53 protein-coding genes and 3 pseudogenes (2 of these 56 only partly in view) are annotated in these 57,171 nt (G+C 70.6%); 33 read left to right on the top strand and 23 right to left on the bottom strand.

The features are described from left to right. A protein-coding gene (locus OG799_RS15845) for a TDT family transporter (protein ID WP_406045796.1) crosses the window boundary here: on the top strand, positions 1 to 535 show its 3' portion. 647 nt of this gene lie to the left of the window's left edge; the window shows 535 of its 1,182 coding nt (coding positions 648-1,182); its start codon lies beyond the left edge, outside the window; it ends in the stop codon at positions 533 to 535. Positions 536 to 599: 64 nt separating this feature from the next. Here OG799_RS15845 and OG799_RS15840 read toward each other — a convergent pair whose 3' ends face one another. The 8 genes from OG799_RS15840 to OG799_RS15805 form a co-directional block, all read right to left on the bottom strand. Beyond that, a complete protein-coding gene (locus tag OG799_RS15840) occupies positions 600 to 1,019 on the bottom strand; it encodes a LamG-like jellyroll fold domain-containing protein (RefSeq protein WP_406045795.1) in 420 nt (139 codons plus the stop codon). A 181-nt stretch (positions 1,020 to 1,200) separates the two neighbouring features. Continuing rightward, positions 1,201 to 3,240, bottom strand: a complete 2,040-nt coding sequence (locus tag OG799_RS15835; protein WP_406045794.1) for a hypothetical protein — start codon at positions 3,238 to 3,240, stop codon at positions 1,201 to 1,203. Further along, a complete protein-coding gene (locus OG799_RS15830) occupies positions 3,167 to 4,501 on the bottom strand; it encodes a Gfo/Idh/MocA family protein (RefSeq protein WP_406045793.1) in 1,335 nt (444 codons plus the stop codon). Before OG799_RS15830 ends, OG799_RS15835 begins: the two co-directional genes overlap by 74 nt. Before the next feature lie 29 nt (positions 4,502 to 4,530). Further along, complete coding sequence (locus tag OG799_RS15825) at positions 4,531 to 5,604, bottom strand: hypothetical protein (RefSeq protein ID WP_406045792.1); 1,074 nt, start codon at positions 5,602 to 5,604, stop codon at positions 4,531 to 4,533. 1 nt (position 5,605) lies between these two features. Further along, entirely contained in the window at positions 5,606 to 6,433 is an 828-nt protein-coding gene (locus OG799_RS15820) for a carbohydrate ABC transporter permease (protein WP_406045791.1), read from the bottom strand. A 34-nt stretch (positions 6,434 to 6,467) separates the two neighbouring features. Then, positions 6,468 to 7,343 carry a carbohydrate ABC transporter permease gene (locus OG799_RS15815; RefSeq protein WP_406045790.1) on the bottom strand — a complete coding sequence of 292 codons (876 nt, stop codon included), beginning with the start codon at positions 7,341 to 7,343 and terminating at the stop codon, positions 6,468 to 6,470. Between the two features lie 104 nt (positions 7,344 to 7,447). Beyond that, positions 7,448 to 8,740 (bottom strand): extracellular solute-binding protein, encoded by a 1,293-nt coding sequence (locus tag OG799_RS15810; protein WP_406045789.1) that lies wholly within the window; start codon positions 8,738 to 8,740, stop codon positions 7,448 to 7,450. Beyond that, positions 8,737 to 9,822 (bottom strand): LacI family DNA-binding transcriptional regulator, encoded by a 1,086-nt coding sequence (locus OG799_RS15805; RefSeq protein WP_406045788.1) that lies wholly within the window; start codon positions 9,820 to 9,822, stop codon positions 8,737 to 8,739. Before OG799_RS15805 ends, OG799_RS15810 begins: the two co-directional genes overlap by 4 nt. A gap of 491 nt (positions 9,823 to 10,313) precedes the next feature. Between OG799_RS15805 and OG799_RS15800 the strand changes: the two genes are divergently transcribed. From OG799_RS15800 to OG799_RS15790, 3 genes are all read left to right on the top strand, one after another. Beyond that, entirely contained in the window at positions 10,314 to 11,204 is an 891-nt protein-coding gene (locus OG799_RS15800; protein ID WP_406045787.1) for a helix-turn-helix domain-containing protein, read from the top strand. A gap of 63 nt (positions 11,205 to 11,267) precedes the next feature. Then, positions 11,268 to 11,849 (top strand): dihydrofolate reductase family protein, encoded by a 582-nt coding sequence (locus OG799_RS15795; RefSeq protein WP_406045786.1) that lies wholly within the window; start codon positions 11,268 to 11,270, stop codon positions 11,847 to 11,849. Positions 11,850 to 11,973: 124 nt separating this feature from the next. Next, positions 11,974 to 13,281, top strand: a complete 1,308-nt coding sequence (locus OG799_RS15790) for an ISL3 family transposase (protein WP_406046298.1) — start codon at positions 11,974 to 11,976, stop codon at positions 13,279 to 13,281. 802 nt (positions 13,282 to 14,083) lie between these two features. Here the strand turns inward: OG799_RS15790 and OG799_RS15785 are convergent. Both OG799_RS15785 and OG799_RS15780 read right to left on the bottom strand, forming a co-directional pair. After that, positions 14,084 to 15,601, bottom strand: a complete 1,518-nt coding sequence (locus OG799_RS15785) for a sodium:solute symporter (RefSeq protein ID WP_406045785.1) — start codon at positions 15,599 to 15,601, stop codon at positions 14,084 to 14,086. Beyond that, on the bottom strand, positions 15,598 to 15,885 hold the full coding sequence (locus OG799_RS15780) for a DUF3311 domain-containing protein (protein ID WP_406045784.1): 288 nt from the start codon (positions 15,883 to 15,885) through the stop codon (positions 15,598 to 15,600). The genes OG799_RS15785 and OG799_RS15780 overlap by 4 nt, the downstream gene beginning before the upstream one ends. 221 nt (positions 15,886 to 16,106) lie before the next feature. Between OG799_RS15780 and OG799_RS15775 the strand changes: the two genes are divergently transcribed. The 3 genes from OG799_RS15775 to OG799_RS15765 are packed head-to-tail and all read left to right on the top strand — an operon-like array spanning position 16,107 to position 18,036. Next, positions 16,107 to 16,643: a cupin domain-containing protein gene (locus OG799_RS15775; protein ID WP_406045783.1), complete on the top strand. Its 537-nt coding sequence runs from the start codon at positions 16,107 to 16,109 to the stop codon at positions 16,641 to 16,643. Between the two features lie 27 nt (positions 16,644 to 16,670). Beyond that, a complete protein-coding gene (locus OG799_RS15770) occupies positions 16,671 to 17,015 on the top strand; it encodes a TIGR04076 family protein (RefSeq protein WP_406045782.1) in 345 nt (114 codons plus the stop codon). A 19-nt stretch (positions 17,016 to 17,034) separates the two neighbouring features. Then, positions 17,035 to 18,036, top strand: coding sequence for an LLM class flavin-dependent oxidoreductase (locus tag OG799_RS15765; protein ID WP_406045781.1), 1,002 nt, complete (start codon positions 17,035 to 17,037; stop codon positions 18,034 to 18,036). 60 nt (positions 18,037 to 18,096) lie between these two features. On the opposite strand, the gene OG799_RS15760 is transcribed toward OG799_RS15765, so the two are convergent. Continuing rightward, positions 18,097 to 19,356: an amidohydrolase family protein gene (locus OG799_RS15760; RefSeq protein WP_406045780.1), complete on the bottom strand. Its 1,260-nt coding sequence runs from the start codon at positions 19,354 to 19,356 to the stop codon at positions 18,097 to 18,099. A gap of 157 nt (positions 19,357 to 19,513) precedes the next feature. On the opposite strand from OG799_RS15760, the gene OG799_RS15755 reads away from it, so the two are divergent. From OG799_RS15755 to OG799_RS15720, 8 genes are all read left to right on the top strand, one after another. Continuing rightward, positions 19,514 to 20,566: a LacI family DNA-binding transcriptional regulator gene (locus OG799_RS15755; RefSeq protein WP_406045779.1), complete on the top strand. Its 1,053-nt coding sequence runs from the start codon at positions 19,514 to 19,516 to the stop codon at positions 20,564 to 20,566. A 127-nt stretch (positions 20,567 to 20,693) separates the two neighbouring features. Further along, positions 20,694 to 22,274 carry an ABC transporter substrate-binding protein gene (locus tag OG799_RS15750; protein ID WP_406045778.1) on the top strand — a complete coding sequence of 527 codons (1,581 nt, stop codon included), beginning with the start codon at positions 20,694 to 20,696 and terminating at the stop codon, positions 22,272 to 22,274. Beyond that, a complete protein-coding gene (locus OG799_RS15745; RefSeq protein WP_406045777.1) occupies positions 22,261 to 23,346 on the top strand; it encodes an ABC transporter permease in 1,086 nt (361 codons plus the stop codon). The genes OG799_RS15750 and OG799_RS15745 overlap by 14 nt, the downstream gene beginning before the upstream one ends. Further along, on the top strand, positions 23,343 to 24,230 hold the full coding sequence (locus OG799_RS15740; protein ID WP_406045776.1) for an ABC transporter permease: 888 nt from the start codon (positions 23,343 to 23,345) through the stop codon (positions 24,228 to 24,230). The genes OG799_RS15745 and OG799_RS15740 overlap by 4 nt, the downstream gene beginning before the upstream one ends. A gap of 1 nt (position 24,231) precedes the next feature. Then, the gene (locus tag OG799_RS15735) at positions 24,232 to 25,206 is read left to right on the top strand and encodes an ABC transporter ATP-binding protein (protein WP_406045775.1); all 975 of its coding nucleotides are present in this window, start codon (positions 24,232 to 24,234) and stop codon (positions 25,204 to 25,206) included. After that, positions 25,203 to 26,204 carry an oligopeptide/dipeptide ABC transporter ATP-binding protein gene (locus OG799_RS15730; RefSeq protein ID WP_406045774.1) on the top strand — a complete coding sequence of 334 codons (1,002 nt, stop codon included), beginning with the start codon at positions 25,203 to 25,205 and terminating at the stop codon, positions 26,202 to 26,204. Before OG799_RS15735 ends, OG799_RS15730 begins: the two co-directional genes overlap by 4 nt. After that, positions 26,146 to 28,665, top strand: a complete 2,520-nt coding sequence (locus OG799_RS15725; protein ID WP_406045773.1) for a DUF885 family protein — start codon at positions 26,146 to 26,148, stop codon at positions 28,663 to 28,665. Before OG799_RS15730 ends, OG799_RS15725 begins: the two co-directional genes overlap by 59 nt. After that, entirely contained in the window at positions 28,665 to 29,663 is a 999-nt protein-coding gene (locus OG799_RS15720; protein WP_406045771.1) for an LLM class flavin-dependent oxidoreductase, read from the top strand. The genes OG799_RS15725 and OG799_RS15720 overlap by 1 nt, the downstream gene beginning before the upstream one ends. A gap of 254 nt (positions 29,664 to 29,917) precedes the next feature. Here OG799_RS15720 and OG799_RS15715 read toward each other — a convergent pair whose 3' ends face one another. Both OG799_RS15715 and OG799_RS15710 read right to left on the bottom strand, forming a co-directional pair. Continuing rightward, a complete protein-coding gene (locus OG799_RS15715) occupies positions 29,918 to 30,127 on the bottom strand; it encodes a hypothetical protein (protein WP_406045770.1) in 210 nt (69 codons plus the stop codon). A gap of 275 nt (positions 30,128 to 30,402) precedes the next feature. Next, positions 30,403 to 31,695, bottom strand: a complete 1,293-nt coding sequence (locus OG799_RS15710; protein WP_406045769.1) for an MFS transporter — start codon at positions 31,693 to 31,695, stop codon at positions 30,403 to 30,405. Between the two features lie 119 nt (positions 31,696 to 31,814). On the opposite strand from OG799_RS15710, the gene OG799_RS15705 reads away from it, so the two are divergent. After that, positions 31,815 to 32,765 (top strand): LysR family transcriptional regulator, encoded by a 951-nt coding sequence (locus tag OG799_RS15705; RefSeq protein WP_406045768.1) that lies wholly within the window; start codon positions 31,815 to 31,817, stop codon positions 32,763 to 32,765. 18 nt (positions 32,766 to 32,783) lie between these two features. On the opposite strand, the gene OG799_RS15700 is transcribed toward OG799_RS15705, so the two are convergent. From OG799_RS15700 to OG799_RS15690, 3 genes are read right to left on the bottom strand one after another with little or no spacing between them, the layout of a single operon-like run. Beyond that, positions 32,784 to 34,523, bottom strand: a complete 1,740-nt coding sequence (locus OG799_RS15700) for a multicopper oxidase family protein (protein WP_406045767.1) — start codon at positions 34,521 to 34,523, stop codon at positions 32,784 to 32,786. Beyond that, positions 34,520 to 34,972, bottom strand: coding sequence for a DUF6220 domain-containing protein (locus OG799_RS15695; RefSeq protein WP_406045766.1), 453 nt, complete (start codon positions 34,970 to 34,972; stop codon positions 34,520 to 34,522). Before OG799_RS15695 ends, OG799_RS15700 begins: the two co-directional genes overlap by 4 nt. A gap of 9 nt (positions 34,973 to 34,981) precedes the next feature. Beyond that, on the bottom strand, positions 34,982 to 35,971 hold the full coding sequence (locus OG799_RS15690) for a carboxymuconolactone decarboxylase family protein (protein ID WP_406045765.1): 990 nt from the start codon (positions 35,969 to 35,971) through the stop codon (positions 34,982 to 34,984). Between the two features lie 143 nt (positions 35,972 to 36,114). Between OG799_RS15690 and OG799_RS15685 the strand changes: the two genes are divergently transcribed. From OG799_RS15685 to OG799_RS15670, 4 genes are all read left to right on the top strand, one after another. Then, positions 36,115 to 37,245, top strand: coding sequence for a sensor histidine kinase (locus OG799_RS15685; RefSeq protein ID WP_406045763.1), 1,131 nt, complete (start codon positions 36,115 to 36,117; stop codon positions 37,243 to 37,245). Then, positions 37,242 to 37,904, top strand: coding sequence for a response regulator (locus OG799_RS15680; protein ID WP_406045762.1), 663 nt, complete (start codon positions 37,242 to 37,244; stop codon positions 37,902 to 37,904). The genes OG799_RS15685 and OG799_RS15680 overlap by 4 nt, the downstream gene beginning before the upstream one ends. 71 nt (positions 37,905 to 37,975) lie before the next feature. Next, entirely contained in the window at positions 37,976 to 38,395 is a 420-nt protein-coding gene (locus tag OG799_RS15675) for an OsmC family protein (protein WP_406045761.1), read from the top strand. Between the two features lie 74 nt (positions 38,396 to 38,469). Continuing rightward, a complete protein-coding gene (locus OG799_RS15670; protein ID WP_406045760.1) occupies positions 38,470 to 40,299 on the top strand; it encodes a glycoside hydrolase family 15 protein in 1,830 nt (609 codons plus the stop codon). Positions 40,300 to 41,440: 1,141 nt separating this feature from the next. Here the strand turns inward: OG799_RS15670 and OG799_RS15665 are convergent. Next, positions 41,441 to 42,538 carry an integrase core domain-containing protein gene (locus tag OG799_RS15665; RefSeq protein WP_406045759.1) on the bottom strand — a complete coding sequence of 366 codons (1,098 nt, stop codon included), beginning with the start codon at positions 42,536 to 42,538 and terminating at the stop codon, positions 41,441 to 41,443. A gap of 75 nt (positions 42,539 to 42,613) precedes the next feature. Further along, positions 42,614 to 43,141 carry a low temperature requirement protein A gene (locus OG799_RS15660; protein ID WP_406045758.1) on the bottom strand — a complete coding sequence of 176 codons (528 nt, stop codon included), beginning with the start codon at positions 43,139 to 43,141 and terminating at the stop codon, positions 42,614 to 42,616. A 268-nt stretch (positions 43,142 to 43,409) separates the two neighbouring features. On the opposite strand from OG799_RS15660, the gene OG799_RS15655 reads away from it, so the two are divergent. Further along, positions 43,410 to 43,829 (top strand): hypothetical protein, encoded by a 420-nt coding sequence (locus OG799_RS15655; protein WP_406045757.1) that lies wholly within the window; start codon positions 43,410 to 43,412, stop codon positions 43,827 to 43,829. A 202-nt stretch (positions 43,830 to 44,031) separates the two neighbouring features. On the opposite strand, the pseudogene OG799_RS15650 reads toward OG799_RS15655, so the two are convergent. From OG799_RS15650 to OG799_RS15640, 3 genes and pseudogenes are all read right to left on the bottom strand, one after another. Then, positions 44,032 to 44,873 (bottom strand): annotated as a pseudogene (locus tag OG799_RS15650) (SPFH domain-containing protein); the annotation flags it as partial. Next, positions 44,870 to 45,430: a DUF5994 family protein gene (locus OG799_RS15645; RefSeq protein ID WP_406045756.1), complete on the bottom strand. Its 561-nt coding sequence runs from the start codon at positions 45,428 to 45,430 to the stop codon at positions 44,870 to 44,872. The pseudogene OG799_RS15650 and the gene OG799_RS15645, both read right to left, overlap by 4 nt. A 3-nt stretch (positions 45,431 to 45,433) precedes the next feature. Next, complete coding sequence (locus tag OG799_RS15640) at positions 45,434 to 45,871, bottom strand: lipopolysaccharide assembly LapA domain-containing protein (protein WP_406045755.1); 438 nt, start codon at positions 45,869 to 45,871, stop codon at positions 45,434 to 45,436. A gap of 550 nt (positions 45,872 to 46,421) precedes the next feature. Between OG799_RS15640 and OG799_RS15635 the strand changes: the two genes are divergently transcribed. The 11 genes and pseudogenes from OG799_RS15635 (at position 46,422) to OG799_RS15585 (ending at position 55,709) form a co-directional block, all read left to right on the top strand. Continuing rightward, complete coding sequence (locus tag OG799_RS15635; RefSeq protein ID WP_406045754.1) at positions 46,422 to 47,144, top strand: GAF and ANTAR domain-containing protein; 723 nt, start codon at positions 46,422 to 46,424, stop codon at positions 47,142 to 47,144. 95 nt (positions 47,145 to 47,239) lie between these two features. Continuing rightward, the gene (locus OG799_RS15630; RefSeq protein ID WP_406045753.1) at positions 47,240 to 47,968 is read left to right on the top strand and encodes a GAF and ANTAR domain-containing protein; all 729 of its coding nucleotides are present in this window, start codon (positions 47,240 to 47,242) and stop codon (positions 47,966 to 47,968) included. A gap of 159 nt (positions 47,969 to 48,127) precedes the next feature. Further along, positions 48,128 to 48,928, top strand: a complete 801-nt coding sequence (locus OG799_RS15625; RefSeq protein WP_406045752.1) for a SigB/SigF/SigG family RNA polymerase sigma factor — start codon at positions 48,128 to 48,130, stop codon at positions 48,926 to 48,928. A gap of 534 nt (positions 48,929 to 49,462) precedes the next feature. Continuing rightward, positions 49,463 to 49,636, top strand: a complete 174-nt coding sequence (locus OG799_RS15620) for a hypothetical protein (protein WP_406045751.1) — start codon at positions 49,463 to 49,465, stop codon at positions 49,634 to 49,636. Next, a complete protein-coding gene (locus tag OG799_RS15615) occupies positions 49,633 to 50,646 on the top strand; it encodes a glycosyltransferase family 4 protein (RefSeq protein ID WP_406045750.1) in 1,014 nt (337 codons plus the stop codon). The genes OG799_RS15620 and OG799_RS15615 overlap by 4 nt, the downstream gene beginning before the upstream one ends. A gap of 197 nt (positions 50,647 to 50,843) precedes the next feature. After that, entirely contained in the window at positions 50,844 to 51,980 is a 1,137-nt protein-coding gene (locus OG799_RS15610; RefSeq protein ID WP_406045749.1) for a glycosyltransferase, read from the top strand. A gap of 56 nt (positions 51,981 to 52,036) precedes the next feature. Further along, on the top strand, positions 52,037 to 53,041 hold the full coding sequence (locus tag OG799_RS15605; protein WP_406045748.1) for a glycosyltransferase: 1,005 nt from the start codon (positions 52,037 to 52,039) through the stop codon (positions 53,039 to 53,041). Then, positions 53,038 to 54,348: a glycosylase gene (locus OG799_RS15600; protein WP_406045747.1), complete on the top strand. Its 1,311-nt coding sequence runs from the start codon at positions 53,038 to 53,040 to the stop codon at positions 54,346 to 54,348. The genes OG799_RS15605 and OG799_RS15600 overlap by 4 nt, the downstream gene beginning before the upstream one ends. After that, on the top strand, positions 54,230 to 54,523 hold the full coding sequence (locus tag OG799_RS15595; RefSeq protein ID WP_406045746.1) for a hypothetical protein: 294 nt from the start codon (positions 54,230 to 54,232) through the stop codon (positions 54,521 to 54,523). The genes OG799_RS15600 and OG799_RS15595 overlap by 119 nt, the downstream gene beginning before the upstream one ends. Before the next feature lie 51 nt (positions 54,524 to 54,574). Next, a pseudogene (locus OG799_RS15590) lies at positions 54,575 to 54,904 on the top strand (transposase); the annotation flags it as partial. A gap of 178 nt (positions 54,905 to 55,082) precedes the next feature. Then, entirely contained in the window at positions 55,083 to 55,709 is a 627-nt protein-coding gene (locus tag OG799_RS15585) for a hypothetical protein (RefSeq protein ID WP_406046538.1), read from the top strand. 442 nt (positions 55,710 to 56,151) lie between these two features. Here the strand turns inward: OG799_RS15585 and OG799_RS15580 are convergent. Together OG799_RS15580 and OG799_RS15575 are read right to left on the bottom strand one after the other, a co-directional pair. After that, a pseudogene (locus OG799_RS15580) lies at positions 56,152 to 56,289 on the bottom strand (hypothetical protein); the annotation flags it as partial. Between the two features lie 42 nt (positions 56,290 to 56,331). After that, positions 56,332 to 56,577: a cation-transporting P-type ATPase gene (locus tag OG799_RS15575; protein ID WP_406045745.1), complete on the bottom strand. Its 246-nt coding sequence runs from the start codon at positions 56,575 to 56,577 to the stop codon at positions 56,332 to 56,334. Between the two features lie 258 nt (positions 56,578 to 56,835). On the opposite strand from OG799_RS15575, the gene OG799_RS15570 reads away from it, so the two are divergent. After that, positions 56,836 to 57,171: the 5' end (the start) of an NAD(P)H-dependent oxidoreductase subunit E gene (locus OG799_RS15570; RefSeq protein ID WP_406045744.1), read on the top strand. It continues 1,401 nt past the right edge of the window; 336 of the gene's 1,737 nt are visible here — the first part of the coding sequence; its start codon is at positions 56,836 to 56,838; its stop codon lies beyond the right edge, outside the window.

Here is a 57,171-nt window from a genome sequence, read left to right as displayed (position 1 = left end):
CTACGCCATGTTCGGGATCAGCCTCTTCGCCACCGTGATCATCGTCGGCCAGCTCTGGCAGCGGCTCGTCCACCACGGGGTGGGCCCCGCCGCGATGGTGCCCACGCTCTGGATCGTCCTCGGGCCGCTGGGGCAGTCGGTGACCGCCGCCAACCTGCTCGGCACCGCCGCGCCGCTCGCGCTGCCCGCGCCGTACGGCCCGGCCGCGCAGGCCCTCGGCCTCCTCTACGGCCTGCCCACCTGGGGGTTCGCCATGATGTGGCTGGCGATCGCCACCGCGGTCACGGTCCGCACCGCGCGGGTCCACCTGCCGTTCTCGCTGACCTGGTGGAGCTTCACCTTCCCGGTCGGCACCGTCGTAACCGGGACCAGCGGCCTCGCGCTGCGTACCGAGTCCGCCCTCTTCCGGTGGGCGGCGGCGGCCGGCTACCTGGTGCTGGTTCTCGCCTGGCTGATCGTGGCGGCGCGGACCGCGCGGGAATCGGCCCGGGGCCGGATCTTCCTGCCGGCGCAGCCCGCCCCCGCGCAGGGCTGAACACCCGCCTGCGAGGACGGCGGTCACCGCCCGGCCGAGCCGGGCGGTAGCCGCTGATCGTCCGTCAGGCGTACGGGGTCGGGAACTCCTTCGGGCGCAGCGCCTTCTCGGTGATCCGGACGTCGCCGATCCAACCGTAGAAGCCCTGGCTGTACTCGAGGTCGAACGAGGTCGCGCCGATCACGAACGGCAGGCCGAGGGTGGCGATGCCGGTCGACGGCTGGGTGGGGTTACGGGCGATCTTCGAGCCATCGACGTAGACCACCTTCTGCCTGCCGCCGTTCACCACGGCGAGGTGCGTCCAGCGGCCGGTCGGCAGGGCGTGACTCCACGAGGTCGGGTCGGCGTCCTGCTTGTCGGCGTAGACGACGTACTGCAGGAAGCGCTGCGGGGAGACGTTGAGGCTGCAGGTGCACTGCAGGGGGGACCAGCCGGTGGTCTTGCCGGTGTCGCCGCTGCGCTCCTCCCAGCTCAGGATCCCCATCCAGGCGTGGTCGCCCTCGTACGTATTTCCACGCGACGAGCGCCACGGGTCAACACAGCACACTGCCGAGAGACCTGTGTTTGGGGCCGACACGCTACCGGGCCGGCCCGAGGATGGGGGGAGCGGATTGGGAGCAGCAGGCTGCCCCCAGCGGCGCGCGGGGGGTGTCTCGCTGCTGGAATCACCTGCGCACCAGGGTGAACCCGCCGGGCAGCACCACCGCCGTCACGGTGGCGCTTTGCGAGTAGGCGCGGGCCCGTCGTACGCCCGCTGCATCGTAGGTTTCGATCACAGCGGCCCCCGAGGCGGGAACGGTGACCGTGACCGTTCGTGGCGTGCGAGCGGCACTGCGCAGCAGGGCTGTTGTGTGTCCGTCGCCTCCGATCACGTACCGGGACACCAGCGGTTCGAGCATGACCGCGTCGACCACGGCATCACCTCCGGTCGAGGTCGCGACCAGATCGGTAGCGCCGGGAGGTAGTTCTCCGGCTCCGGTCAGCGTCACGGGGAGCAGCGCCCCGGGCGCTGGTGAGGCGCCCTGGGCGCCGATCCGTCCATGCCGGACCTCGCCGAGGGCGTGCCCGGCGCCGTGCGTCAACGCCGACCACCGGGTGACGGCAGGGCTGTTGGGCCGCAGATCGACGACCGGAAGCACCAGCTGGGGCTGGGACGCCGCCGGCAGTTGCCAGCGGGCACCCGCGCTGGCAGGCATCAGGATGTAACTGCCGCCGCTGACCAACGACTCTCCGGTCCACGCCGAGGCCGGCGTGACCACGGTGGCACCGCCGCTCAGGGTGGCCTGCTCGGCCTCCACCGTCGTCGTGCCGATCCGCTCCGCGATGTGGCCCTGCCGGGCGATCACGGCGACGCCCGGGTTGGCGTCGAGAGCCAGCATGCTGAGTAGGCCGTGGATTGTGGACTCCGCACCGGAGTTGTGGTTGACCGTGCCATCCCCAGCTATGCCGTCAACGGTCCGACCGGTGGCCGGGTCGTACGCGGGGATGCCGGCCGCGTTGGCACCGAAGTACCAGGCGGCGGTGATCCCGGCAAGCTGGCGGAACCCGGCGCTTCCGCTCGCGTCGGCGACGGCGAGCAGCGACTGCACGCGGGAGTCGAGCCCGTAGGCGATCTGGGTGCGGTCCGAGCGGGTGGGCAACCGTCCATTGTCCGGGCCGCCCGAGGTGAGCAGCCAGGGCATGAAGACCGCCGAGTCGGTCACCGCCGGCCTGAGCAGCCGCCGGTCCTCGAGCGACTGGCTCGCTCGCGCCAGCGCGGCGGGCATCTGCGACGCCCAGGCGTGCCAGACTGAGAGGGACAGCGCCCAGGGTCGTACCGCTCCGAAGGGCCACTCGCGGGCGTCGCCGTCGGAGAGCGCGGCGATTCCGTCGGCGAACTGGCTCAACGCCCGCCGGGCTGCCGTGCCACCACCCGCCTGCACGTACGCGGCCAGCCCCAGGACGGCCTCCGCGGTGGCGTCCGCGCCGTCCACGATGAGCCAAGCGGGTACACGGTCGCCGTCGATGACCTGCCAGGTGCCGTACCGGACGAGCACTTGGCGTTCCAGCGCCGCTATGGCGAGGTCGAGCCGTTCCCTCAGGAACGCCGCGAACGCCGGGTCTGCCGTCCGCCACGCGGCGTATCCCTCGCCCAGCGCCCAGACCGTCCGCGCCAGCCAGTACGACGGGCCGCTGTCGGAGGGGTCGGGCAGCTCCTTCGGCTCGGCACTCGGGTTGAGCGTGCCGTCCGGCTGCATCCAGAGCACCACGTTGCCGGCGTTCGGTCCGGTCGCCGTCTGCAGGTACGTCAGCCCCCGCAGCAGGGCGTACGACGCGTCCCGGCTGGTAGCGGCGCCGGTCTGCCGCCAATGCCGCAGGTACACCACCGCGGCGCGGGAGATGTCGTCGGCGTTGTACGCACCCTGCCCCCAGGTGTTGGTGTCCGGGTGGTAGGTGCCGCCACCCACCCGGCGGAAGGTCCCGTCCGGGTTCGGCTCGGCGTACGTCCACAGCACCCCGATCTGCGGGGATTCCGCAATCCGGTAGGTGGTGTGTCCGGCCTGTGTCGGCGGACTGACCAGATCGCGCAGGAAGTCCAGGTGGGCCAGGTTGGTCAGCGGACCGGCCGGGGATTGTCCGGCCGGCGTGGCGTCAGCCGGTGCCGACGTCAGCAGGGGAGTGGTCAGGGCGAGACTGCTGCTCAGCAGCAGGGACCGACGCTTCATGGCGGGCTCCTCGGTCGGGACGGGCGGGGGACTGGTGCGGGTCGGGGCCAGCAGCGCTGCCCGCCCCGGCGGTTCGATGTCCGAGGTGGATGGTGTGCTCCTCGTGGGCTGAGCGGCGCGCGGCGGCGGCGACCGCCACCGCCGCGGATCCCTCGGCGGCGCCGGCAGCGGGCAGTTCTCCCGTACGGACGCACCGGACGAGGTCGGCCATCGCGGCCCGCACACTCTCGGCGTACACGTGCTGTTTGGCGGCTTCGCCGCCGAGGTCGAAGGTGATCCGGCACCGGTGCGGCAGCCGGCGCTCGCGGCCACGCTCCCGGGCCATTTCCGGTCCGGCGCTCCGTTGTACGGCCGCCTCAACGACGGCACGCCGGCCCGGTCGGTGGCCATCGACGGCGAGCAGTTCCCCGGCCCGGGCCGGCAGGCCGTCGACCAGCGCCGCACCGGCGTCGTCGGTCCACAGCTCGAGTACGGCGGACACCGGGATCCACCCGCTGATTCGGGCCTCGGCAACGCCGAAGTCGATCCGCATCAGCTGCCGCTCGCACCGGTGGGCGTGGCTGAAGCCGTGGGCGAAGGTCGCCAACGCGCCGCCGGGGTGCCGGGTGGTGGCCACCGCGAGGTCGACCAGGTCGGTGCCCGGGCGCCGCCCGACCATGCCCTGGACCGCGTCGGGCGGTGCACCGATCAGCGCGTTGGCCGCGTCGAAGAAGTGCACGCCGTGCTCGACGAAGATGCCGCCGCTGACGCTCTCGTCCCAGAACCAGTGGTCTGCGTCGAGGTGCTCGTCGCTGGCGTCGTTTTCGAAGGCCAGCCGCCGTACCGGACCGAGCAGGTGTCCGCGCAGCCGTCCCAGTGCGCGGAGGATCGGGTTGTAGCGCAACACGTGATCCACGACCAGGACGCGCCCGCTGGCGGTGACCGCGGCCCCTACCGCGGCGGCGGCGGCTTCTTCGGTGGCCAGCGGTTTCTCGCAGAAAACGTGTCGCCCGGCGCGCAGGGCAGCGAGGGCGAGCTGCGCGTGGGTCACCGGCGGGCTGGCGATGACAACGGCGTCCACGTCGTCGGAGCGGATCAACTTCTGCCAGTCGGTCAGCGGCCGGGCCCTCAGCGTGGCGGCCAGCTGGGTGGCCCGCTGGGCATCCGGGTCGGCGACCGCGGTGAATCGAATGTCGGGCAGGTCATGCACGGCGCCGGTGACGAAGGCGGCGAACCGGCCGGCCCCGACGACACCGATGCGCAGAACGTTCGGCTCGGTCATGGGAAGCGCCTCCGCCATGGCGGGGCCGGTCATGGGCGGCGGTCCAGCCGGGCGACGCCGATCTTCGTGTCCGCCATCCCGTAAAAGACGAAGTGGACCCCGTCGACCTGCTCGATCGCGGTGGGAAAGACGACATTGGGCACCGTGCCGGTGCGCTCGTCTTCGGTGTCCGGCACGAGGATGGGCTCGGCGGTGCGGGTCAGCACCCGACCCGGGTCGGCCGGGTCGAGCAGCATCGCCCCGGCGCCGTACTCCACGCGTTGGGTCGTGGGGTCCCAGGCATCGGGGGCGTAGCCGGTCACCCCGTGGTGGATGAGTAGCCAGCCCTCGGGCACCCGCAGCGGTGGTGGACCGGCCCCGATCTTGAGCTCTTCAAAGGGGAACTGTGACAGTGCCACGCACCGGTGATCGCGGGGGCGAGCCAGCGCCGTGAGGTCGGCGTTAACCTCGTCGGCCGGAATGTAGGAGATCCAGATGCCGGGCCGCTCATCGGTGATTCCGGCTGGCAGGTGCACCCCCTCGCCCGGGCGGAACCAGCCCAGGTCCCACATCGGCCGGTGGAGCAGGGCGTAGCAGGGCCGGCCGTCCGGACCCGGTACCGGTTCGGGAAAGAAGACCGCATCCTTGTTGGGGAACAAGTTGAGATCGGTGTCCAGGTCGGGTTGGTAGGTGAACTGCACCGGCCCCAGCCGCCGCCAGGAGCGCAGGTCGGTGGACGCCGCCAAGGCCAGGCGAGGACCGAGAGGCCCGTACGCGACGTACGTCATCAGATGCCTGCCCAAACTCGGCACCCAGGTGGTTCTCGGGTCCTCCACCCCGGCGTTGTTCAGGCCCCTTTCCCAGCCCTCGTCCGGTGCCAGGACGACACCCTTCCGGCGGACCCCGACCGGTACGCCGTCGCGCAGCTCGACCTCGGCCAGCCCGACGCGGGACACGTTGCCGGTGGCGACCAGTCGGGGCAGCAGATGCAGCCGACCGTCCGGGGTACGCCCGCTGGCGGGGTTGAGTACTCCCCCGGCTTCGAACGGCTCCGCGGGATCGGGCGCCATCACCACGCCCAGCCGGGTCAGGGTGTACGGGACGGAGGTCGAGAGATGTGGCATGTCAACCCTTCACACCGGAGCCGAGGTCGGTGGAGACGAAGTGCCGTTGGAAGGCCACGAAGAGGCCCACCGCCGGCGCGGCCAGGACGCAGGCGCCCGCCAGGATGGCGCCGTACGGGTTGGCGGCCCGGGCCGCCACGTTGCTGATGTAGTTGGCCAGTGAGACTGCCAGCGGCTGCATGTCCGCCTGTTTGGTGATCAGGAACGGCCAGAGGAATTCGTTCCATGGTCCGATGAAGGTGAGCAGCACCGCGGTCAGCAGCGCGGGACGTACCAGGGGCAGGGCGACCGACCAGAGGACGCGCAGCTCTCCGGCGCCGTCGATGCGGGCGGCGGCGAACAAGTCGTCGGGCAGCTGTAGGAAGAACTGCCGGAAGACGAAGACCGCGGTGGTGTTGATCGCGAACGGCAGGATCATGCCGAGATAGGAGTCGGCGAGCCCGTACCCGCGCACGATCAGCACGTAGAGCGGAATCAGCAGCAGTTGGAACGGGATCACCTGGACCAGCAGAACGAGGGCGAACAACGTGCCCCTGCCCCGGAACTGCAGCCGGGCCAGCGCGTAGCCGGCGAGCACGCCGAAGACCACGGTGCCGAGGATCACCCCGCCGGTGAAGATGCCCGAGTTGATCAGCGAGCCGAGCAGGTCGACCCGGGAGTTGATGTCGCGGTAGTTGCCCAGGGTGAGCCCGGAGGTGGGGAAAGCGCCGGCCGGTGATGTGTCCGGTTCGGACTGCAGCGAACCGATCAGCATGTAGTAGAACGGAAACAGGAACATCAAGGCGCCGGCGAACAGGACGGCGTAGCGGAGCAGTCCCGACCATCGCACGCCAGTGCCCCGCGCAGCGGATGTCGATGTCACGTCAGTCCCTCTCGATCAGTCGGCGGTTGACGGCCGAGATGATCAGAACGCCGATCACGAGGAGTACGCCGATGGCCGCGGCGACGTCCGGCTGGCCCTGCTGGATGCCCCGCTGGTACATCACCAGGACTGGAGAAGCGGACGCTCCGTTCGGCCCGCCCCCACCCGTGAGCAGGTAGGGCTCGGTGAACAGGTTGGCGCCGGTGATGGTGGCCAGGATGACCACCAGGGCGGTCGCGGGGCGTACCGCCGGCACGGTCACCGACCGGAACTGATGCCACCACGACGCACCGTCGACCGCCGCCGACTCGTACAGCTCTCTCGGCACGTTCTGCAGCGCGGCGAGGTAGAGCAGGATGAAGAAGCCGAGCTGCTTCCAGACCACGAACACCGCGATGACCGGCATCGCCAGGCTCTCGTTCACCAGCCACGACGGCTCGGGTGCCAGCGGGCCGAGCACCGTGTTGACCAGTCCCCCGGAGTTGAACAGGAAGAGCCACACCCCGACCACGGCCACGCTGGCGGTCACGTACGGCACGTAGAACGCCACCCGGAGGAACGTCCGGGCGTGGACGACCCGGTTCAGCGCAACCGCCAGCAGCAGAGCCAGCGCGGCGGTCAGCGGAACGTTGATGAGCAGGAAGATGAGGATGTTGCCGAAGGACTGGCGGACCGCGGGGTCGGTCAGCACCGCGCGGTAGTTGGCCAGCCCGACGAACGGACGGTCGACCTGGGCGCCGGGCGCGGCGAAGAAGTAGTCGTGGAAGCTCATCCAGACCGCGAAGCCGAGCGGGTAGGCGAACACCACGGCGATGAACACGGCGTACGGCGCAGCCAGGACCATGCCCACCGGGTGGCGGCCGAACACGGCCGCCACCCGGCTCCGCGTGGCACGGAGCGGCCCGCCCACGGTGGGGGAGGTACCGCCGGTACGGGCCGCGGGCCCGGTGGAAGCGGCGGCTCCGGCGTGGGCGGTGGACATCAGGAGCCGGCGGCGAGTTGGTCGACCTTCTCCGCCGCGGCCGAGAAGGCGTCGGGCACCGGCTTCTTACCGAAGATCACCGATTCGGAGTACGCGTCGCGGAACGCCTGCCAAATGGCCACGGAGTTCGGCACGTTCGGCACCTCGACGGTGCGCGCGGCCTGTTCGGCGAAGTCCTGGTAGGCCGGGTTCTTCGAGAAGTAGTCCGGGTAGGCCGTCGACAGGTCGATACGCAGCGGCATCTGACCGGTCTTGGTGAGCAGCGCGCCGTCCTGCTCCTTGCTGGTGGCGAACTTGAGCACGTCCCAGGCGGTACCCCGATTCTTGCAGGCCGAGTACATCGCGACGTTCTTTGCGTCGCTGAAGGTCTTGATCTGGTCGGCGGGCTTCGCGGTGGAGGTCGGCACCGGCACGGCGCCCCACTTCACCTTGCTGCCGTAGACCGAGATCGCCCACGGACCGACGATGGCCATGGCCGCCTTGCCGTCGGCGAACGAGTCGCCGTTGTACTTCTCCTTCGGGGCGAGGCCTTCGGCGTAGATGGTCTTCCAGAACTCCGCGACGCGCTGACCCTCCGGCGAGTTGAACTGGGCCTTGCCCTTGTCGAGCAGTTGCTTTCCATCGGTCTCGGCGGCGAACAGCGGATAGAAGTCGAACCAGGACTGGAAGAACTCGCTGGTCGGAGCGGGGTAGATGGCGGCCGGGGCGGCACCCGATGACTTGATCTTCCGCGCGGCTGCGAGGAACTCGTCGTAGGTCGCCAGCGGTGGCTTCTCAGGGTCGAGGCCGGCCTTGGCGAAGATCTGCTTGTTGTAGAAGATCATGACCGGGTTGGACTTCCAGGGCAGCTGGTAGAACTTGCCGTCCGGGGACTTGTACTGCTCCGCCGTCCCGCCGGTGCGCTCAGTGATGTATTGGGCGCCGCCGTCGAAGGTGTCGAGTGCGACCAGGCCGCCCTGCTTCTGGAACTGTGGTACGGCTGCCGGCGCCGTGTTGAAGATCAGACAAGGCGCGTTGCCGGCGGTGATCGCGGCCCCGATCACCTCTTCCGAGCTGGTGCCCGCCGGGATCTCCTGAGCGGTGATCTTCTGGTCGGCGTGCTGCGAGTTCCACGCCTCGACCATCGCCGTGCCCCAGGTCACCTCTTCCTTGTTGTTGGAGAGCCAGATGTTGATCGGTCCGCGGGCGGCGTTGGCCTTGTCCGAGTTGCCACCACCGCCGCCACCGTCTCCGCAGCCAGCGGCGACACCGAGGGTGAGGGTCAGGAGGACGGCCGGGATGGTGCGTCTCATGTCTTCTCCGATCGGGACGGGTGTGGCGGTCGCGCGCCGGGTCGGCGGTGCCGCCTTGCGGGTGGTGGTGGAGGGGCAGTGGAGGCGCGCACGACGAGCTGCGCGGGTGGTGTAGGGATGTCGCCCGCGGGCCCGCCGTCGATGAGGTCGAGCAGGGCGTGTGCGGCCGTCCGGCCCCAGCCGAACGGATCGGTACGCACGGTGGTCAGCGGCGGACTGACGTAGCCGGCCAGTTCGGTGTTGTCGAACCCGGTGACCGACAGCTGCCCGGGCACGTTGATGCCATATTCCAGTGCGACCGACAGTCCCGCGATGGCCATCAGATCGTTGGCGTAAACGATCGCCGTGGGCGGGTCGACCTGGTCGAGCAGCGCGCGGGTGGCCTGAGCTCCACCGGCCGCCGAGAAATCCGACTCCACACACATGTGGGTGGGCAGCCCGGCGTCCGCCAGTGTGCGTTCCCACGCCAGGCGCCGGACGTATCCGTGCAGGAAATGGCGGGGTCCCGCGACGTGGGCGATGCGGCTGTGCCCGAGCTCGACGAGATGGGTCACCGCCGCGGCGATGCCCGGCTGGTCGTCGACCAGCAGGGCCGGGTAGCTGCTGGGAACGTCGGGTCGCGCGATCGTGACAGTCGGCATCTGGAGCTGTTCGAGCAGGGCGATCCGTGGGTCATTCACGCGCAGGTCGAGCAGGAACACCCCGTCGACCCGCCCGTCGGCGGCGAGCCGCCGGTAGCTCGTCTCCTCCGCCGAGTCCGGCACGACCTGAAGGACGAGGGCCTGTCCCCGGTCAGAGAGGGTCCGCTCGACGCCGGCGATGAAGGCGGGGAAGAACGGGTCCGCGCCGAGCAGTTCGGGCGGACGTGTGATCACCAGGCCCACCGCGAACGCCCGGGAGGCGGAGAGGGCGCGGGCCCGGTGGCTCGGCGTCCAGCCGAGCGCGTGGGCGGCCTCGAGGATGCGCTGCCGGGTCTCGTCAGCCACTCCTGGCCGGCCGTTGAGCGCGAACGACACCGCGCCCTTCGACACGCCGGCCGCACGGGCGACATCGCGGATCGTCGGTCGACCTGGCCGTGTCACCCGCGCCTCCTCGGCCACGATGCGGTAACCAGAATGTCGCGTGAACTACTAAACCGGTTTGATGCCCGACACTAGACCGGTTTAGCGGGGTACACAACCGGACGCTGCCCGGGTGTGCTACAGCAGTCCAGGCGACGGCGATACGGTGCCTTGACCGCTGACTTGGGCTGGACAAGGTGGCAGGGCTGTGTTCGAGAGACACCGATCGTCTGCGGTGGGGCTCCGGTCCGTGTCGCCCTGCCTAGCTGAACACCCACGGCCGCCCCACGGATGATGGGGGAGCGGGTTGGGAGAAGCGGGGTGCGCTGAACGGCGCTGAACAGCGTCGAATGGCGCCCAACTGCACTCAACGGCAGCCGCGCCCACCTGCGCCTTCACGTTTTCACAGGTCAAACGCGGTCCCGCGTCCCGTTTCGCGGCTCTTCACAACGTGGGGTGTAGTTGGGGACCGAAATGCGCCGGGGCGCCCGTCAGGGATCGGCGCCGGCTCGATGCTGGCGGCGGCGCGTGATGCCGGATGGGCCGTCGGCGATAATGTCGGCGTGGAGTATGTGTCCAGGGTGCCCGGTCCGCCGCTGGACGGGCTGATCGACGACCTCTACTACCTGGAGGGCGCCCCGCCGTACTCCCGGTTGATGCTGCCGGCGGCGCCCGCGCCATTGCTCATCGTCAACCTCGGGGCGCCGTTTCTCATCCGCGCAGGCACCGACGTAGACGCCGTGGAGTACGCCGACGGCTGCGCGGTCACCACGCCCACGCGTGCGTGGGAGTTCAGCTACCCAACCCCGACCCGGTCCGTGGGCGTCCACTTCAGGCCGTGGGGCCTGGCACCGTTCCTTCCGATGCCCGCGGCCGAGTTGTGCGACCGACCTGCGACGGTGGAGCAGATCTGGGGCCAGCCCGCTATCGCTGAATTGCGACACCGACTGACCTTGGCGGACGCACCGCACGAAATGCTGATGTTGCTCGAGGAGGAACTGGTGCGACGGCTGCGGGTGATCGACGGTCTTGACCTGGTCCGCCAAATGAGCAGCGCCGTCGCGGCGACAGGCGGGACAGCGCCGATCAGCGACATCGGTGTGGCGGCCCGCGCCAGCAGCACGTATTTGGCGAAGCGGTTCAAGGCCGTAGTCGGTGTCACGCCAAAACGGCTGGCTCGCAGCTACCGCTTCAGCTCCACCGTGCTGGCGCTCGACGTTGCTGCACCGATCGACTGGGGAGACGTTGCCGCTGGCGCGGGCTACTTCGACCAGGCCCACTTCGTGCGCGAGTTCCGGGAGTTCACCGGGCTCACGCCGACCCGGTACGCCGAAGTCCGGCGGCGATTCCTGCGCGATCATCCCGACCACGTCCTGGACGGCTGGCCGCTCCCAGCCGATTGATTTCGTACAAGAGCGACAGCTCACGCCGCACAAGACTTGGGACTCCAAACAGAGGAGGAATCCATGGGGAAAGTGGTCATGAACGCGTCGGTTTCGGTGGATGGTTTCATCGCGGCTGAGAACGACGATCCCGGTCCGATCTTCGAGTGGCTGGTCAGCGGTGACGTGCCGTTGGACGACAGTGGCGTTCTGAAGGTGTCGCAGGCTTCGTTCGACTACGTCCGGCCGTACTGGGACGAGGTCGGGGTGACCATTGCCGGCCGTCACGCCTTCGACATCACCGACGGCTGGGATGGGACGCCTCCGAGTGGGATCGACCATGTGGTCGTGGTGAGTCACCGTGGTGCGCCCGAGGGCTGGGACCTCCAGGCGCCGTTCCACTTTGTCGACGGCATCGAGGCGGCCGTGGCCAAGGCGCGGGAGCTTGCGGGTGACCGCACTGTCGAGTTCGCTGCTGGCGACGTCGGCGGCCAGGCGCTCGCGGCAGGTTGGATCGACGAGGTACGCATGGACGTCGCACCCGTCGTGCTCGGGTCCGGTAAGCGTTACTTCGGCTCCGTCGACGCGCAGCACCTGCTGGAAGGCCCAGACGTAGTTGTTCAGGGCAACCGGGTGCTTCACCTGCGCTATCGGGTGCGCCGTTGACCGATCTGAGTGGGTACGCGAAGAAGACCGCTGCGACGGTGACACGAGATCGGGCGTCCGGCTGCGTTTGTGCATCGCTGCCCCGGGACGGAAGTCGTGGTCTTCCAGATTGGCACACCTCGACTTGTCTGACGCTACCTTTACCTGCCCTGACCTGACCAAGTTCTGCCGGCTCGACGAGCTCGGCCTGGCCGTCACCGGCCAACGACTCAGGCCCGACCGTGCGGTGCTGGCATGCCGGGTCGTCGAGCCGGACCCGTGGTGCCGTCGCTGTGGTTGCGAAGGCGTACCGCGCGACACCGTGACCCGGGAGCTGGCCCACGAGCCGCTGGGCTGGCGGCCGACGATGCTCGTGGTGACCGTGCGCCGCTACCGGTGTACCGCTTGCGGTCACGTGTGGCGCCAGGACACCAGCCTCGCGGCTGAGCCGCGAGCGAAGCTGTCGCGTCGCGGGCTGCGGTGGGCACTCGAGGCGATCGTGTGCCAGCACCTGACCGTCGCGAGGGTCGCCGAGGGACTCGGGGTCGCGTGGAACACCGCCAACGACGCTGTCCTGGCCGAAGGCAAGCGGGTGCTGATCAACGACGCCACCCGGTTCGACGGCGTGGCCGCGATTGGGGTCGACGAGCACGTGTGGCGCCACACCCGCTGCGGCGACAAGTACGTCACCGTGATCATCGACCTGACCGGCATCCGTGACGGCACCGGACCCGCTCGGCTGCTGGACATGGTCGAGGGCCGCTCAAAGCAGGCGTTCAAGTCCTGGCTCGCCGACCGTGACCAGACGTGGCGCGACGGGGTGGAGGTGGTGGCGATGGACGGGTTCACCGGCTTCAAGACCGCCACCGCCGAGGAACTCCCCGACGCGGTTGCGGTGATGGATCCCTTCCACGTGGTCCGCTTGGCCGGCGACGCCCTCGACCGGTGTCGCCGCCGGGTCCAGCAGGCCATCCACGGCCACCGCGGGATGAAGAATGACCCGCTCTACTCCGCCCGCCGGACCCTGCACACCGGCGCCGACCTGCTCACCGACAAGCAGACCGACCGGCTCGCCGCCCTGTTCGCCGACGATGCCCATGTCGAGGTCGAGGCCACCTGGGGGATCTACCAGCGGATGATCGAGGCCTACCGCGAGCAGGACCGGGGTCGTGGCCGCGAGCTGATGTTCAAGCTCATCGACTCGATCAGCCACGGTGTGCCGAAGCCCCTCACCGAGGTCATCACACTCGGTCGAACGCTGAAGAAGCGCGCGGCCGACGTGCTGGCCTACTTCGACCGACCTGGAACGTCCAACGGACCGACGGAGGCCATCAACGGCAGGCTCGAGCACCTGCGTGGCTCCGCCCTCGGCTTCCGCAATCTCACCAACTACATCGCCCGATCCCTGCTCGAGACCGGCGGCTTCAGACCTCAACTACACCCTCATCTGTGATGAGCCCGTTTCACACGGGTGTTCAGCGGTTTGAGCTGCAGTCGAGGGCCCTCGATGTCGCCTGGCAGGGGAGTATTCGCAGGTCAGGGCGGTAAGGACCGTGCGAGTGTTCGTAGCTTGCAGGTGGGCGCAGATTGGGTGCAAGCTGGCGAAGTGGTCTCGCGTCCGAAGTGGTCGGCGAAGCTCATTGAAGGAGAGCGCCCTGGCCTGCGGTGATGTGGGTGAGCGAGTTGGTGTGACCTCCCAGAGAATGCCGAAGTGGTCAGGCTGTGCTGCTCCCCGCCGGGCTGGTGCCGACGGTCGTCTGGAGCCCCCTCGCGGCAGCCAAGAGGGTGTTGCTGCATCGACGCCTGACTCTGCGCCCTGCCACGCCGGCGTCGGTATCGGTCCCGCTCGGTGAGACTCGGATCCCAGTGACAACGTCCTGACCAGGGCTTGCTGCTCGGTGACCTCTTCGGCAAATCCGAAGAGGTCACCGAGCAGCTGGACTTGCGCGAGCGGCGGTGTGGTAGCAAAGTTGTTGGCTCGCGACTCGGACTCCGCCTGATCGACCTGTCACCGTTCTGGCTGCTCGCCTCGGAGCCCACCGCTCTCCCGCGAGCCGCACCAGCGATGTCGCTGCTAGGGCAACTGGCGGCAGTGGGGGCCTCCTTGAATTGGAGAGTTAAGAGCTACGCCGACCGTCTCGGCTTGTGTCAGGTGGGTATGCGGCGACGTGGGCGAATCGTAACTGGAGTCTGTCGGACTTTTGGCAGCGGAGAGCGGGGTGCGTGAGCGCGTCATGCACCCTCGCACCGTTCCGCTAGCTGTGGATGGTCGCGGGCTGTGCTGGATCGGGGGCGGCGAGGTCCTCGGCGCGCAAGGCGTGGCCGACCGCGACGGCCTGGTCGGCCGGACGGGGTGTAATCAGGCTGACCAGCACGGTCACGACGAGGTTGATCGCCATGGCGATCAGGCCGGGTTCCCAGTCGGGCAGGTGGGTCGCCCAGAAGGTCTTCGCGAACGGGGTGAGCAGCGAGACGAACCCGACCGTGATCCCGGCCAGTACGCCGATGGTGGTCACCCGTCGCCACAGGAACCCGAGGAAGACCGCGGGCGCGAGCATCCCGATCGCCGAGTACGCGTAGAGCAGGATCTCGACCAGCGAGTCGCTGCGGCCGAGGGTGAGCCATACCGCGATGGCGGCGAAGCCGATCATGGAGATCCGGGACAGCAGCAGAGTCGTCCGCTCATTGAGGGACTTCTTCAGCGGCGTGATGACGTTGCGGGTGAACAGGGAGCCGGACGTCAGCAGCAGGACCGAGCCGGGGGCGAGCGCGAGCAGGAAGCCGGTCCCGGCGACCAGGCCGATGACCCATGCCGGGTACCGGTCGGTGACGAACTGCAGCAGGGCCGCGTTCAGGTTGCCGTCCGCCGGCTTGGTGCCGGCCAGCAGAGCGGCGAAGCCGAGCAGGATGATGAAGAAGTACGCCAGCGAGTACAGCGGCTGCCACACGGCGTTGCGCCGGATCGCCTGGCCGCTCTTCGCCGAGTACGACATCTGGAACAGGTGCGGGAACACCCAGTTGCCGAGGGCCACGTTCAGCGCTGAGGTCATCAGCCAGATCGGCCCGGTCGGCGAGGTCGCATCCACGCCGGGCAGCTTGCCGATGCCGGGGTGGGCCTGCTCGGCGAGCCGGAAGACGTCGAACATGGACGCCGCGCCGACCTTGGCGGCCACGGTCGCGGACAGCAGCACCACCACGAGAACCATCAGGACGTCCTTGACCGCGGCGGCGAACGCGGCGGAACGCAGACCGGCGAGGTAGACGAAGGCGAGCATGACGACCGCGGCGACGATGACCGCCGCGGTCGTCGACAGGGTCCCGCCGAGCGCCAGCTGCACGATCAGGCTGAGGCTGACCAGCTGGATCTGCACGTACACGACCAGCGCCGCGATGCCGACCAGACCCGCGACCACGCCGAGCCACGGGGCGTCGAACCGGGCGGCGAAGAAGTCTGCCTGCGTGATCAGGCCCTTCTTCCGTCCGGCGCGCCAGATCTTGGGCATCAGCCAGTAGCCGATGGCGTAGCTCAGCGACACCGAACAGAACGCCAGGTACGCCGGCGCGCCGAGCGCCCACGCATAGCCGGAGATGCCGAGCACGGCGAAGGTGGTGTACACCTCGCCGGCGTTGATGAACCAGAAGACCAGGGTGCCGAGGCGTCGGCCGCCGACGGCCCATTCGGTGACGTTGGCGCGGCGGGCGGTCCGCCGGCCGTACCCGATGGCACCCAGTGCCGTCCCCAGCACGATCACGAGCGCGATCACGAGCGTCACGCGTGCTCACCCGCTTTCGGCTCGGTGGCGGCGGCGAACCGTCGCTCCTCGTCGTCGACACCCGCGGCCCGGTCGAGCCGGAAGACCACCCCGACGACGATCGTGGTCGCCACGATGCCGAGCATCTGCCAGAGCATCGGGAAGGGGATGTGCAGCGGCGCCAGGTCGACGTCGTTGACGACGGGCACCAGGGCGACCTGCCAGATGAACGGGATCACGAGCAACCACCGGTGGACCGTGGATCGGCGTGCCGGGGCCTGCTCGGGGGGATCGAGCGTTGCCATGACTCTCCTGACCAGTCGGAGCGGCGGTACGGCCGCCGCGACCCGCCCGTGCAGTACCACTGCACGATGAGGCGGGACGCTAGGCGGAGCGGGTCAGCCCGTCAAGACCTCGAAACTCGTTATCTGCCAGTTGACGTGGCGGTCGGCTGCCCCTACCCTCTAATGCCAAGCGTGCAGTGAGCCTGCATAGCGTCGGGGCGAAACCGGGAGGGAACGCGTCCGTGATCGGCGACCGCCTGCATGAGCTGCGTACTGCCCGCGGCCTGAGTCTGCGCGCGTTGGCCGAGCAGGCCGGCGTGTCGCCGACACTGCTCAGCCAGATCGAGCGGGGCATCACCGAGCCGAGTCTGGCGACCCTGCGCCGGCTGGCCACGGTCTTCGGCGAGTCGGTTGCGTCGCTGTTCGCGGACCCCGCCGCACCGTCGGTCTGGATCAGCCGCCCCGGCGAGCGGACGACCCTCGGGGCACCCCACGGGCAGATCCGGTACGAGCGGCTGACCCCGGGCAACGGCCAGCTCGAGGTGCTGCACGCGATCCTCGCACCCGGCGAGGTCTCCAGCGAGGAGCTGTGGAGCCACCCGTCGCTGGAGTGCGCGTACGTGGTCGCCGGCAGGCTGACCGTCGAGGTGGGCCGCGCGTCGTACACCGTCGGCGCCGGGGAGAGCATCACCCTCGACTCCAGCCAGCCGCACCGCTACCGCAACACCTCGGAGGCGCCCACCGAGATCGTCCTCGCCATCAACCCGCCGACGCCCTGAGCGTCGGTGCCACCGGAAGGGAACGACATGGACGAGGTCGAGCGGGACAGGGAGCTCGATGGCGACATGGAGCTCTACGACCTGCGGGTCCAGGTGGAGCGGATCGAGGGACGCTCGGTGTGCGGAATGCAGGTGGGCGACTTCTTCGAGCTGACCAACAGCGCCCACCTCCGGCTGCCGGCGGGCCGCCACTTCTGCGTGTACGCGCTGGCGTCGGTCCTGCCGTTTCTCGCGGCCAAACAGCGGGAGCTGGCCGCCGGGGACTGGCTGGCCCAGGACGCGTTGTTCGCCTGCCCGGACCCGGAGGAGCGGCTGATCATGCGGGTGGAGCGTACCTGCCGGCGCCGGATGAACTCCGCCGACCTGACCTGACATTCGGCCGAGGAGAGACATGACCCGGGTAGAGTTCGGCCTTGGCCTGCAGAGCGACAAGCAGGCAGGTGACTATGGACGGTTGGCCCGCAGCGCGGAGCAGGCCGGCTTCGACGTCCTGACCGTGTTCAGCGATTTGATGTACCAGCCGCCGATCTTCCCGTTGCTGGAGATGGCCGCCGCCACCGAACGCGTCCGGCTCGGCGCCGCCTGCCTGAACCCATACTCCATGGCGCCGTACGAGATCGCCGGCCAGGTCGCGGCGCTCGACCTGGCCTCGCACGGCCGCGCCTACCTCGGGCTGGCCCGCGGCACCTGGCTCGGCGCGGTCGGCATCGAGCAGCCCCGGCCACTGACCGCGCTGCACGAGGCGGCGCAGGTCGTCTACCAGCTGCTGCGCGGCGACACCGGCGGCTTCGACGGGAGAGTGTTCCGGCTCGCGCCCGAAACCACCCTGCGCTACCGCGTACACCGTCCCGACCCGCCGTTGCTGATCGGCGCCTGGGGCCCGAAGGGTGCCGCGCTCGCCGGCCAGATCGCCGATGAGATCAAGGTCGGCGGCAGCGCGAACCCCGCCATGGTCCCGGTGATCCGGGACCGGATCCGCGTGGGTGCCGAGCCCGCCGGCCGTGACGTCGACGAGGTGGGGATCGTGTTCGGGGCGGTCACCGTCGTCGACACCGACGGCGCGGCGGCCCGGGCGCGGGCGCGCACCGAGGTCGCCATGTACCTCGCTGTCGTCGCCGACCTGGACCCCACGGTGGAACTCCCGACCGACCTGCTAGGCCGGGTCAAGGCCCTCGTCGACGCCGGTCACCACGAGGCGGCCGGACGCCTCGTTCCCGACGACGTGCTCGACCTGTTCGCCTTCTCTGGTACCCCGGAGCAGGTGGCAGCCCAGGCGCAGGCCCTCATCGACGCCGGGGTGCGCAGGGTCGAGTTCGGCACCCCACACGGACTCGAGGACCAACGCGGGGTGGACCTGCTCGGCGGTGCGGTGCTGTCCCTGCTCCGCCGGTAACTGCCACAACCGCGGCTGCTGCAGGGAGACGGACGCCCAGCTACCGATGCCAGCCAGCGGTCACCACGCGCTCCATCCCGCGCGATCGTCGCGGACGACCCGGCCGCCCTTCATGATCCAGCGCACCCCACGGAACGCCGAGGTCTCGTGAGTCGGGTCGGCGTCCATGGCGATCAGGTCGGCGTATCGGCCGGGCTCGACGGTGCCCAGGTCGGCCTCGGCGCCCAGCCAGCGGACCGGGCCGAGGGTGCCGGCGTAGAGGGCGCGGGCCGGGCCGATACCGCCCTCGGACATGTACTCCAGCTCCCGAACCGTGGCGCTGGTGCCCTCGAAGTTCCAGAACGGAGGCATGTCGCTGCCGAGCAGCACCTCCACCCCGGCCTTTACCGCGGTCGCGTAGCTCTCCAGATGGCGCGGGCCGGCGTCGAGGGATCGGTGCTGCATCCAGTCCGGGACGCCCAGCTCGTCGAAGAACTCCTTGCACCGGGTGACCAGCAGGGTGGGCACCAGGGCGGTGCCGCGCTCCGCCATGTCGGCGGCCACCTGGGGGGTCAGTTGGTAGCCGTGTTCCACGCAGTCCAAGCCGAGCCTGACCGCTTCGGCGATGACAGGTGCCGGTCCGGCGTGCGCCGTGACCCGCCGCCCCCAGGCGTGCGCCGTCTCGATCACCGCGGCCATCTCGTCGGCGAACAGCTGCGGGGTGTGGATGGCCTCGTGCTCGCCGGCGATGCCGCCGGAGATCATCACCTTGATCAGATCGGCGCCGGCCTTGAGCTGGCTGCGTACCCCGCGGCGGAATCCGTCCGTACCGTCGCATTCCAGGGTGTCGCCGCCGTCGTGGCCGTGTCCGCCGGTGCAGACCAGGGCCTGGCCGGCGGTGAAGATGCGTGGCCCGAGCACGCGCCCCGCCTGGATCGCGCGGCGCAGCGTGAAGTCCGCGTGGTCCTTCTCGGCGACGCAGCGAACCGTGGTTACTCCGCTGAGAAGGGTGCGCCGGGCCCCGTCGGCCATGTAGAGGGCCAGCTCGTGCGGGTTCATGCTTTTCACCTCGTCACCGCCGTCGCCGGGCAGGGACAGTGACAGGTGGGTGTGCATGTTCACCAACCCGGGCGTCAGGTACCCGCCGGCCAGGTCGATCTGTTCCACGTCGCCCTCGGCCTGCGCCATCGGGATCACGGCTGCGGCCGGGCCCACCGCCGCGATGCGCTCGCCCCTTACCCAGACCGCGGCGTCGGTCAGCGGCGCCATCCCGTCGACCACCCGGCCATCGACGACGGTGCAGTTCACCAGTACGACGGAGCCAGGCGCCCCGTGATTCATGTCCGCACTCCCCGCGTCTCGTGGCCGCCTGCCCGGGTTCGAACTCGTGTGAGCGCTCCAACCCCGCGCGCATTCGCCTCCCGGCGCAAAATGTGGCAACGTTTGCGCAGCGGGCGCTGAAGCAGCATAGCCAGCGCCATCGAGACGTGCCAGAGCCGTGAGATCATGGCGCGGTGCCGGAGAGGGCGGCGTAGTGGTGGACCTTCGCCAGGTCGCGGCGGTGAGTGGGGTCTCCCTCAGCACGGCCTCCCGGGCGCTGTCCGGGTCGGGGCGGGTCAGCGAGGCCACCCGGCAACGGGTCCGCCGGGTCGCTGAGGACCTCGGCTATCGTCCCAACGCGCTCGCCCGTGGTCTGCGCACGAGTCACTCCCGACTGGTCGGGTTGGTCGTCACGAACCTCGTGAACGCGTCGTTCCACGCCATCGCCGAGATCGTGCACAACCGGCTCAAGGTCGCCGGCTACCACATGGTCCTGTGTATCACCGGAGGCGACGCGGAGGAGGAGCGGGCGTACGTGCAGACGCTGCGCGACCACAAGGTCGACGGCGTCATCGTCGTGGGATCCGATGCCGCCGCGGTCGAGCAGTTGCGGCACACCGGAATCCCCACGGTGCACCTCGCCCGGCAACCCCGGCGCCCTGCCGGCGACTGTGTCCTGGGGGCTGACCTCGAGGGTGCCCGCGAAGCCACCCGGTACCTGCTCGGCCTCTCCCACCGCCGGATCGCCGTGGTGGCTGGCCCTTCGACGGTGACATCCGGTTACGAGCGGCTCGCCGGTTACCGGCTCGCCATGGACGAGGCCGGCGTGCCCTGCCGGGACGAGCTGATCTTTCAGGGGCCGCTGGAACCGGCCTCGGGTGCGGAGGCGGTCACTCGGCTGCTCGCCCTTCCCCCGCGACGGCGGCCGACCGCCGTGCTGGTGACCAACCACGAATCGGCCTTCGGGCTGCTGCCCGCGCTGCGTGAGCGCAGGGTACGGATCCCCGACGAGCTCAGCGTGCTCTGCTACGAGGACGCGGATCTGCTGCGATGGTGGGACCCGGCGATCACGGTGATGGACAACAATGCCGCCCGGATGGGCGACCTCGCGGTCAACATGCTGCTCGAACGGATCGCCGCGAAAGCGGGCGCCGATCCGGCCACGTGGACGGAGTACCGCGTCGGCACTCAGCTGGTCGTCCGCGAATCGTGCGTCGTCTCCAAATCGTGATCTGCCGGCCGAGGACGGTGCTCTTGACATCGACTCTCGCCGTGGAGCAAGTTGTGGAAACGTTTGCTCACGGCGGTCCGGACGTCCGCCCGGCAATCCTTCTGTAGTCCGGCCTTTGGAGGCCCGCATGAAGATCCGGTCTGCTGGGGCGCTTGTAGCCGCCCTGGCGCTGGCGGGCTCGCTCGCGGCGTGCGGCGGCAGCTCGACCTCCTCGTCGAACAGCCAGCAGGCTGGCGGCACACTCGTCATCGACAACGCGTTCCAACTCAAGACCGCCGACCCCGGCCGCACCTTCGAGCCCACCGGGTTGATGATCCACCAGGCGATGTACGACACGCTGCTGACCTTCAAGGGCAGCGACGTGAAGAAGCCGGTCCCGGCGCTCGCCGAGTCCTACACCCCGTCTTCCGACGGCAAGACCTACACGTTCAAGCTTCGCACCGACGCGAAGTTCTCCGACGGCTCCCCGGTCACCTCGGCTGACGTCGTCTTCTCGCTCAACCGCGTGAAGAACCTCAAGGGCAACCCGTCCTTCCTCATGGACGGCCTCACGGTCACCGCCCCGGACGCGAACACCGTGGTGATCACCAGCGACAAGCCCAACGCGGCGGTGCCGTTCATCGTGCCGAACCCGGCGCTGGGGATCCTGAACTCCAAGGTGGTCAAGCAGAACGGCGGTAGCGACGCCGTCGGCGCGGACAAGTCCGACACCGCGGAGGCCTTCCTCAACTCGAAGTCGCAGGGCAGCGGACCCTACATCCTCGACAGCTACAGCACCACGACCCAGGTGGTACTGACCGCGAACGAGAAGTACTGGGGCCCGAAGCCGAAGTACTCCAAGGTCGTCATCCGCAATGTGCAGGCCAACGTGCAGCGGCTCAACGTCGTCAAGGGCGAGTCGCAGATCGCGGTCGACCTCTCCCCCGACCAGGCGAAGGGCCTCGACCAACTCCAGGTGGTCAGCGGCGCCTCGCCCAACGTGTTCTTCCTGTTCACGAACAACAACCCGGCGATCTCCAAGACCACCAACAACCCGAAGTTCCAGGAGGCCGTCCGGTACGGCATCGACTACAAGGGCCTGGTCGACCTCGCCGGTGAGGGCGCGGTCCAGGCGCCGGGTGTCGTGCCGTCGATGTTCCTCGGGTCCCTGACGAGCGGCGACGCGGTCACCCGCGACGTGGCCAGGGCCAAGGCGGCACTCGCCGCGTCCGGCCTGTCGAACCCCACTGTGTCGCTCAGCTACCCCAGCGACGTCCAGGTCAACGGGCTCAACTTCGGCGACCTCGCCGCCCGGGTGCAGGCCAACCTCAAGGAGGTCGGTATCACCGTGAACCTGGCGCCGGCGTCGGTGCAGGCTGCGCTGGATACCTACCGGGGCGGCAAGGAGGAGATGGGGCTGTGGCAGTGGGGGCCGGACTACCCCGACCCGAGCGACTACCTCAACTTCCTGCCCGGTCAGCTCGTCGGCCTGCGCGCGGGCTGGGCCAAGGGCGCCGATCCGGCGCTGGAGACGCTGGGCCAGCAGGCCGCGACGACGATCAACGACGACCAGCGCGCCCCGCTGTACGTGCAGATCCAGCAGTCGATGAACAAGTCGGGGCCGATCATGCCGCTGATCCAGTCGGCACAGATCCTCGTCAGCGTGAAGTCGGTGAAGAACCTGCAGTCCAACGCTGTCTGGCTGGTCAACATCCGTGAGCTCAGCTAACCCGACCGCCGCTCCCTCCGCAGCGGGCCGGCAACGGCCGGCCCGCTCCGGACGGGGCCTGCTGCGGTTCCTCGCCCGGCGCATCGGCGCCGCCGCGCTGCTGTGCGTCGGGATCACGCTGGTCTCGTTCATCCTGACCCAGCTGGTCCCCGGCGATCCGGCCACGGCGAACCTCGGCCAGCGGGCCATCGGCGACCCCGCCGCAGTCGAGGCGTTCCGCACCAAGTACGGCCTGGACAAGCCCCTGCCCGTGCAGTACCTGACCTACCTGAACAACGTGCTGCACGGCAACCTCGGTGAGTCCCAGCAGAGCCACCGGGCGGTGGCGCAGGACCTCGCCGAGTACGTACCGGCGACCATCGAGCTCGCACTGTTCGCGATCGTGCTGTCGCTGCTGGTCGGCGTCGCCTTCGGCATCATCGCGGCGATCACCCGGGACCGCTGGCCCGACCAGATGCTCCGGGTGGTGAGCCTCGGTGGCGTCTCGATGCCGACGTTCTGGGTCGCGCTCGTGGCGTTCTATCTGCTCTTCTTCAAGTTCGGTTTGCTGCCCGGCGGCGGGCGTCTCGACCCCGGCATGACCGCCCCGCCCCACGTCACCGGCTTCTACACCGTCGACGCGGCCCTGTCCGGGCAGTGGGATGTCTGGTCGTCGGCGGTACGTCACCTCGTGCTTCCGTCGCTCGTGCTCGCCGTCTACACCGTGGGCATGCTGATGCGCTTCACCCGCGCGTCGATGCTGGAGATTCTCGGCAACGACTACGTCCGGGCGGCCCGGGCCAAGGGCCTGCCGGAGCGGGTGGTCATCCTGCGCCACGTGTTGCGGCCCGCGCTGGTCGCGATCATCACCGTGGCCGGTGTCGCCTTCGGTAGCCTGCTGTCCGGGGCCGTCCTCGTCGAGAACATCTTCTCCTGGCCCGGTCTGGGACAGTACGCGTACCGCAGCGCGGTCAACCTCGACCTGCCGGCCATCATGGGCGTCAGCGTCGTCGTCGCGGCCGTCTACATCGTCATGAACCTGCTCGTCGACCTCCTCTACGGGGTCATCGATCCGAGGATCCGGCTGACATGACCGTGACCGACCCCGCACTGGTGGACCTGCCCCCCAGCACTCGCCGCGACCGTGCTGCCGTCCGATCGCCGTGGCGGCAACCGCTCGCGCTCGTCGGCGCCGCGCTCGTCGTGCTGTGGGCGCTGGTCGCCGTCCTCGCCCCGCTGCTCGTGCCGCACGGACCGCTCGAGCAGCTCGCGCCGAAGCTGCAGGCCCCCTCCGGGCAGCACCTCTTCGGCACCGACGAACTCGGTCGCGACGTGTTCAGCCGGGTGATCTACGGTTCCCGGATCTCGCTGCCGCTGGCCTGCCTGCTGGTAGTGCTCGCCACGGTGCTCGGAGCCGTCGTCGGCACAGTCGCCGGATTCTTCGGCGGCTGGGTCGACGGCGCCCTGATGCGCCTGGCCGACCTGGTGTTCGCCTTCCCCGGCATCATCCTGGCGATGGCCGTGGCCGCGGCACTCGGGCCGCAGTTGCGCAACGCCGTGCTGGCGGTGGTCGTCGTGTCCTGGCCCTCGTACGCGCGCCTGGTACGCGGCCTCGTGCTGTCCGCCCGCAACTCCGAGTACGTGGCCGCCAGCCGGCTGCTCGGTTCGTCCGCGCTGCGGACCATGCTCGTCGACCTGCGACCCAACATCGCCGGCCCGGTACTCGTGATGGCCGCCCTCGACGTCGGCAATGCCGTCCTGCTGCTATCCGGCCTCTCCTTCCTGGGCCTCGGTGCACAGCCGCCAGCCGCCGAATGGGGCGCCATGGTCGCCGCCGGGGCCGCCAACTTCGACCGCTGGTGGATCGGGCTCTTCCCGGGCCTCGCCATCCTCACGGTCGTCCTCGCGTTCAACTTCGTCGGCGACACCCTGCGTGACGCCCTTGACCCGCGCACCGCGCGCGCCATCAGGGACTGACATGGGCGCACTCCTCGAGGTCGAGAACCTCACCGTCTGGCTGGCCACCCGGCGCGGACCGCAGAAGGCCGTCGACGGCGTCTCGTTCCACGTCGGCGTCGGCGAGATCTTCGGTATCGCGGGCGAGAGCGGCAGCGGCAAGACCATGACGGCCATGGCGCTGCTCGGCCTTCTTCCCCACGCCGCGCGCACCAGCGGCCGCGCCGTGTTCGACGGCCGTGACCTGCTGGCGATGTCCGCCAGACAGCTCCGCGCCGTGCGCGGGCGGCACATCGCGATGGTCTCGCAGGATCCGTCGACCAGCCTGCATCCGATGCTCAGCGTCGAGACGCAGCTGACCGAACACATGCGCCACCACCTCGGAGTCGGCAGGTCCGAGGCGCGCGGCCGCGCCATCGATCTGCTCGCCACGGTGCGCATCCCCGACCCGGAGCGGGCGCTGTCGGCCCATCCCGCGCAGTTCTCCGGCGGCATGCGTCAGCGCATCGCCATCGCGGTGGCGCTTGCCTGCCAGCCGCGCCTGCTGCTGGCCGACGAGCCCACCACAGCGCTCGACGTCACCGTGCAAGCAGGCATCCTGCGGCTGCTCGACCGGCTGCGCCGGGAGCAGGACCTCGCCGTCGTGGTGATCACCCACGATCTCGGCGTGATGTCCGCGGTGACCGACCGGATCTGCGTCATGTACGGCGGCCGGCTCGCCGAGGTCGGCCTGAGGCAGGACGTGCTGAACCAGCCCCGGCATCCGTACACGCGTGGGCTGCTCGACGCGCTGCCGCATCCCGAGGGCGGGGCGGCGGCGCTGCGACCGATCCCGGGCAGCCCTCCGCCGCTGGGCCGGGTCCCCGAGGGTTGCCCGTTCCACCCCCGCTGCGCGTTCGCGCTCCCGAGTTGCCGGACCGACCGTCCGGAGCCGGTCCTCGTCGGCGACGCACACGCGTCGGCCTGCCCACCCGACCCGCTGGGAGGCGCCGCGTGAGCGTCCTACTGGAAGCGACCGGTCTCGCGGTCGAGTACCACCGGCGTGGCGGCCCGACAGTACGGGCCGTCGACGGGGTGGACCTGCGTCTGAACCGCGGCGAGATCCTCGGTCTGGTCGGCGAGTCCGGCTGCGGCAAGTCGACGCTGGGTCGCGCCGTGGTGGGGCTGCTGCCCGCCGCCGCCGGCGAGATCCGCTTCGACGGCCACACCGTCACCCCGCTGGGCCGGCGCAGGCGTCCCCGGGAGCTGCGCGGGCTGCAGATGGTCTTCCAGGACCCCTACGCGTCGCTGAACCCGCGGCGGCGGATCGGCGAACAGATCGCCGACGGCTACGTCCTCGACGGCCTCGCCAGGTCCGAGACGGTGCGCCGCGCCGGCGAGCTGCTCGAGCGCGTCGGACTGGCGGCGGACGCGGCGAGCCGCTACCCGCACGAATTCAGCGGCGGTCAGCGCCAGCGCATCGCCATCGCGCGGGTGCTGGCAACCGACCCGATCGGCATCATCGCCGACGAGCCGATCAGCGCGCTGGACGCCTCCGCTCAGGCGTCCGTGGCCAACCTGCTCGTCGCGCTGGTCCGCGAACTCGACATGGGCATGGTGTTCATCTCGCACGACCTGTCAGTGGTGCGGCAGATCGCCGACCGCACCGCGGTTATGTACCTCGGCCGCGTCGTCGAGGTCGGACCCACCCAACAGATCTGGTCCGCGCCCGCGCACCCGTACACGAGGGCGCTGATCTCCGCGGTGCCGCGCGCCGACGGAGCCGGCGTGCTGCCGGTCGAGCTGCCGGGCGACGTCCCCGACCCGGCGCGGCCGCCGACCGGCTGCCGTTTCCACCCGCGCTGCCCGCTCGTGCGGCCGGAGTGCGTGCGGCACGACCCGCCGCTCGCCGTCCTGCAAGGGAATCGGGCGGCTGCGTGCGTGCTGCAGAACGCCGGTGAACCGGCGCGCGCCCTCGGGGAGTTGGATCCGGCGGCGTCGCCGGTGCAGAAGTAACGGTCACAGGGGTAGGGGAGGGAACGGCGTGAGCACAGATGCGACATCGGTTCTGGCCGGTCTGACGGAGCGGTTCTGGGCCTGGCGCCTGGCTCGCGCCCCCCGTACCCGCGACGACATCCCCCGGGTGACCCGGCCCGCAGGGTGGCGCCCGGTGTGGGATGCCGCGACCGTGGCCGACGACCTGCGCTTCCTGGCCGACGTCGAGCACCAGTGCAGCGCCGTCGCGCCGTCGGACGATGCGCAGGTGGAGGTGCCGCGGCGGCTGCTCGCCTCGGCGACGGCGCGGGTGCGCTGGGAACTGGAGATCGTACGCGGCTGGCAGCGCGATCCGTGGTTCTATCTCGACCAGACCATCGGCCACATCTTCGACGCGCTGCTGTCGCCGGAGCCGTTCGACGCCGCGCGCAGCGCCGATGTCGTCGAGCGGCTCCGGTGGATCCCCGCCACCCTCGACACCGCGCGAGACAACCTGGCCAGCACCGGCATCCGCGAGTTCACCGAACTCGCGCTCGGCGACAGTGCTGACGCGCCAGGACAGCTTCGCACCTCCATCGATCTGTTGGCGCCGCTGCTCAGCGCCGAATGGCGGGACGCCGCCGTGTCAGCCGCCGCCGAGGCGGCGCCGGCGCTCGCGGCGTGGCGGTCCTGGCTGATCGACCGGCTGCCGACGTTCTCGCCGCATCAGCCGGTCGGCCGGGAGGCCTTCGGATTCTTCCTGCACCGCGTCGCCCTGCTGCCGTACTCGACAGCGGAGATCCTCGCCCTCGCCGCACAGGAACGGGACCGGGCCGAGGCGTTCGAGCTGTTCGAACGGGCCCTCTCCGGTCCTCCGGAGTGGCCGGCCCCGCCCGCGAGCGCGCAGGAACAGTCCGAGGCGGAGCGGGTGGCCGAGCTCGAAGTCCGCGCCTTCTACGAGGACCGCAACCTGCTCTCGCAGCCGGCCACCTTGCGGCACTACCGCAACCTGCCGTTGCCCGACCACCTGGCGCCGCTGCACTGGCTCGGCGTCACCGACGACCTCACCGACGAGCACACACTCGACCGTGACGGCGTCAGCTACGTGCCGGCGCCAGGCCCAGATCTGCCGTACTTCTACCGCGCCAACGCGGCCGACCCCAGAGCCGGGATCATCCACGAAGGCGTGCATTACCAGCAGCTCGCGCTGACGTGGCGGCACCCGGACCCGGCCCACCGGCAGTTCTACGACTCGGTGCCCAACGAGGGGATCGCGTTCTACAACGAGGAGATGGTGCTGCAGGCCGGCCTGTTCGAGGACGCGCCGCTGACCCGCGCCATCGTCTACAACTTCATGAGGCTGCGGGCGATCCGGGTGGAGGTTGACGTCAAGCTGGCGCTCGGCGAAATCGACATCGACGCTGCCGCCGCGATGCTGCGGGACCTCGTACCCGTGGACCTCGAGACCGCTCGGCAGGAGGCTGCCTTCTTCGCGGCCACGCCCGGGCAGGGCCTGTCGTACCAGGTCGGCAAGGTACAGGTGCTGCGCCTACTGGCGGACGCGGCGCGGCGGGCCCGCGACGGGTTCGACCTGCGCGCGTTCCACGACGCCCTGTGGGCCGACGGCAACGTGCCGCTGGCGGTGCAGCGGCTGCAGATGCTGGGCGACCCCAGCGACCTCGTGCGAGCCGACGCGCTCGCCGATGCCAGCATCGACATGCGGCGCTTCGCCGAGGAACTCCTCGCCGCCATCACCACCGGTGACGTGGACCGGGTCAACGAGTTCTACGCCGACGACGTACGGGTGTGGCACAACGTCGACGGCGTCGCACGGGACAAGGCGGAAAGCCTGGACGCGGTGCGCCGCATCGCCACGCACTACGACGGCTTCCACGCCACCGACGTCCGTATCGACGTCGTGCCGGACGGCTATGCCCAGCGTTGCGTGTTCCGTGGCCGGGAGCGAGACACCGGCGCCGAACTGGCCGTTGACGCCATGATGCGCGTCGACGTGCGGCACGGGCGGGTGCTGCGGATCGAGGAGTACACCGATCCGGCTCAGGGCACCGTGCCCGACCCTGACACCGCATCCACGGCCGCGGTCGCCGCGGCCGTTCCCGGCCCACGGTTTCGCGATGGTACGGGCTGGGAGGAGGCCGCCGGATACTCCCGCGCCGCCCGGCAGGGGAGCAGCATCGCGGTCAGCGGTACCACCGCGCACGGCCCCGACGGCTCGACGCTGCACCCCGGTGACACGTACGCCCAGACCGTCGAATGCCTGCGCCGGGCAGTGGCAGCGGTGGAGAAGCTCGGCGGTGCCCGGACCTCCGTGCTGCGCACCCGCCTGCTGCTCGCGCCCGCCGCGGACTGGCGGGAGGCGGCTCGTGCCCACGCGGAGGTGCTGGGCGACGTGGCGCCGGCGAACAGCACGTACGTCGTCGGCTCGCTGATCGGGCCTGATTTCCTCGTCGAGGTCGAGGTTGACGCGGAGGCCGTCAGCTGATGACGTACTCGCTGCGGGTGAACAACGACCTCGACGTCGCCACCCTCGTCGACCTCGCGCAGCGCGCCGAGCGGTACGGCTTCGACCAACTGTGGGTGTCCAATGACCTGTTCCTCCGCTCCGCGCCGGTGCTGCTCGGGGTGCTCGCCGCGAAGACTGAACGCCTGAAGCTTGGAGTCGGGATTATGAACCCGTACTCCGTGCACGTCTCCGAGATCGTCATGACGGCGGCGACCATGCAGGAGGCCACGGGTGGCCGATTCCTGCTCGGCGTCGCGGCCGGGTCAGCCGAGTTCCTCGGCTGGGCAGGACTGGAACGGCCGCGGCCGCTGGCGAAGACGGCGGAGACCGTCCGGGTCGCCCGGACCTTGCTAGGCGCCGGCGACGTCGACGACAAGCTGCCGGACTGGTTCGGGCCCCTGTCGCAACTGCGCTTTCCGCTCGCCAACCGGGTGCCAGTGTACGTCGGCGGGATGAGCCCGAAGATGCTGCAGATGGCGGGCCGGCTGGCCGACGGCGTGCTACCGCTGCTGTACCCGCCAGAGCATTTCACGGAGGCACGGTCGCAGGTGATGCGTGGGGTGCAGGAGGCCGGCCGGTCGCCGTCCGACATCGACATCCCGGCCTGCTTCTGGGTGTCTGTCGCGGACGACGCCGACACGGCCCGGCTCGCGCTGGCTGCCAAGATCGCCTACTATGGGCCGTCCTTCGCGCCCTACCTGCTCGCCCGGGCCGGCCTCGCGCTCGACGACTTCGGCCCGCTCACGGCCGTCCTGGAGCGCGAGGGACTCGCCGCCGCCGCAAGGCTCGTCGACGAGAGGATGCTGGCGCTCGGCATCACGGGGAGCGTGGCGCAGGTGGTCCAGCGCTGCCAGTCCGTGCGGGCGATGGGCGCCACTCACCTGTCGTTCGGGCCACCGCTGGGCCCCGATGTGCGGGAGGCGCTCGACGTGCTGGGGACTGAGGTGTTGCCGGCACTCGCGACAGCCGGGACGTGACATCCCCCGTGTGCCGCCCCATGCCCATGAGTTGGGGCCCTTGGGCGACACGAGATTGGCCGCAATCGAAGATGGGGGAGCGGGATGGGAGCAGCAGGGTGCACCGAACGGCGCGCAGCTGCACTCAACAGCCGTGAACTGCTCTGAACGGCACTCTCTCGCCAGACTCGTTGAATTGGGCTAGCGCGGCCCTGTCATGCCGGTGGTCGCCCGGTCACACCGATGAGGGATGTTTCGCGAACTGGCCTCGCCGGTTAGGTCGTGGCGCCGAGCAGGGCATCGGCGTGGCGCAGCGCCGCCTCTGTGGTGCCCGGGCGGGCCGGCAGGAGCGGCAGTCGTACCGCGGCGGTGGGAATGCGGCCGTGCGCGTGCAGAACCGCCTTGACGACGGTCGGGTTGGGCTCGGCGAACTGCGCCGTCGACAGGACCGCGAGACGGCGCCCGATCGTTCGCGCCCGGCCCACGTCGCCGGTGCGTCACGCGTCGGCCAGCTCCACGGGATCAGACGATCCCGGTCCCGACAACAACCGAGCTCAACACGGAACTGTGCGCCCTCGGCGACGTCGTGGACTATCGCAGCTACCCCGACGCCAACCACGAGAGCGTGCTGAGTGCCGCGTACGGGGACGTGGCCGCGTGGATGCGCGACAGACTGCAACGGCTCCCGGCCCCGTCGACCTGCCCAGCCCCTGTCACCCCGTGACGGCGTGGTGCACACGATCGAGCTGTTGGTGCCCCGTCACCTGGCTTCGTGCGACACGCCGGCCGCCTCTGACGGGGGACCGGCTGCTGCCGGCTCAAGATCGGGTACGAGTGCGGAGTCCTGGCGGCGGGGTAGCAGCAGCGGGCTGGCGAGGATCAGCAGTCCCACGACCGTGACAGCCGTGCGGGGGCTGGTGGCGTCGGCAAGCAGTCCGCCGAGCGCGCTGAGGATGGCGATCGAGGCGCTGCTGCCAATCGACCAGGCCGACAGGGTGCGGGCGACGCGGTCTTCCGGGGTGTGCTCGAGTCGATAGGTGGCGAGTACCGGGTTGTACAGGCTCATGCTGATGATGATCGCGAGCTCGACAGCGATCACCGTCGCGATGCCGGCGGGTCCGGGCTGGACGAAGGCGAGGCCGATCAGCCAGACCGCGCGCAGCGTACCGACGGTACGGAGGATCCGGTGTTGGCCATACCGCGCCACGACACGGCGGGCAAGGCGTGAGCCGACGAGTCCGCCGAGGCAGGGGGCGGCGAAGGCGAGGCCGTACTGCCAGGGTGCGAATCCGAGCTGGCCGAGCAGAAGCACGGCCAACAGCGGCTCCGTGGCCATGATCAGTCCAGCGACGAACAGGTGGTTGACGTAGAGCGCCCGCAGGCCGGGATGGGTCAGGAGATGCCGCCAGCCGTCGAGCAGCTCGCCGGCCCGGACCCGACGCCTGTCGGTTCGCCGCGGATCTTCCTCTCGGCCGCGAATCGCCGTGATGCCCAGCGCGGAGAACAGATAGCTGAGCGCGTCGGCCACCACGCTGGTCACCGGTCCGAACAGGCCGACCGCCGCGCCGCCCAGCGGCGGCCCGACGGCGATGGAACTCCACGTCGTCGACTCGAACCGCGCGTTGGCCACGAGCAGGTCATCCGGCCGGACGACGGTCTTGAGGTAGGCGCCGCTCGCCGCACTGAAGGCGATCTTGCCTGCAGCGACCACGGCCGAGACGGCCAGCAACTGGACGAAACTGAGCCGGCCGAACGCGTAGGCGACCGGGATCGTCATCATGACCGTGAACCGGGCCAGGTCCATCGCGATCATCACCGGTCGCTTGCGGCGAAACTCCATCCACGGCCCGAGCGGCAACGCGATCAGCGCACCCACTGCCGGCCCCACCGCTGCCAGCGCGGACACCTGCGCGGGGCTGGCATGCAACACCAGCACGGCGATCAGCGGCAACGCCCCGAACCCCAGGCCCGAGCCGTAGGCGTTGACCGCGTAGGCCGCCCACAGCCATCGGAACTGCCGGCCCAGGGACCGTCCAACCATCAAGCTCCGCACCTTCCGCTGCGGACAACCTGCCGTTGACCGCAACGATCAAAGCAAGGCCGGGAAGACGGATCAAACAACGGAGCGGGTGGCGAGCCACAACTCTCTGTTGCGCGGGTAGGGTTCGCCGCGTGGATCTCGTCGCCGTGCGCACCTTCGTCGCCGCCGCCGACGGCGGTCAGTTCCAGGAAGCCGCCGCCGCACTGTCGATCACCCAGCAGGCCGTCTCCAAGCGCATCGCCGCGCTGGAGAACGACCTGCACGTGCGCCTGTTCACCCGTACGGCCCGCGGGGTGCAGCTCACGATCGACGGCCAGGCATTCCTGCCGCACGCCCGTGAACTCCTCCGGGTGGCGCAGCGGGCCGACGCGTCCGTGCGTCCCGGCCGGCGCGCCCTACGCGTCGATGTCGTCAACCGGCGGATCGCCCCGGCGGTGCTTCTGCAGGACTTCTACCGGCTGCACCCCGGGATCGAGCTGGATGTTGTCACCCTGAATGCCGACGTCGACGCCGCAATGGCCGCTGTCGAGGCCGGGACGATCGACGCCACCTTCCACGCGGTCACCGTTCCCGCGCAGCGTCTGCCGGGCTCGATCAGGACCGCCCGAGTGATCGACGACCCGCACCAGGTCCTCGTCGGACCCGGCCATGCGCTCGCCAACGCGCGGGCCGTCACTCCGGCTCAACTTGCCAGACATCGAATCTGGATGCCCGGCATGGCCCCCGGAACCGAGTGGGCCGACTACTACGACGAACTCGCCGCTGCGTTCGGGCTCACGATCGACGTGGTGGGGCCCATCTTCGGAAACGAGGCTCTGCTGGCTGAGATCGCTGACTCGTCGGAACTGGCGACCCTCGTGGGCGAAGGCTCGCGGTATCTGTGGCCGGACAGCTACGACCTGCGGCGCATACCGGTGCGTGATCCGACGCCGGTCTACCCGATGTCGATGATCTGGCGCGGCGACAACCCGCACCCCGCGCTCGCCAAGCTTCGCGCCTACCTCGACTCCAGACGAACGGAGGCACCCGGCCCCGAGGTCTGGCTACCGAGATGGGGACGGCGATCGGCCTCACGGTTGTGAGCCGGCAGCGGTAGAGGATCACGAGTACATCAGGTGCAGCGTCATCCCGGCGTCGGCGTGCGCCAGGTTGTGGCAGTGGTTGGCCCACGTTCCGGGGTTGTCGGCCCGGAACGCCACCTCCCAGACGTCGCCGGGGCGTACGTCGAACGAGTCCAGCCACAACGGACTCCCGGTCGCCGGCTTTCCGTTGCGGGACAGCACCAGGACGTGATGTCCGTGCAGATGCCACGGATGCACGAACTGCGATCGGTTCACGATCGTGAACTTGACGACGTCGCCGAGGCGTACGACCTGGGGCGGGATGTCCGGATCGGCCGCGCCGTTGACGGTGTGGGCGTACCGCGGAAGCAGTCCGTGCAGGTCGAGGCCGCGGTCGAGAACGAGGGTGAACTCCTTGTCGAACCGGGACCACGGCACCGGAGAAGCGGAGCCGTAGGTGAGCGGATCCAGCACCGGCCACGCGTCGGTCGTCGCCGACACCGGTCCGGTCAAGTAGACCGCCCGTCCGTCGACGAACAGTGCCACCGGCGTGGCGGGCGCGGTGAGCACCAGGTCGTAGCGTCCCCCGGCCGGGACCAGCACGGCGGTGTCCACGAGCGACGTCGGCCCCTGCAGGTCGGATCCGTCGATCGCGGCGACCCGGAACGGGGTCCCGGCCAGGGCGTACCGGTGCGTCGTGCTGTCGGTGTTGATCAGCCGCAGCCGCACGGGCACCCCCGCCTCGACCGGCTCCGTCTTCGGTGCGGGCAGCGGAAGGCCCTCCAGCGTGTGCACCGGCACCGTGACGTCGACGCCGGTGACCGGCGCCGGGCGCACCACCAGGACCCCGTAGAGGCCCCTCCGGACGCCGACGTCGGATACGGCATGCGTGTGGTACCAGTACGTCCCGACCTGATCGGCGCGGAACCGGTAGACGAACTCCTGGCCGGGCAGCACCGCCGCCTGCGTCACACCGGGCACCCCGTCCTGACTGTTCGGCACGTCGTACCCGTGCCAGTGCAGCGTGACGCCGCGAGCGATGTCACGGTTGCGCAGCGTCACCTCCAGCACGTCGCCGACGGTGGCGGTCAGCTCCGGCCCGGGAACCTGCCCGTTGAAGGCCCACGCCGCGACGTCACGGCCGCTCACGCTCACCGTGGCGGTCCCGGCCGTCAGGGTGAACCGCCTGGTCGGTTCGCCCACGGTCCGCGCATTCCGATATTCATGATCGTGTGGTACGGCCGGAGCAGCGTCCGGGGTGGCGGCCAGCCCGGTTCCGGTCACCAGCGCCGCGACCGCCACCGCGAGGGCGGCCCGGGACACCGTCCGGGACGGGCGCCGGCCGAGGACGCGCCACGAGACCGCGGTCGCCGCGAGGACCCCGGCGACCGCGAGGAGTCCCGTGCCCGCCGACGCCGGATAGCCGTGCAGGACCGTCACGAGCAGGGCGCCGCTTCCGGCGTACCCGGCGAAGAGAAGCGGGACCGCGACGGACCGGATGTCGCGCGGGGTGCGCAGCAGCCGCGGCCCGGCGACGACCACTGCCGCGAGCGACAGTGGGGCGGCGATGAGGGCCTTCTCCGCCGCGAACCACCAGCCGGCGCGGGCGAGCGCGGTGATCGTGATCGCGCGGGCGACCGTGGCGAGCAGTGCGAAGGGGGCCAGGCCCAGTGCGAGCGGACGGCGCCGGGCAACCGACGCGGCGCCGCCGCCCAGCCACCCGGCGGCCGCGAGGACCGCGATCACGAGGTCGGCCGCGAGCAGCGAGCCGGTGTTCATGCCGGCTCCCCTTCGCGGACGGTCACGGGGTCGGCGCCGGCCGGCGCCGGGCGGGCCAGCTTTCGCGCTGCCTGGGCCACGCCGACCACGACGTGCGCCGCCACGATTCCGTTGATCGCGTGCAGCCCGGCGATGGTCAGGCCGAACGGGGTGCTACCGCCCGCGACGTCGGTGGACGCGTTCGCGAGCATGGCGATGAGCGCCTGCACGACGACGAGGCCGAGCGGCAGGACCGCCAGTCCGACGAGCCGGCCCGGCGCCTTCGCCAGCACGGCGAACAGGATGGTGAGCAGGGTGAGAACGGGGATGACGGCCGTCCCGTTGACGCTGTGCAGGGCGTAGGCGCCGTCGCCCGCGGGTTTCGTGAACGCGCCCACGGCGGCGAAGACGAACTGCAGGACGAACGAGGCGAGCAACAGAGTGCTGACGATGACGAAAGCCTTGCGCATGGTCATCTCCTAGAGACGGGACGGGGTCAGTGCCCGGGCGACGTGATCGGTGGCCGTGATCGCGCCGTACGCGACCAGCCGCACGAGGTCGGCGTCGGCCGGATGGGAGAGCCGCCAGAGGGCGACGTCGCCCGCGCTGATCGCGCTGGGCGCGAACGCCGCCAGCAGCGCGATCCGCGTCCCGATGCGGTCCGTGCCGGGCACGTCCCGGACCAGATCGACGGCCCAGTCTGCGGGCCGGGCCGGGAGTTTTCCGTCCTCCCAGCGCACGGTCGCCGTGACGGTCTGGCGGGCCACGTCCCCCAGGAGGTCCCCGCCTTGCAGGGCGGCGTTGCGCAACGACGCGTACGCGACGCCGACCGGGCTGTCCCCGGCCCAGGCCGGTGGCGCCGTCGAGTCGGCGTCGAGGAGCGATAGGCTGCGGCCCGGCTCCCTCCGCTCCCGGGCCGTTCTGGCGTAGAGCCGGCCCCCGACCGACCGCACCGCGTGCGAGCGCTGCAGGCCGCCGGGCAGCAGATCCGGCTCGAGCAGCGCCGAGACGATCCGGTTGATGAAGTGGAAGGCGAGCAGGGTGCCGGTGACCTCAGGGCCGTACGGGCTGGTCCAGGCGGCGGCCTTCGGGCTGCGGCTGGCCTCGGCCCAGCCGGCGAGTTCGGCGTGCCTCGGCTCCGGTGGCGTCCCACCGCGGGCGATGACCTCGGCCAACTCGTGCTCGCTCAGCGCGTGCAGCAGCATCACGTGGGCGTCGACGCAGAACCGGCAGCGGTTGGCCCGGGACACCGCCGACGCGACGAGCTCGCGGTCGACCCGGGACGCGTCCCCGGCGAGCAGGGCCTCGCGCATCAGCGCCCAGGTCGCGGCCAGCACCTCCGGCACCGCCGAGAGCGCCTGGAAGGTGGGCACCGGCCCGAGGAACTCGTCCCGCAGCTGCCGGTAGACCTCCGCGGTGAGACCGGTCGCGGCCAACGCCTTCGCGGGGGTGAAGAAGCGGTATGTCATGGGCTCGATGCTTGCCTCGGCGGGCCGGGAAAGCGTCGTGCGGCCGCAGGCACTTGCCCGGCCGCCGATACCGCGTCCGCAGTACGCCTCATCTACCGCGGACGGGGGATGCTCCCTGATGACGGCCGTTCTACAGTTCGATCATGCGCCGCGATCTGCCGTACGCCCTCGGCGGCCTCACCCTCGGCGTCTTCCTGCTCGGCAACGCCGCGCTCGCGCCGGACGCCGCACCGGTCCGGCCGGTCGACGTCGCCCTGGTCCTGGCCATGGCGGCAGCCCTGGCGGTGTGCCGGCGGTACCCGGTCGTGGCGTTGATCGCGGTGACCGCCGCCATGCTGGCCCTCCACGTCCGGGTGCACCCCGGGGTGTCCGCCTCGTTCCCCGTCCTCGGCACGGTCTACGTCGCCGCCTGGCGCGGGCACCGAGCGGCCGCCGCCCTGGCCAGCCTCGTCTTCCTCGGCGCCTTCCTGGCCCGCGACATCTCGATCGCGCCCGCCGACCGGCCCGGCCAGCTGATCGCCGAGCGGACGTCCCTGCTGCTGGGCTGGTTCGTGGCGGCCAACGTCGCCGGGCTCGTCGCGCGGCAGCGCCGGGCGTACCTGGAACAGGTCGAGCAGCGGGCGATCGAGGCCGAACGCACCCGCGAGGAGATGGCGTTGCGTCGCGCCGGGGAGGAGCGCCTGCGCATCGCCCGGGATCTGCACGACTCGCTGACCCACAGCATCTCCGTGATCAAGGTGCAGACCGGGATCGCCGTGCACCTGGCCCGCAAGCACGGCGAGGAGCCGTCGGCCGTGCTGCTGGCGATCCAGGAGGCCAGCGGCGCCGCTATGCGGGAACTGCGGGCGACGCTGGCCGTCCTGCGCTCACCCTCCGACGGGGACCGCGTCGGGCTGGCCCGGGTGGGCGAGCTCGCCGAGCGGACCCGGGCCGCCGGCGTACCGGTTGACGTGACCGTCACCGGTCAGCCCCGGGACCTGCCCGTCGAGGTCGACCAGGCCGGGTATCGCGTAGTCCAGGAGGCCCTGACCAACGTGGCCCGCCACGCCGGCCCCGCCACCGCGCGGATCCACGTCGAGTACGCCCCGGCACAGCTGACCGTCTCGGTGACCGACGACGGCCAGGCGTCCTCGGTCCGCCCGCTGACACCAGGCGTGGGCCTGCGCGGCATGCGGGAACGGGTTACCGGACTCGGCGGCATGCTGCACGCCGCCGCCCGCGACGGCGGCGGGTTCGCGGTACGGGCCACGTTCCCGCTGGACGGTCCCGCATGATCCGGGTCCTGCTCGCCGACGACCAGGCTCTGATGCGGGCCGGATTCCGGGCCTTGCTCGACGCCGAGGACGACCTGGAGGTCGTCGGCGAGGCCGCCGACGGCGCTTCGGCCGTGCAGCTGTCGCGACGCCTGCGGCCGGACGTCGTGCTGATGGACGTGCAGATGCCGGGACTCGACGGCATCGAAGCCACCCGGCGCATCGCCGTCGATCCCGACCTCGCCGCGGTCCGCGTCCTCATCCTCACCAACTACGGGCTCGACTCGTACGTGTTCGCCACACTCCGCGCGGGCGCCAGCGGGTTCCTCCTCAAGGACGCCGACCCCGCCGACCTGCTGCAGGCGGTCGCCGTCGTGGCTCGCGGCGACGCGCTGCTCGCCCCGGTGGTCACGCGTACGCTCATCAGTGAGTTCGTCGCGGGCCCGCCGCTGGCCGACCCGGCGGCCGGACGCGACGTGCTGACCGCCCGCGAGCAGGAGATGGTCGAGCTCGTAGCCCGGGGGCTGAGCAACGACGAGATCGCCGAGCGCATGGTGATCAGTCCGTTGACCGCCAAGACACACGTCAACCGGGCGATGACGAAGCTGCACTGCCGCGACCGCGCCCAGCTGGTCGTGTGGGCGTACGAGTCGGGGCTGATCACGCCGCGTCGCCGGTGACACCCCATCGTCGTGCTGGGCGGCCGATCGACGGTAGCGTGCCTGTCATGAGTGCGGACACCTTCCGCTCGGTGGAGATCGAGCGCACCAGCGTGGGGAAGTACGTCGTGCGGAACGTCCGTGGCGGATCGATGTCGATGGGCACGGGCGAGGACGGCAGCTTCACGCCGGTGGAACTGCTTCTGGCGGCCATCGGCGGCTGCACTGCGATAGACGTGGACCACATCACCAGCCGCCGTGCCGAGCCGACCCAGTTCTCCGTCAAGGTCACCGGCGACAAGATCCGGGACGAGGCCGGAGGAAACCGGATGCAGAACCTCAGGGTCGAGTTCACCGTGACGTTCCCGGTGGGCGCGGACGGCGACAGCGCGCGCGAGGCGCTGCCCCGGTCGCTGCAGCAGTCGCACGAACGGCTCTGCACCGTCTCCCGTACCGTCGAGTCTGGCACTCCCGTCGAGATCATCGAGGCTGGCGGTTCTCGCGGGGACTGAGGTCTCGTCCGCGGTGGCTGCGGTTCGAGGCGTGACGTGCGGTGTCACTCCGTTCCGCTCGGGTAGTCCGTTCCATGGCGTGCGGACGGATCGCGGAGCACGGCTTCCTGGCCGATGGTCGCAGCGCGGTGCTGGTGGACCGCGCCGGGTCGGTGAACTGGTGGTGTCCCGCCCGGTTCGACGCCCCGTCCGTGTTCGCCCGCCTGCTCGATGACGACGCCGGGCACTGGGTGATCCGTCCCGAGGGCAGGTTCAGCACGGAACGTGCCTACCTGACCGATACGCTCGTGCTTCGAACCGTCTTCACCACCGCGACCGGCAGCGTGGCGGTGACCGACGCGCTGGCCCTCGGACCGGGGGCGCGAGGCCATGAGGTCGGGCTGCAATCGCCGAGGGTGCTGGCCCGGGTGGTGCGGGGGCTCTCCGGCGAGGTCCCACTGCGGATGCACTACCGGCCACGGTTGGAGTACGGCCGGATGGTGCCCCAGCTGGTGCAGCAGGACGACGCGTTGGTCGTCACTGCCGCGTCGACGAGGCTGGATCTGCGCACGACCATCTCACTGATGTGCGAGCTCGGGGAGGCGTTCGGGTCGTTCACGGTACGGGCCGGCGAGACGCAACACTTCACCCTGGGGTACGCGCCGGCTTACGACGCCGAGCCGCCGGCGGTGCTCGACGCCGAACAGGCGATCGACAACGCCGTCGAGGGTTGGCGCTCCTGGATGGGCCTGCACGACTACCGTGGCCTCTACCCGGAGCAGGTGCGACGCAGCGCGCTGGTGGTGCAGGGCATGACCTACCGGCCCAGTGGTGCGGTGGTGGCCGCCCCGACGATGTCCGTGCCCGAGGAGTTGGGCGGCGAACGCAACTACGACTACCGATACGCCTGGGTACGCGACTTCAGCTTCACCCTCGAGGCGCTCTGGCGCGTGGCCTGCACCGACGAGCTCAGCCTGCACGTCGGGTGGTTGGTGCGGTCGATGGGCATGAACGAGGGCATAGTGCCGATCATGTACGGGGTCGAGGGAGAGCGGGACCTCACCGAACACCACCTCGACCACCTGGCCGGCTTCGCCGGCAGCCGCCCGGTACTGGTGGGCAACGACGCCTGGCGGCAGCGGCAGAACGACGTGCACGGTGAGCCGCTCGCCGCCGCCTGGCTGATGCGGGAGTTCCTCGACCCGATGCCGCCGGACATCCGCCAACTGCTGCGCGCGATGAGCGAGCGGGCCGCGCGGGACTGGCACCTGCCGGACGCCGGGATGTGGGAGGCACGCGACGCCGAACGCCACTACGTGTCATCGAAGGTGCAGTGCTGGACGGCGTTGGACCGAGCCGTCCGCTTCGGGTCCCAACTGGGCTCCGAGGCGGACGTCGCCAGGTGGGCGGCGGCGCGGGACGAGGTGCGGCGAGCCGTGCTGACCCGGGGCTGGAGCGACCGGCTGTCGGCCTTCACCGGGGCGTTCGACAGCGATGAGCCGGACGCGTCGGTGCTGCTGATCCCGTTGGTCGGCTTCCTTCCCGCCGACGATCCGAGAGTGCGTTCCACCATCCGGATGATCGAGGAGAGGCTGTCCAATAACGGCTTGCTGCGCCGCTGGGAGGGCGACCCCGCCGGCTTCCTGATCTGCTCCTTCTGGCTGGTCAGCTGCTTGGCGTTGGCTGGCGAGCGCGACCGGGCCGGGCAGCTTTTCGAGCGGCTCGCCGGGCGGGTCAACGACCTGGGCCTGTTCGCCGAGCAGATCGACCCGGACAGCGGGGAAGCCCTGGGCAACTTTCCTCAGGCTTTCTCGCACATCGGCCTTATCAACGCCGCCGGAGACCTCGGCGACGTGGACGCCGGGCGCCACATCCTTCCGCCGGCACCGGAGCGATTCATCCCCGCTCCAGAGGGCGGTCGGTGAACGACCACCGCGGGTGAACGGTGCAGAAGTTCTGGCCCGTCGTCGTGGGTGTGCTGGTCGGTATCACCGGCGCCGCGGTCTGGGCGCTGGCCGCGGCCATCTATCAGCCCTTCATGCAGCCCCACGGCTTTTGTGCCGACAGCACCACGGGTCAGACGTTCCGGAGTTGGGCGGCAACAACACGTACTGGCCCGGGACACCCGCCAGTTGGCGATCCTGCTGGCCTTCGCCGGAGTGATCCTCATCTGTCGCGCCCGCGTCCGCGGCGTCGTCGCTGGCGCGATCGCCACCATCGGCTGGCTCGGCGCGGACCTGTGGCTGGACCGCGTCGACGTGGCGGGGCGCTCTGCCGCGACCTGGCTCGCGGTGGGTGGTGTCGCCGTCTTCGCGGCGGCCGCCGTCGTCGCTGCCCGGGTTTCGGGGGGACGAGCCGGAAGCCCTCCGGCCCGGCATCTCGCGCCGAGAGCGTCGAACAGTTGCTCTACCGTCCAGTCGGGGTTGCGGTGGAAGTGCTGGTCGATGCGCCCGCCGAGGCTGTAGTCGCCTCCGCCAGGAGCGCCGATTCCACCACCGTTGCCGAGCACGAACAACGCGTCCAGCAGCGCCCGGAACCGCTGGTAGTGGTCGAGCAGGTCATCCCAGCGAGGGCGCGGGCGACCTCGCGCCGCGCCCGTTTCGGGATGGACGGGTGCGGCTGCCCAGCCCAGACCAAGTCCTGGAGCTTGTTGCGGGTCCGCGACGTCACCGATCAGGCGGGCGGCGCCGGAGGGGCCGATGCCGTGGAGGTCCTGCAGGCTGCTGCCGGTGGTTGCGACGAGCTCGGTCAGTTCCTTGTCCGCGGCCTTGATCTTCTGGTCGACCTGGACCAGCTCGGTGATCAGCTCGGAGGCGAGCCGGCGGCGGGTGCGCCCGACCAGATCACGCGGCCGGATCGTGTTGAGCAGCAGGGTCCGGGCCTGCAGAGCGGACAAGAACTTCTTCGCCCCACCGGGCAGCAGTTCCAGCAGCAGTTTGTGGATGCGGTTGAGCAGGTCGGTGCGGGCGTGGCCGAGGCCGTCGCGGCGGTCGACCAGCAGCCGCAGCGCAACGGTCACATCGTCGATGGTGACCTTGCGCTTGCCGAAAACCTCGTCCACGCAGGTCACGCAGCATGCTGGTACTCGTGGAGGATGCCGCCGAGGCGGTCGCGTCTTCGTATATCGAGGCGGGCGATCTTGTTCGGGTCGGCGACCTGCGCGGGCAACGGGTACAGCGGGCGTGCGTTGGCGGTGCCTTGGTGGGGCCGGTGGGTGTTGTAGAAGTCCTCGAACTCCCTCAGGGCGTGGAGGAGATGCCGCTGGTTCCAGATCAGGGTGGGGTCGAGCAGTTCGCGGCGGCAGGTCTGCACCCAGCGTTCCATGAGCGCGTTCGTTCTCGGCATCCGGACGCCGCCGAGCACGACGTCGATGCCCGCGTGTTTGAGAACGGCGTCGAACAGGGTCGGGAACTTCCCATCGCGGTCCCGGATCATGAACCGGGCGCGGTGGCCGGCGTCCTCGAGGTCCATGACGAGGTTCTTTGCCGCTTGCGCCACCCATGTGGCGGTCGGGTGCGCGGTCGCGCCCAGGACCCGGATGCGTCGGTTGGCGTGCTCGATCACCGCGAGCACGTACATCCGCGCTCCGGTCAGGGTGACGGTCTCGAAGAAGTCGCAGGCGAGCAGGGCGTCGGCTTGGCAGCGGAGGAAGTCGGCCCAGGTGGTGGAGGTGCGCTCGGGCGCCGGGTCGATCCCGGCATCGTTGAGGATCGCCCACACGGTGGAGGCGGCGGTCTTGATCCCTAGGACGAGTAGTTCGCCGTGGATGCGGCGGTAACCCCAGCTGGGGTTCTCCCGGCCCAGGCGCAGCACCAGGGCGCGGATGGAGCGGACGGTGCGTGGCCGGCCCGGCCGTTTTGGCTGGGCCTTGGCGGCGTGGCGGCGCGCGAGGAGGTCGCGGTGCCAGCGCAGCACCGTGTCCGGGCGCACCAGCAGCCTGAGCCGATGGAGCACGCCCAGCGGAGGCCGGTGTAGCAGGGCGGCCAGGAACGCTCGGTCGCTGGGGGAGAACCGCGGCCGGGTCTTGCCCAGCTGTCGTTCCAGGACCGTGATCTGGTGGCGCAGCGCCAGGATCTCTACGTCCTTGTCCCGGTCGCTCATCGGAAGCAGCCGCAGTAACGCGAACGCGTTCGTCACACCGAGATAGGCCGGCCGAAGCAGCACAGCCGATCATCATGCCGCGGGTGGGAGAGGCAGTCGGGAGAGGACCCGGCTACTGCGGCCGCCATCATGGTCCGCTTACAGCTGGTCCCACCTGGGCGGATGAGGTTTTCGGCAAGGGCAGCCTTCCACGAGACCGCCAGTGAGCCACGGCACGGCGGAGGAGACAACAAACCAGAAGATGAACCGCCCGGCGTGTAGTTGCGCCTGGCGGCCGTGGAGCGCGGACGCCAGGAAGAGGCCTCGGCCAACGTGGATCGCCACGTACGCGCCCACGAACACCATGGCGTGGTCGGAGAAGGCTGCGGGCAGTGCGGCAGCCATCAGGATGGTGCCGAGCATGACCCAGAGCGTCATGAGAAAGTTGGGCGGCCGCTGTGGATGGTAGAGGTCGGTTGCCAGTGCGGTGACGGACCAGACCCACCAGATCGCCATCAGCAGCACCAGGGTTTGAAAAATGCCGCCCCAGTCGAGATTCCTGACCAGCGTCTGTGAAGTCAGAGCGAGTGCGGCGACGAATACCAGATCAAGAAGCAACTCCAGCAGGGTCGTTCGCTGCGGACCCTCGCCCTTGCGCGCCAGCCCCACCGCTCGGTCGGTCGTCACCGGCTGCCCGCTCTGGTCGAGCGCAGGCTAGCGGGAATCGGCGGCACCCTTCGGTGGCGAAATTTCGCCGGCCGGATGAACTCGGACGCGGCCACACCTAACAATAACGGCGCTAATCGGCCTAATAGGATGAAATGCGCGCCCGCGCTGCGGAAGCTGGACAACGGAGCGCTCCGTGGTTTGACCGGTGGCGTAGGGTGAGGGACGCAGTAGCTGCCCTGGTCCCTGGCGGTGCCCCAACCCGCAGGCACACCACCAGGAGCATCGGATGCCTGTCCCACGCAGCTACGTCCTGCCGGGTATTGAGTCCGTCAACGATCTCGTCAAGCGGATCGCCGACCGCGACCAGGCCGCTTTCCGCCGTTTCCACCGTCGTCTCGTCCGCGCGGTCTTCGCCCAGGTGTGTGAGAGCCTCGGCAGCCCGGCGCTCGCCGTGGCGGTGACCCGGGCGGTGTTCGTCGAGGTGTGGCGGCTCGCGCCGATGCCCGCCTCCCGCCAGCTCGACGGCACCGCCTGGGTGACCGCCATCGCCGCTCGCCGGGCCGCAGACCGGCTCCGCGGGATCAACGGCCCTACGCCGACCCTCGGCACCGCCTATGACGATCTCCTCGGTCGTGAACTCGCCGTCGCGCTGGGAACCGAGCCGCCGGCACACGCCAGAACTTCCTTCCACACACCGACCGACTGATTGACTGCCTGCCGCTTGCCGCCAACTGACTCGCGGCTCGCTGCCAGCCGTCGTCGCCACACAGCCCATCCCGGGTTTGGCGAGCACCCGGGTCGTAGCCGATCCCACCGGTGCCGACCCGGTGACCGGGGGGCACCGGGCGGGTGCCACGTCCGGTCAGCCCACCGGTATCGGCGTGGCCTCGGGATCGGGCTCGCTGGTCACGCGTCGCACGTCCGGCATCGTTACGGTCTCCGAGGCCCGCGGCCGGGTCGCGACGACCGGCGCCGGCATGCTCGCGGCGGGCGTGACGCGGTCCAGGAAGCGCAGGAGTTCGACGGGGAACGGCATGACGAGGGTGCTGTTCTTCTCGGCGGCGACCTCCACGACTGTCTGCAGCAGTCGCAGTTGCAGGGCGGCGGGGTCGGCGGCCATGGTGGCGGCGGCCTGGGCGAGTTTGGTGGCAGCCTGGTATTCGCCGTCCGCGGCGATGACCCGCGCGCGGCGTTCGCGTTCGGCCTCCGCCTGGCGGGACATGGACCGCTTCATGGATTCGGGCAGCGCGACGTCCTTGACCTCGACACGTTCGACCTTCACACCCCACGGTCCTTCGGTCGGTGTGTCGATGATGCTGGTGAGTTCGGAGTTGAGCTTGTCCCGGTCGGAGAGCAGTTCGTCGAGGTCGGCGCGGCCGATCACCGCGCGCAGCGAGGTCTGGGCGACCTGGGAGACGGCGTAAAGATAGTTCTGCACGTTCACCAGAGCCTTGACGGGGTCGACGACGCGGAAGTAGACGACCGCGTCGACGCGTACGGAGACGTTGTCGCGGGTGATGCCGTCCTGGGCGGGGACGCTGAGGGTGGTGATCTGCAGGTTGACCTTCACCAGCCGGTCGACGCCGGGGACGATGAGGGTCAGTCCCGGGCTGCGGCTGCCCTCCTGCACCCGGCCGAAGCGGAAGACCACCCCGCGTTCGTACTGCTGGACGACGCGCACCGCTCGGGCGGCGGTGATGATGCCGATCGCCACGATCGCGATCACGATGGTTGTCTCCAGAGCGTTCATGCGGGCACTCCAGTGCGGGGACGGGTGGTGGATTCGGCGTGGCCTCGGTGGATTCCGTCCGACGCGGGGCTGCCGCCCTCGTTGTCCCACACCGCGTACGCGTCGGAGCTGGTCGTCGTTGTCGCGTGCGGGGTCGGTCCGGTGGTGAGGATGTCGGGTGCGTGCCTGAGGTTGGTCGGGTCGGCGGCGGTGGCCATGGCCCGCTCGGCTGCCTCGGGTGTCGTGCCGGGTGGCACGACGAGTAGGTCGACCTGGACGTCGCGGCCGGTGGTGGCGACCAGCAGGGCGGGGTCGAGGGTGTCGAACCAGCCGATCCGGACCACGTCCGGTCCGACCGCCAACCGGCGGATCCGGCTGTCCCAGGTGTGGATGTTGAGCATGATGTGCCGGATCCGGCCATGCCGTTCGGTCAGGGCGAGGACGAGGCCGGGGAGTTCGGCCACCGGGTCCCAGGAACGCGGCCACCATCCGCCGTCCAGGACCGTCCGGCCCCTGGTGGGAGCGAGGGACAGTCGGGGCCGGGAGGGCGGCGACGGGGGGATCACGGTGGTGGGCATGGCTCACCTGTCCCGGCGGTACGTGCGCGGCGGCGTAACGCGGGCGGTGCCGGTCACCGTCGGGGAGAGCGGACCGGGCCTGGGTCGGGCGTCGGGGTTTCCGGCGGGACGGCGTTGGAGCATCCGGAGTTGCACGATGCGGGCGGTGCCGGGGAGGGCGACGAGCAGGATCCCGAAGACCGCGGCCAGCAGCAGGGCAACGCCCATGGGCAGGTGCCCGTGCGCGCCGAGGAACGACACCTCGGCACGCTGGCCGTTCTGCAGTACGAAGATCAGGAGCAGCAGGAGCACGAACGCGAACACCACGGCGGCGACCCACAGGCCGCCCATCCGCGAGCGTGCCGTCGCCGGTCGGTCCGGCGTGGGGCGGGACGCGGTGTCGGTGCCGTCGTGGCCGTTGATCGGGGGAGCCGGATCAAGATGGTTCTGCGGTGCGGTCATCACAAACCGCCGCCTTCCAAGGAGCAGCTGACATGCCTGAATGCCGTGGGGAGCCAGCGCAGGCATGGGCGATGGCGGGCGTGTGACGCGGTGTCCGAGTCCGGAACGCCGGTGCGATGGGATGGGCCGGGCCCAGGGGGCGCACGAGGAGGCCGGCGACGTGGCCAGTTGATGTCGTGCGTCGGGCTGCCAACACGGTGACCTCGATCGGTGGGGTGCGTCCGCCGGCGGCGAACTGTCAGCCACCGGGGTCCCGAGCGACAACTATCATCGTACGCTTCTGCGGTCCCGGCGGCGATCGTGTCGGCGACCGCCTTGGCGCCCCGCGCCGCCCGCCGCCAGCCAGGAGTACGGTGAGAGCGTCGCCCTGGACCCCGGTCAGCCGCACGGTATGTGTCCGCTTCGGACGACCCGGGTCGGAGCCAGTCTTGGACGAGCGAATCAGCGGGACCAGTCCCCGCTTCCGAGTCGCTTCTCGCACCCGCGTGCCTGTGCTCCGACTGACCGCGTCCGATTGTGGTCGCGGGGCCGATCCCGGTACGGCGAACCGATGAACTTCGATCGCAGGATCCGGCTGTGGACCCTGGTCGTGGACGTGGCCCGGGGCGGGACGGTCGCGGTCGAGCACGTCTGCGCCGCGTCGGTGGCGGTCGCCGGCGTCGACTCTGCCGCTGTCGCGGTGACGCTGCGCGCCACCCCACGCGAGGTGTTGTGTACCAGTGACCGGACCGCGTCGGAACTGGAGGACCTGACCCTCACCCTCGGTGAGGGTCCGTGCGTGGACGCGATCACCGGCGGCCCGCATCTGGTCGCCGATCTGGCGGCGCCGGAGTGCCTGGCCCGTTGGCCGGTGTTCGCCCCGGCGGCGGTGCTCGCCGGGGTCCGTGCGGTGTTCGCGCTGCCGCTCCAGGTCGGCGGGATCCGTCTCGGTGTACTGGACCTCTACCGTGCGCGGTCTGGCGGACTCGACGGCGAGCAGCTGGCCGACGCCCTGGTGTTGGCTGACACGGCGTGCGCGGTGCTGCTCGATGGCGCGCGGCCGGACCGGGACGAGCGTTGGCCCGAGCAGGCCGGTCTGCAGCATCCCGAGGTGCACCAGGCCACGGGGATGGTCACGGTCCAGTTGGGGGTGACCGTGGCGGTGGCGCTGATCCGGTTACGCGCCTTCGCCTTCTCCCACGGCCGGCGGCTGCGGGATGTGGCAGGTGACGTGGTTGCCCGCCGGCTGCGTTTCGACTCCACCGACGACGCGTGCGACGGCGGGGCCGGGTGAGAGTCCGACTGCGGCCGTCGCGAGGCGGCGGCGCCGACCACGGCCCCGTACCGCCGGAGAGTCGGCGGGACTATCGTACGACGAGGGTGAGTGACATGGGCGAGAGCCAGCTGGCGGACGTGTTCGTGGAAATGGCCGACACTCTCGTCGACGATTTCGACGTGATCGAGTTCCTGCACGTGCTGACCGAGAGGTGTGTCGAACTGCTGGGTGTGTCGGCGGCCGGGCTGCTCCTGACGGACCAGCGGGACACGCTGCAGGTGGTCGCCGCCTCCTCCGAACGCACCCGACTGCTGGAGCTGTTCCAGCTCCAGACCGACCAGGGTCCCTGCCTGGACTGCTTCCGTACCGGTCAAGCGGTGTCGGTGGTCGACCTGCCAACCGCCAATCGCTGGCCAAGGTTCACCGCCGCCGCGGCCGAGGTCGGCTTCGCTGCGGTGCACGCCCTGCCCATGCGCCTGCGCTCCGAGGTCATTGGCGCGCTGAACCTCTTCGATGTCCAGTCGGGGGCCCTCGACGAGCGCAGGCTGCGCATCGGTCAGGCGCTCGCCGACGTGGCCACCATCGGACTGCTGCAACAGCGCGCCATCCACCGGCGTGACATCCTCGCCGAACAGCTGCAGACCGCACTGAACAGCCGAGTCCTGATCGAGCAAGCCAAGGGGGTCCTGGCCGAACGCCTTCGGGTGGACGTGGGCGAAGCCTTCGCGCTGCTGCGCGACGGCGCCCGCAGCCGCAACCGGCGGCTGTCCGAACTGTCCCAGGCGATCGTCGACGGTTCCGAGCAGTTCGCGCCGGGACCGGCCGTCAACCGGCCCGGCTGACGACCGGCCCCGGGCCCGGGCCCCGCTGAACAGCCGGCTCCCGGTAGTGCTGCCGGCGGAGGGTGCCGATCCGCGAGATGAGGCGTACGGTGGGCATGTCGCCCGGGTCCCCGGTGGCCGCCAGTCTCGCCGCCACCAGCCCGTAAGGGGCGTTGAACAATGGTCACCCCCATCGCGACAGCGACGGCAGTTTTCCCTCCTCCGCCTCCGAACGCGGTAACGGGGCACAGCGAACAACTGCTGCGTCGACGCGCGGCCCTGACCGCCAACGATCCCGACCGCGCGCGGCTGCGAGCCCGGATCATCGAGGCCAACCTGCCGATGGCCGGTCGACTGGCCCGCCGCTACTCCGGTCGCGGAGAGCCTTACGAGGACCTGGCACAGGTCGGCGCGCTCGCCCTGATCAGGGCCGTCGACGGATACGACACCGACCGAGGGACGCCGTTCGCAAACTACGCCATCCCGACCATCCTCGGCGCCATCCGGCGGCACTTCCGTGACACGGCCTGGGCGATCCGGGTGCCGCGCGCAGCCCAGGAACTGAATCACCGGGTGCCCGCCGCCCGGGGCGAGCTCGGGCAGCAACGGGGTCGCCAACCGACTGACGGAGAGCTCGCTGACCACCTGGAGGTGACCGTCGCCGAGCTCCTGGCCGCCCTCGTCGCCTCCGAGGTCTACCGGTTGCCGTCGCTGAACGAGCTACAGCCCCGGACCAATGACGTCGAGCGCATCGCGCTCATCGGCGCCGTCGATCCGGGATACGCCGCCGTGGACGACCATATGACACTCCGGCTGATCCTCGCGGCGCTTCCCCCGCGTGAGCGTCGGATCCTGACCATGCGGTTCTACGGCGACCTGACCCAGGCGCAGATCGCCAGCCGGGTCGGGTTGTCACAGATGCACGTCTCCCGGCTGCTGAAGCGCTCCCTGGCCCAGGTCAGGGCCGGGATGCTCAGCTGACCGGTCATCCTTCCGGACCGCTCAGGCACCAGGGCCGGATGGTCGAGATCACCAGGAGAGGGTGTCATGGCCGTTCGTCCGATCGCCGCGACCGGGCCTTCCCCCCGCGTCAAAGGGGAATCCGTCCCCTCAACATTCGGTGTACGGGTCAGGCGGGCCGGCGACGTCCGCGCGCTCCGTATGCGGGTGTTCCTCCTGGTGACCGTCCTGCTCCTGCCCTTGGTGCTCATTACGGTGTTCGCTGACCGCTGACCCGTCTCAGGGGGTCACCTCGGTGACGCCCGGTACCCCGGGCCGGACCGGCGTAGCCTGGGGTTGTCCCAGACTCGACGACATTCCACATCTGAGGCGCCCGCCACGCCGGCTCCGCCCCCTGGGGATGCCACGTCCGTACCGCACGATTCGCCGGTCACGGTGAGAGCTCGAAGGCCCGCCGCGCACCTCGGCGCCCCGGTGATGGGGATTCGACCAGCGCCTCCACACCGCTACCCGGTGACCATGACCGTCCCGAACGGCTTCACAAGGAGGCAGACGATGAGGATCGCCAAGCACAGGATCGTTGCAGCCCTACGCGAGCGCGGCCAGCAGGCCAGGGCCGACTGGGTCGAGCGCGAGCTGCCGGAGCGGGTGGACTCCGACAAGCACGTCGGGCTGCTCGCGACCCTGCGTCTTGATCCGGCCGACCTCGCCGAGGCGACATCCCCGTGAGAGTGGCTCTGCTCGGGCCGGTCGCCTGGCGGACACCCCCGTACCACTATGGCCCCTGGGAGCAAGTGACCGGCCTGCTCGCCGAGGGGCTGACCACACGCGGCGTTGACGTGACACTCTTCGCGACGCTGGACTCGGTCACCTCCGCCTCCCTCGACGGTGTGTGCCCCCGCGGGTACGCCGACGACCCGAGCATGGACGGCCGGGTGTGGGAGGCGATGCACGTCTCGCACGCGATGGCCCGCTCGGCGCAGTTCGACCTGGTGCACAACCACCTCGACTGGCTGCCGCTGGCCTTCGCCGAGCACTGCCGCGCTCCGCTGCTCACCACCGTGCACGGCTTCTCCGGTGCGGGAATCCTCCCCGCCTACACCAGGGCCCGCTCGTCCTACGTGTCGATCTCCGACGCCGACCGGATCGCCGGACTCGACTACGTCGCCACGGTGCACCACGGTGTCGACCTCACCGGGCTGCCGTTCACCCGGGACGCCGGCCCCGGACTGGTCGCCTTCGGTCGGATCCATCCCGACAAGGGCATCCACACCGCCATCGAGATAGCCCGGCTCGCCGGCCGGCCCCTGACCATCTGCGGCATCGTGCAGGACGAGCGGTACTTCACCGAACAGGTGGCCCCGCACATCGACGGCGATCAGGTCGTCTTCCTCGGCGCGGTGGGCCCCCGACGACGCGCTGAGATCCTGGGCGCCAGCACCGCCCTGCTGCACCCGATCGCCTTCGACGAGCCGTTCGGCCTGTCGGTGGTGGAGTCGATGGCCTGTGGCACGCCGGTCGTGGCGTACGCGCGGGGGTCCATGCCGGAAGTCATCGACGACGGTGTGACGGGATTTCTCGTGCACACCGTCGAGCAGGCCGTCGACGCCGTCACCCGGGTCACCGGCCTCGACCGTGCCGGCTGCCGGGCCCGGGCCCGGCAGCGCTTCGGCGCGGACCGGATGGTCACCGACTACCTGGCCGTCTACGACGACCTCACCCACCGACCGCAACGCTGAACCTGCTGAACGACGACGATCCCTGACGAATCAGGCCCCGCTCGATCCCGGTTCACCCCGGCCAGGTCCCGCACCCGCGGTGGCCCGGCCTCGAACCCGTTCCGCCGGTCACACACGCTGGCCGGCGTGCGCCGTCACCGCGTGAGGTCCGCCGCCGGTCCCCTGGCGGCGGCCGACAACCGGAAGGCCCAACACCCATGCCCAGCTACGGTTTCCTCAGCACCCACCCACCGACCCGGTGCGGACTGGCTACCTTCAACTCCGCCCTGGCCGCCCACCTGACCGCCGACGGCACGCGCGGTGGCGTCGTGCGGGTCACCGACGGAAGCGACGACCAGCGCGCCCTGCCCGGGGTCGTGCACACCTGGTGGGCGCGCACCCCGGCCGGCTGGCGGGAGGCCGCCGCCGCCCTGAACACCTTCGACGTAGCCATCGTCCAGCACGAGTACGGCATCTACCCCGGTAGGGACGGGGAGGACGTTCTGCCGCTGCTGCGCCGGCTCGCCGTGCCGAGCATCGTGGTCCTGCACACCGTGCTCCGTCAGCCCTCCGCCCGGCAGAAGTCCCTGCTGGAGCAGATCGTCGCCGCCGCCGGGGCGGTCGTCACGATGACCGATACGGCCCGCGACCGGCTGCTCGTTGGCTACACCGTGGACCCGGCGAAGGTCACGGTCATCCCGCACGGCGCCGCCGACCACGTCGGCGTAGCCGCCCCGCGGCGCACCCGCCCGCACCTGCTCACCTGGGGGCTGCTCGGCCCCGGCAAGGGCATCGAGTGGTCGCTGCGGGCTCTCGCACGGTTGCAGGACCTCGACCCCACACCTACCTACACCGTCGCGGGCCGGACCCATCCAAAGGTGATCGAACACCAGGGCGAGGCGTACCGGGCGGGCCTGCACCAGCTCGGTGCGCAGCTGGGCGTCGCGCACGCCGTGGATTACCAGGCGGTCTACCACGATCAGTCCGCGCTCAGCGCGCTGATCCGCTCCGCCGACGTGGTCGTGCTGCCATACGACTCCCGTGAACAGGTCACCTCCGGCGTTCTCATCGAGGCGGTGGCCGCCGGGCTTCCCGTCGTGGCCACGCCGTTCCCGCACGCCGTCGAGCTGCTCACCGGCGGCCCTGGTCTGGTCGTACCCCATCAGGATCCGGCGGCGCTGGCCGCGGCGATCCGGCGGATCCTGACCGAACCGGGTTTGGCCGCCCGGCTGGCCGGCCACATCCGGCCGCTGGCCGCGCAACTGCGCTGGCCGGCGGTGGCGGCCCGCTACGGCGCCCTCGCGGCGCGGCTCCTCGCCGCCCGCTCGCCCGCGGTCAGCGCGGCGTCGGCGTGACCGCGACCGCCGACCGTCCCACCACGACGGCCGGCAGCCCCACCAGCGGACACCGCTTGAACGCACCCGTGCCGAGCTTCGCGCACCTGGCCCGGCTGAGCGACGACACCGGCCTGTTCGAACACGCCCGGCACGCCATCGTCCGTCGTGAACACGGTTACTGCACCGACGACGTCGCCCGCGGTCTGGTCGTCACGAGCCGGGAGCCGGAGCCGACCGGCGCGGTGCTCCGGCTGGCGGAGTGCTACCTCGCCTTCCTGACCCACGCGCAGGACGCCGGCGGCGCCTTCCACAACAGGCTCGGCCACGACCGGCGCTGGGTCGACGAGCCCGGGCTCGGTGACTGGTGGGGGAGGGCGCTGTGGGGCCTGGGCACCGCCGTCGCCCGCAGCCCGGCGGCCTGGATCCGGGAGGAGGCCCTGGTCGCCTTCAGCGCGGGTGCCGTGCGGCGCAGCCCGGCCCGACACGCCATGGCCTTCGCCGGGCTCGGTGCCGTCGAGGTGTTGCGCCGGCACCCCACGCACGCCGCCGCGGCCGCGCTGCTGGCCGACGCGGCCACCACGATCGGCACCCCGTCGCCCGACCCGCGATGGCCCTGGCCGCAGCAGCGCCTGACCTACGCCAGCGCGGCCCTCGCGGAGGTCGTCATCGCCGCCAGTCAGCTGCGCCACGACGGCCCCCTGCTCGACGGCGGCCTGCGGATGCTGGCCTGGTTGCGCGACGTTCAACTGCGCGACGGGCGGCTGTCGGCCGTACCGGCCGCCGGTTGGGGACGTGGTGCGGTGCGGCTCCGCCACGACCAGCAGCCGATCGAGGTCGCCGCCTTCGCCGACGCCTGCGCCAGGGCCGCCACGGTCACAGGTGACCCCGTCTGGGACGTCGGGGTGCGGCAGGCGGTCGGGTGGTTCCTCGGCGACAACGACGTCGGCACCCCGATGTGGGATCCGGCGACCGGTGGCGGCTACGACGGACTGACCCCGCACGGACCCAACCTCAACCAGGGCGCCGAGTCGACCCTCGCGCTCATCTCCACGTTGCAGCACGCCCGGCGGTGGTCGTGACCCGGACCCTGGCCGTCCGGCAGGACCTCACCCTCGCCCCGGATCCACGCCGGGTCATCGTCAAGCTCTTCGTCCCAGGAGAGGACGCCGCCCTGGTACGCACCCGCGCGCAGGCGCTCATCGACCGCGTCGCGCACCTCGACGACGAGGAGACCGGCCGGCTGCTGCGGGACACCTTCGACCGCTTCGGTGGCCGGCACCGGGACCTGGACAGCACGTTCCACCACCACTACGACCTCGTTCGGCACCGGGTAGCCCGGGCCTGGGACCTTTCCCCCACCACCCGTCTCCTGGTCGGCGCCTACTTCAGCCACGAGTACGCGATCGAGGCCGCCGCATTGTGCAATCCGTCGATGGTGGCCCACCCCGACCAGGCCGATCTGGAACCCGGACAGCTGCGCGTCGCGGTCAGTTTGCGCCAGATCGGCGAGGGGCACCTGTCGTCCATCGGGTTCGCCACCGCGGTCCTCGGACCCGGGCGCCGGCTCACCGTCGCCGACCGGTCCGGCCCCCTGGTCGTCGGTCAACGGGTCGGCATCCGGCACCGTCGGGACCTGCTCGCCGCCGGACTGGCCGAGAACGACTGCGACAATGAGGTCACCGCCACCGTGCTGGACGCCCTGCCCGAACGGTACGACGAGGCCACCTTTGAGCGGGTGCTCGGTAACCTGCCACCGGACCTGCTCTCCCGCAGCACCGGGTTGAGCACCCTCGAACAACTGCGCCGCACCAACGCCGCCAGCTACGCCACGACCTTCCCCGCCGACACCGGCCTGCATCAACGGGTGCTCTGGCCGGCCACCCCGGCCGAGAGCAACGGCATGGAGGACGCCCGGTTCGTCAGGTTCATCGACGAGTCCGGACCGGTGTACCGGGCCACTTACACCGCTTACGAAGGACGGCGCATCGCCACCCGCGCGCTGGCCAGCCGCGACCTGCGCCGCTTTCAGATCACGCCGATGCGTGGGCCGGGCGCCCGCAACAAGGGCGTTGCGCTGTTTCCCCGTACCGTCGGCGGGCGCCACCTCGCCCTCTGCCGCTCCGACGGCGAGACCATCGGCCTGACCCGCCTGGACAGCGAAAACCGGTGGCAGGCCCCGGTGCCCCTGCACACCCCCCCGCCACAGCTGGGAACTGGTCCAGGTCGGCAACTGCGGCTCCCCCATCGAGACCGACGCCGGGTGGCTGGTGCTCACCCACGGCGTCGGCCCGATGCGCCGGTACGCCATCGGCGCGCTCCTGCTCGACCTGCACCGACCGGAACGGGTCATCGCCGAGCTTCCCGGCGCACTCCTGGCACCCGATGAGGCCGAACGCGACGGCTACGTGCCCAACGTCGTCTACTCCTGCGGCGGGCTCGTCCACGCCGGCGAGCTGTGGCTGCCGTACGGGGCCAGCGACGCCCGGGTCGGCTTCGCCACTGCACCGGTGACCGCGCTCATCGCGGCGATGGCCGAACCCGCACCACCAATCGGCGGCTAGTAGTGCTTTGTTAGGTCGGCGTGTCGTTGGCCCGGTCGGATCAGCGGGCGAAGGCCGGCAGGGCATCGCGTCGCCCGTGACGCCGACGACACCCTGCCTGAGCGGTGGCTGATCGCCCAGTGGTCCGACGACCAGGCGGAGCCGGTCAAGTACTGGCTGTCCAGCCTGCCCGTCACCACCGGCCACGCCGACCTGGTCCGCTACGGCAAGATCCGCTGGCGGATCGAACACGACTACCGCGAGTTGAAGACCGGCCTCGGTCTGGACCACTTCGAGGGCCGATCCTGGACCGGCTGGCACCGCCACGTCACCCTGGTCACCGCCGCGCACCTGTTCATCACCGAACTGCGTCTGGACCCAAGAGCGGCTGCGCCGGCCTGACTCTCTACAAGGTCATCCGCGAGCTGCAACGACTCCTCGCGACCTGGACCGGCGCCTGTCTCACCTGCCATCAACCCGTGAAACCGTTACACGGCAACAAACGCCACCGAACCTAACAAAGCACTACTAGCTCGCAAGCGCATGGGCTCCGACCTGCTGAGACGGCGACCGTCAGGAGGTGACCGGCGTCGTCGTACCTGTGGGGCTTGCCGGTGGCGACGACGGGTCGGTGGACGCGGAGCCGCTGGGCGCCGGGCTGCTCGGCCCTGGCGTGCCGCCCGACGGGGTCGGAGCAGGTGTGGACGGGGCCGGGGTGGGGGTGCCGGACGGGCTGGGAGTGGCGGTGGTCGGCGGCAACGAGGGGGCTCCGGTCGATCCGGGCGTCGGATGCACCGTCGGCTTCGTGGTTGGTGGCCTGGTGGCCGGGCTCGTGGCCGTCGGCTTCGGGGCGCTGGTCGCCGAGCGCGGAGTCGCCGGTTCGGCGGTCGGCTGGCGCAGCGACTCGGTCTGGGCCACCGGAACGGTCGGTGGGGCGACGTCGGTGGGAGACGGCCCGGAGAGGACGTCCGCGCTGGGCGTCGCCGGGAGATCCGGCGTGGGGGTGGCCGGTGCCGGCCGGAGGTCCGGCGCGTCGGCGGCCCGTGCCTGCACGGCGCCGCCGGAGTCAGCCTCGGCGTCTCCGATCAGCGCGAAGCCGAGACCCGCTGCGCCGACCAGCAGGGCGGCGAGGGCTCCGGTCGCGACGGGCAGCGCGGCCGAACGGGGTGGGCGGGGACGCCGGTGGGCGGGCAACGAACGCTCCTGACCTGCTGGGACGACTGAGCTGGCGCGACGACGCCGATCCCCGACCCTGCCGCCCGGCATGCGCGACCGCCAATGGCCGGACGGCGGAGGTGACCGGGATCACCACCAATGAGGCATGCGGCGGCCGAAGCAGCCACCAGACCGACATGTCGGACGAGCGCGCCGATGCGGCGGGGATTCAACGCCCTGTGCCCGGCTCGCCGAGCCGGAAGTGCTGACCGGCATGGAGAAGCGCGGGCGGTCGGCGGCGTGGCCCTGGCCACCGACCCGCCGGCCTGGCTGACCGGCCCGGCCGGGGACCGGCGCATCGCGCTGGACGCCGGGCAGCCGGGTCGGCCTGGTCGCAACGGCCGGGCAGGCCTGCTACCCGCTCGGCTACCGGCATCGCCGCCGGTGCGATAGACGGGTTGCGACTCGCCGGTCAGGGCAGACAGATCCGCCTCGATCGAGCCGTCGAGGAGGTGGGCGTCGGCGGAGATTCTGTCGCCCTCGGCGATGAATAGGACGTCACCGGGTGCAAGCTCCCGTGCGTCGACCTGCTGCCGCCGCTGGTCGCGCAGGACGGTGGCCTGCTGGGGCAAGTACTGGTTCAACGCCTCGACAGTGTGTTCGGCGTGGCGCTCCTAGGCGAAGGCGAACACGGCGTTGATGAGGATGACGGCCATGATCGCCGCTGCCAGTACGGGTGTGCCGGCGACCCAGGCCAGGACGGCGGCGAGCCACAGCACCAGGGCCAGCGGGTGGATCAGTTGCCGGACGAGCTCCCGCCACCAGCGGGTCCCGCCCTGCCGGCGTAGCTCGTTCGGCCCGTACTCGGCCAAGCGCTGGTGCGCCTCCGCCGTCGAGCGACCATCGAGGCTTGTCTTCAAGTCGCCGAGGAGTTGTTCGTTGAGACGTGGGGTTCGCGGGTAGGGGCCGAGGTGACGCAGGGAAGTGGCTGACCAGCGGATTATCGGCTGTGGCAGCCAGCGAGCCTGCGTGGTGCCGGCGGGGTCCGTCCTGGCGCGTCGTGGACGAAGCCCCTGTGGCACCCTCCCTGCCCGGCAAGTTGACCGTTTGGCCCCAAGGCGGACCGAAGCATACGTACGTTTTGGGAGGGTCGGTGCTGCACGGAGTTAGGCGGCGGTGTGGGCGAGGTGCGCGAGGCGTTCGTCGAGTTGCAGGAGCGCCTGGGTAGGCCGGGAACACGGATGCTGGACCGGCTTCGGCAGGCGCAGGCCGAGGATGGTCGGGTCGAGGCCGAGGACCTGGAGCGGACCGCTGGCGAGTTCGGCTGGCCGGTGGCGGCCGTGACGGGGGCGGCGTCCTACTACGCCGACTTTGCCGAGGGGCGCCGTGGCCAGCGTCATGTCCGGGTTTGCGAGGGAACCTCGTGCTTCGTCAGCACGCAGGGTCAGCACATCCCACGTCTCGAGCGGGCGCTGGGCGTTCGTCTGGGTGAATGCGCCGCGGACGGGTCGGTG

Origin of the sequence: Micromonospora sp. NBC_00898 (assembly GCF_045207895.1) — a bacterium.
GTDB lineage: Bacteria > Actinomycetota > Actinomycetes > Mycobacteriales > Micromonosporaceae > Micromonospora.
This window is presented reverse-complemented; position numbering and strand designations above follow the sequence as displayed.

What these genes read in the sequence shown, in the direction of transcription:
- OG799_RS15835 (WP_406045794.1), bottom strand. Translation starts at nt 3,240, where the DNA reads ATGAAGCGTCGGTCCCTGCTGCTGAGCAGCAGTCTCGCCCTGACCACT.
- OG799_RS15680 (WP_406045762.1), top strand. Translation starts at nt 37,242, where the DNA reads ATGATCCGGGTCCTGCTCGCCGACGACCAGGCTCTGATGCGGGCCGGA.
- OG799_RS15690 (WP_406045765.1), bottom strand. Translation starts at nt 35,971, where the DNA reads ATGACATACCGCTTCTTCACCCCCGCGAAGGCGTTGGCCGCGACCGGT.
- OG799_RS15830 (WP_406045793.1), bottom strand. Translation starts at nt 4,501, where the DNA reads ATGACCGAGCCGAACGTTCTGCGCATCGGTGTCGTCGGGGCCGGCCGG.
- OG799_RS15810 (WP_406045789.1), bottom strand. Translation starts at nt 8,740, where the DNA reads ATGAGACGCACCATCCCGGCCGTCCTCCTGACCCTCACCCTCGGTGTC.
- OG799_RS15800 (WP_406045787.1), top strand. Translation starts at nt 10,314, where the DNA reads ATGCTGGCGGCGGCGCGTGATGCCGGATGGGCCGTCGGCGATAATGTC.
- OG799_RS15795 (WP_406045786.1), top strand. Translation starts at nt 11,268, where the DNA reads ATGGGGAAAGTGGTCATGAACGCGTCGGTTTCGGTGGATGGTTTCATC.
- OG799_RS15825 (WP_406045792.1), bottom strand. Translation starts at nt 5,604, where the DNA reads ATGCCACATCTCTCGACCTCCGTCCCGTACACCCTGACCCGGCTGGGC.
- OG799_RS15670 (WP_406045760.1), top strand. Translation starts at nt 38,470, where the DNA reads ATGGCGTGCGGACGGATCGCGGAGCACGGCTTCCTGGCCGATGGTCGC.
- OG799_RS15630 (WP_406045753.1), top strand. Translation starts at nt 47,240, where the DNA reads ATGGGCGAGAGCCAGCTGGCGGACGTGTTCGTGGAAATGGCCGACACT.
- OG799_RS15720 (WP_406045771.1), top strand. Translation starts at nt 28,665, where the DNA reads ATGACGTACTCGCTGCGGGTGAACAACGACCTCGACGTCGCCACCCTC.
- OG799_RS15760 (WP_406045780.1), bottom strand. Translation starts at nt 19,356, where the DNA reads ATGAATCACGGGGCGCCTGGCTCCGTCGTACTGGTGAACTGCACCGTC.
- OG799_RS15655 (WP_406045757.1), top strand. Translation starts at nt 43,410, where the DNA reads ATGCCTGTCCCACGCAGCTACGTCCTGCCGGGTATTGAGTCCGTCAAC.
- OG799_RS15780 (WP_406045784.1), bottom strand. Translation starts at nt 15,885, where the DNA reads ATGGCAACGCTCGATCCCCCCGAGCAGGCCCCGGCACGCCGATCCACG.
- OG799_RS15765 (WP_406045781.1), top strand. Translation starts at nt 17,035, where the DNA reads ATGACCCGGGTAGAGTTCGGCCTTGGCCTGCAGAGCGACAAGCAGGCA.
- OG799_RS15740 (WP_406045776.1), top strand. Translation starts at nt 23,343, where the DNA reads ATGACCGTGACCGACCCCGCACTGGTGGACCTGCCCCCCAGCACTCGC.
- OG799_RS15770 (WP_406045782.1), top strand. Translation starts at nt 16,671, where the DNA reads ATGGACGAGGTCGAGCGGGACAGGGAGCTCGATGGCGACATGGAGCTC.
- OG799_RS15620 (WP_406045751.1), top strand. Translation starts at nt 49,463, where the DNA reads ATGAGGATCGCCAAGCACAGGATCGTTGCAGCCCTACGCGAGCGCGGC.
- OG799_RS15625 (WP_406045752.1), top strand. Translation starts at nt 48,128, where the DNA reads ATGGTCACCCCCATCGCGACAGCGACGGCAGTTTTCCCTCCTCCGCCT.
- OG799_RS15610 (WP_406045749.1), top strand. Translation starts at nt 50,844, where the DNA reads ATGCCCAGCTACGGTTTCCTCAGCACCCACCCACCGACCCGGTGCGGA.
- OG799_RS15640 (WP_406045755.1), bottom strand. Translation starts at nt 45,871, where the DNA reads ATGACCGCACCGCAGAACCATCTTGATCCGGCTCCCCCGATCAACGGC.
- OG799_RS15735 (WP_406045775.1), top strand. Translation starts at nt 24,232, where the DNA reads ATGGGCGCACTCCTCGAGGTCGAGAACCTCACCGTCTGGCTGGCCACC.
- OG799_RS15700 (WP_406045767.1), bottom strand. Translation starts at nt 34,523, where the DNA reads ATGAACACCGGCTCGCTGCTCGCGGCCGACCTCGTGATCGCGGTCCTC.
- OG799_RS15685 (WP_406045763.1), top strand. Translation starts at nt 36,115, where the DNA reads ATGCGCCGCGATCTGCCGTACGCCCTCGGCGGCCTCACCCTCGGCGTC.
- OG799_RS15645 (WP_406045756.1), bottom strand. Translation starts at nt 45,430, where the DNA reads ATGCCCACCACCGTGATCCCCCCGTCGCCGCCCTCCCGGCCCCGACTG.
- OG799_RS15635 (WP_406045754.1), top strand. Translation starts at nt 46,422, where the DNA reads ATGAACTTCGATCGCAGGATCCGGCTGTGGACCCTGGTCGTGGACGTG.
- OG799_RS15840 (WP_406045795.1), bottom strand. Translation starts at nt 1,019, where the DNA reads ATGGGGATCCTGAGCTGGGAGGAGCGCAGCGGCGACACCGGCAAGACC.
- OG799_RS15695 (WP_406045766.1), bottom strand. Translation starts at nt 34,972, where the DNA reads ATGCGCAAGGCTTTCGTCATCGTCAGCACTCTGTTGCTCGCCTCGTTC.
- OG799_RS15750 (WP_406045778.1), top strand. Translation starts at nt 20,694, where the DNA reads ATGAAGATCCGGTCTGCTGGGGCGCTTGTAGCCGCCCTGGCGCTGGCG.